At 69.7% G+C, this 57,321-nt stretch carries 54 protein-coding genes (1 of these 54 only partly in view); 50 read left to right on the top strand and 4 right to left on the bottom strand.

Features of this window, described 5'->3' with window-relative positions; all coding sequences use genetic code 11:
* The 22 genes from trpS to J2Z79_RS13330 form a co-directional block, all read left to right on the top strand.
* Positions 1-1,001 carry the 3' portion of a tryptophan--tRNA ligase gene (trpS, locus tag J2Z79_RS13435; RefSeq protein ID WP_209467408.1) on the top strand. It extends 10 nt beyond the left edge of the window, so 1,001 of the gene's 1,011 nt are visible here — the last part of the coding sequence; the start codon falls outside the window, past its left edge; its stop codon occupies positions 999-1,001.
* Positions 998-1,924, top strand: coding sequence for an indole-3-glycerol phosphate synthase TrpC (gene trpC / locus J2Z79_RS13430; RefSeq protein WP_209467407.1), 927 nt, complete (start codon positions 998-1,000; stop codon positions 1,922-1,924). The genes trpS and trpC overlap by 4 nt, the downstream gene beginning before the upstream one ends.
* Positions 1,925-1,996: 72 nt before the next feature.
* Positions 1,997-2,665 carry a phosphoribosylanthranilate isomerase gene (locus J2Z79_RS13425; protein WP_209467406.1) on the top strand — a complete coding sequence of 223 codons (669 nt, stop codon included), beginning with the start codon at positions 1,997-1,999 and terminating at the stop codon, positions 2,663-2,665.
* Complete coding sequence (trpB, locus tag J2Z79_RS13420) at positions 2,662-3,864, top strand: tryptophan synthase subunit beta (protein WP_209467405.1); 1,203 nt, start codon at positions 2,662-2,664, stop codon at positions 3,862-3,864. The genes J2Z79_RS13425 and trpB overlap by 4 nt, the downstream gene beginning before the upstream one ends.
* Positions 3,861-4,688: a tryptophan synthase subunit alpha gene (gene trpA / locus J2Z79_RS13415; RefSeq protein WP_209467404.1), complete on the top strand. Its 828-nt coding sequence runs from the start codon at positions 3,861-3,863 to the stop codon at positions 4,686-4,688. Before trpB ends, trpA begins: the two co-directional genes overlap by 4 nt.
* A 400-nt stretch (positions 4,689-5,088) precedes the next feature.
* Entirely contained in the window at positions 5,089-6,129 is a 1,041-nt protein-coding gene (aroF, locus tag J2Z79_RS13410; RefSeq protein WP_209467403.1) for a 3-deoxy-7-phosphoheptulonate synthase, read from the top strand.
* On the top strand, positions 6,122-7,243 hold the full coding sequence (locus J2Z79_RS13405; RefSeq protein WP_209467402.1) for a prephenate dehydrogenase: 1,122 nt from the start codon (positions 6,122-6,124) through the stop codon (positions 7,241-7,243). Before aroF ends, J2Z79_RS13405 begins: the two co-directional genes overlap by 8 nt.
* Positions 7,244-8,120: 877 nt before the next feature.
* Positions 8,121-9,464, top strand: coding sequence for a 3-phosphoshikimate 1-carboxyvinyltransferase (gene aroA, locus J2Z79_RS13400; protein ID WP_209467401.1), 1,344 nt, complete (start codon positions 8,121-8,123; stop codon positions 9,462-9,464).
* A 216-nt stretch (positions 9,465-9,680) separates the two neighbouring features.
* Positions 9,681-10,028 (top strand): hypothetical protein, encoded by a 348-nt coding sequence (locus J2Z79_RS13395; protein ID WP_209467400.1) that lies wholly within the window; start codon positions 9,681-9,683, stop codon positions 10,026-10,028.
* A 363-nt stretch (positions 10,029-10,391) separates the two neighbouring features.
* Positions 10,392-12,353: a methyl-accepting chemotaxis protein gene (locus J2Z79_RS13390; RefSeq protein WP_209467399.1), complete on the top strand. Its 1,962-nt coding sequence runs from the start codon at positions 10,392-10,394 to the stop codon at positions 12,351-12,353.
* A gap of 305 nt (positions 12,354-12,658) precedes the next feature.
* Complete coding sequence (locus tag J2Z79_RS13385; protein ID WP_245302744.1) at positions 12,659-13,324, top strand: TetR/AcrR family transcriptional regulator; 666 nt, start codon at positions 12,659-12,661, stop codon at positions 13,322-13,324.
* A 35-nt stretch (positions 13,325-13,359) separates the two neighbouring features.
* Complete coding sequence (locus J2Z79_RS13380) at positions 13,360-14,925, top strand: long-chain-fatty-acid--CoA ligase (RefSeq protein ID WP_209467397.1); 1,566 nt, start codon at positions 13,360-13,362, stop codon at positions 14,923-14,925.
* Between the two features lie 11 nt (positions 14,926-14,936).
* On the top strand, positions 14,937-15,938 hold the full coding sequence (locus J2Z79_RS13375) for a 3-oxoacyl-ACP synthase (protein ID WP_342589492.1): 1,002 nt from the start codon (positions 14,937-14,939) through the stop codon (positions 15,936-15,938).
* A gap of 57 nt (positions 15,939-15,995) precedes the next feature.
* On the top strand, positions 15,996-17,231 hold the full coding sequence (locus tag J2Z79_RS13370) for a substrate-binding domain-containing protein (RefSeq protein WP_245302743.1): 1,236 nt from the start codon (positions 15,996-15,998) through the stop codon (positions 17,229-17,231).
* Positions 17,232-17,248: 17 nt separating this feature from the next.
* Complete coding sequence (locus J2Z79_RS13365; RefSeq protein WP_209467396.1) at positions 17,249-18,073, top strand: ABC transporter ATP-binding protein; 825 nt, start codon at positions 17,249-17,251, stop codon at positions 18,071-18,073.
* Entirely contained in the window at positions 18,054-18,830 is a 777-nt protein-coding gene (locus tag J2Z79_RS13360) for an ABC transporter ATP-binding protein (protein WP_209467395.1), read from the top strand. Before J2Z79_RS13365 ends, J2Z79_RS13360 begins: the two co-directional genes overlap by 20 nt.
* Position 18,831: 1 nt before the next feature.
* Entirely contained in the window at positions 18,832-19,692 is an 861-nt protein-coding gene (locus J2Z79_RS13355; protein WP_209467394.1) for a branched-chain amino acid ABC transporter permease, read from the top strand.
* Between the two features lie 5 nt (positions 19,693-19,697).
* Positions 19,698-20,723 (top strand): branched-chain amino acid ABC transporter permease, encoded by a 1,026-nt coding sequence (locus J2Z79_RS13350; protein WP_209467393.1) that lies wholly within the window; start codon positions 19,698-19,700, stop codon positions 20,721-20,723.
* Positions 20,701-21,462 (top strand): enoyl-CoA hydratase/isomerase family protein, encoded by a 762-nt coding sequence (locus tag J2Z79_RS13345; protein WP_209467392.1) that lies wholly within the window; start codon positions 20,701-20,703, stop codon positions 21,460-21,462. The genes J2Z79_RS13350 and J2Z79_RS13345 overlap by 23 nt, the downstream gene beginning before the upstream one ends.
* A 189-nt stretch (positions 21,463-21,651) precedes the next feature.
* Positions 21,652-23,217: an ABC transporter substrate-binding protein gene (locus tag J2Z79_RS13340; RefSeq protein ID WP_209467391.1), complete on the top strand. Its 1,566-nt coding sequence runs from the start codon at positions 21,652-21,654 to the stop codon at positions 23,215-23,217.
* Between the two features lie 6 nt (positions 23,218-23,223).
* Positions 23,224-24,141 carry an ABC transporter permease gene (locus tag J2Z79_RS13335; protein ID WP_209467390.1) on the top strand — a complete coding sequence of 306 codons (918 nt, stop codon included), beginning with the start codon at positions 23,224-23,226 and terminating at the stop codon, positions 24,139-24,141.
* 12 nt (positions 24,142-24,153) lie between these two features.
* Positions 24,154-25,065: an ABC transporter permease gene (locus J2Z79_RS13330; protein WP_209467389.1), complete on the top strand. Its 912-nt coding sequence runs from the start codon at positions 24,154-24,156 to the stop codon at positions 25,063-25,065.
* Positions 25,066-25,149: 84 nt separating this feature from the next.
* On the opposite strand, the gene J2Z79_RS13325 is transcribed toward J2Z79_RS13330, so the two are convergent.
* A complete protein-coding gene (locus tag J2Z79_RS13325; protein WP_209467388.1) occupies positions 25,150-26,049 on the bottom strand; it encodes a diaminopimelate dehydrogenase in 900 nt (299 codons plus the stop codon).
* Positions 26,050-26,251: 202 nt separating this feature from the next.
* On the opposite strand from J2Z79_RS13325, the gene J2Z79_RS13320 reads away from it, so the two are divergent.
* Positions 26,252-28,000, top strand: a complete 1,749-nt coding sequence (locus J2Z79_RS13320) for an ABC transporter ATP-binding protein (protein WP_209467387.1) — start codon at positions 26,252-26,254, stop codon at positions 27,998-28,000.
* Positions 28,000-29,769 (top strand): ABC transporter ATP-binding protein, encoded by a 1,770-nt coding sequence (locus J2Z79_RS13315; RefSeq protein WP_209467386.1) that lies wholly within the window; start codon positions 28,000-28,002, stop codon positions 29,767-29,769. Before J2Z79_RS13320 ends, J2Z79_RS13315 begins: the two co-directional genes overlap by 1 nt.
* A gap of 59 nt (positions 29,770-29,828) precedes the next feature.
* On the opposite strand, the gene J2Z79_RS13310 is transcribed toward J2Z79_RS13315, so the two are convergent.
* Positions 29,829-29,996 (bottom strand): hypothetical protein, encoded by a 168-nt coding sequence (locus J2Z79_RS13310; RefSeq protein ID WP_209467385.1) that lies wholly within the window; start codon positions 29,994-29,996, stop codon positions 29,829-29,831.
* A 259-nt stretch (positions 29,997-30,255) separates the two neighbouring features.
* On the opposite strand from J2Z79_RS13310, the gene J2Z79_RS13305 reads away from it, so the two are divergent.
* The 3 genes from J2Z79_RS13305 (at position 30,256) to J2Z79_RS13295 (ending at position 33,042) form a co-directional block, all read left to right on the top strand.
* Positions 30,256-32,226 (top strand): fibronectin type III domain-containing protein, encoded by a 1,971-nt coding sequence (locus J2Z79_RS13305; protein WP_209467384.1) that lies wholly within the window; start codon positions 30,256-30,258, stop codon positions 32,224-32,226.
* A 253-nt stretch (positions 32,227-32,479) separates the two neighbouring features.
* Positions 32,480-32,707, top strand: a complete 228-nt coding sequence (locus tag J2Z79_RS13300) for an alpha/beta-type small acid-soluble spore protein (protein WP_209467383.1) — start codon at positions 32,480-32,482, stop codon at positions 32,705-32,707.
* 35 nt (positions 32,708-32,742) lie between these two features.
* The gene (locus J2Z79_RS13295; RefSeq protein WP_209467382.1) at positions 32,743-33,042 is read left to right on the top strand and encodes an alpha/beta-type small acid-soluble spore protein; all 300 of its coding nucleotides are present in this window, start codon (positions 32,743-32,745) and stop codon (positions 33,040-33,042) included.
* Between the two features lie 47 nt (positions 33,043-33,089).
* Here the strand turns inward: J2Z79_RS13295 and gpr are convergent, their stop codons facing one another.
* The gene (gene gpr, locus J2Z79_RS13290; protein WP_342589491.1) at positions 33,090-34,061 is read right to left on the bottom strand and encodes a GPR endopeptidase; all 972 of its coding nucleotides are present in this window, start codon (positions 34,059-34,061) and stop codon (positions 33,090-33,092) included.
* A 586-nt stretch (positions 34,062-34,647) separates the two neighbouring features.
* Between gpr and J2Z79_RS13285 the strand changes: the two genes are divergently transcribed.
* From J2Z79_RS13285 to rpmF, 9 genes are all read left to right on the top strand, one after another.
* On the top strand, positions 34,648-35,532 hold the full coding sequence (locus tag J2Z79_RS13285) for a TRM11 family SAM-dependent methyltransferase (RefSeq protein WP_209467380.1): 885 nt from the start codon (positions 34,648-34,650) through the stop codon (positions 35,530-35,532).
* A gap of 22 nt (positions 35,533-35,554) precedes the next feature.
* Positions 35,555-36,622 carry a DNA adenine methylase gene (locus tag J2Z79_RS13280; RefSeq protein ID WP_209467379.1) on the top strand — a complete coding sequence of 356 codons (1,068 nt, stop codon included), beginning with the start codon at positions 35,555-35,557 and terminating at the stop codon, positions 36,620-36,622.
* A 73-nt stretch (positions 36,623-36,695) separates the two neighbouring features.
* Positions 36,696-38,084, top strand: a complete 1,389-nt coding sequence (locus J2Z79_RS13275) for an S-layer homology domain-containing protein (RefSeq protein WP_209467378.1) — start codon at positions 36,696-36,698, stop codon at positions 38,082-38,084.
* A gap of 254 nt (positions 38,085-38,338) precedes the next feature.
* A complete protein-coding gene (gene rsmD, locus J2Z79_RS13270; protein ID WP_209467377.1) occupies positions 38,339-38,917 on the top strand; it encodes a 16S rRNA (guanine(966)-N(2))-methyltransferase RsmD in 579 nt (192 codons plus the stop codon).
* Positions 38,914-39,402, top strand: a complete 489-nt coding sequence (gene coaD / locus J2Z79_RS13265) for a pantetheine-phosphate adenylyltransferase (protein ID WP_209467376.1) — start codon at positions 38,914-38,916, stop codon at positions 39,400-39,402. The genes rsmD and coaD overlap by 4 nt, the downstream gene beginning before the upstream one ends.
* Positions 39,403-39,419: 17 nt before the next feature.
* Positions 39,420-39,887, top strand: coding sequence for an ATP synthase subunit B family protein (locus J2Z79_RS13260; RefSeq protein ID WP_209467375.1), 468 nt, complete (start codon positions 39,420-39,422; stop codon positions 39,885-39,887).
* A 25-nt stretch (positions 39,888-39,912) separates the two neighbouring features.
* Complete coding sequence (locus J2Z79_RS18535; RefSeq protein WP_342589493.1) at positions 39,913-40,935, top strand: YlbL family protein; 1,023 nt, start codon at positions 39,913-39,915, stop codon at positions 40,933-40,935.
* Between the two features lie 206 nt (positions 40,936-41,141).
* Positions 41,142-41,693 carry a YceD family protein gene (locus J2Z79_RS13250; protein ID WP_342589490.1) on the top strand — a complete coding sequence of 184 codons (552 nt, stop codon included), beginning with the start codon at positions 41,142-41,144 and terminating at the stop codon, positions 41,691-41,693.
* 71 nt (positions 41,694-41,764) lie between these two features.
* On the top strand, positions 41,765-41,959 hold the full coding sequence (rpmF, locus tag J2Z79_RS13245; RefSeq protein ID WP_209467374.1) for a 50S ribosomal protein L32: 195 nt from the start codon (positions 41,765-41,767) through the stop codon (positions 41,957-41,959).
* 155 nt (positions 41,960-42,114) lie between these two features.
* Here rpmF and J2Z79_RS13240 read toward each other — a convergent pair whose 3' ends face one another.
* Positions 42,115-42,702 (bottom strand): GNAT family N-acetyltransferase, encoded by a 588-nt coding sequence (locus J2Z79_RS13240; RefSeq protein WP_209467373.1) that lies wholly within the window; start codon positions 42,700-42,702, stop codon positions 42,115-42,117.
* Between the two features lie 389 nt (positions 42,703-43,091).
* On the opposite strand from J2Z79_RS13240, the gene J2Z79_RS13235 reads away from it, so the two are divergent.
* From J2Z79_RS13235 to J2Z79_RS13170, 14 genes are all read left to right on the top strand, one after another.
* Entirely contained in the window at positions 43,092-43,856 is a 765-nt protein-coding gene (locus J2Z79_RS13235) for a hypothetical protein (protein ID WP_209467372.1), read from the top strand.
* A 267-nt stretch (positions 43,857-44,123) separates the two neighbouring features.
* Positions 44,124-44,711 carry a transcription factor FapR gene (gene fapR / locus J2Z79_RS13230; protein ID WP_209467371.1) on the top strand — a complete coding sequence of 196 codons (588 nt, stop codon included), beginning with the start codon at positions 44,124-44,126 and terminating at the stop codon, positions 44,709-44,711.
* Positions 44,708-45,748, top strand: a complete 1,041-nt coding sequence (plsX, locus tag J2Z79_RS13225; protein ID WP_209467370.1) for a phosphate acyltransferase PlsX — start codon at positions 44,708-44,710, stop codon at positions 45,746-45,748. The genes fapR and plsX overlap by 4 nt, the downstream gene beginning before the upstream one ends.
* Positions 45,745-46,737: a beta-ketoacyl-ACP synthase III gene (locus J2Z79_RS13220; protein WP_209467369.1), complete on the top strand. Its 993-nt coding sequence runs from the start codon at positions 45,745-45,747 to the stop codon at positions 46,735-46,737. The genes plsX and J2Z79_RS13220 overlap by 4 nt, the downstream gene beginning before the upstream one ends.
* Positions 46,738-46,899: 162 nt before the next feature.
* Positions 46,900-47,748, top strand: coding sequence for a DegV family protein (locus tag J2Z79_RS13215; RefSeq protein WP_209467368.1), 849 nt, complete (start codon positions 46,900-46,902; stop codon positions 47,746-47,748).
* 61 nt (positions 47,749-47,809) lie between these two features.
* The gene (gene fabD / locus J2Z79_RS13210; protein ID WP_209467367.1) at positions 47,810-48,754 is read left to right on the top strand and encodes an ACP S-malonyltransferase; all 945 of its coding nucleotides are present in this window, start codon (positions 47,810-47,812) and stop codon (positions 48,752-48,754) included.
* Position 48,755: 1 nt separating this feature from the next.
* Positions 48,756-49,502: a 3-oxoacyl-[acyl-carrier-protein] reductase gene (gene fabG, locus J2Z79_RS13205; protein ID WP_209467366.1), complete on the top strand. Its 747-nt coding sequence runs from the start codon at positions 48,756-48,758 to the stop codon at positions 49,500-49,502.
* Positions 49,503-49,551: 49 nt separating this feature from the next.
* On the top strand, positions 49,552-49,791 hold the full coding sequence (gene acpP / locus J2Z79_RS13200; protein WP_209467365.1) for an acyl carrier protein: 240 nt from the start codon (positions 49,552-49,554) through the stop codon (positions 49,789-49,791).
* Between the two features lie 88 nt (positions 49,792-49,879).
* Positions 49,880-50,587 carry a ribonuclease III gene (rnc, locus tag J2Z79_RS13195; RefSeq protein WP_209467364.1) on the top strand — a complete coding sequence of 236 codons (708 nt, stop codon included), beginning with the start codon at positions 49,880-49,882 and terminating at the stop codon, positions 50,585-50,587.
* Between the two features lie 170 nt (positions 50,588-50,757).
* Positions 50,758-51,018 carry a stage V sporulation protein S gene (locus J2Z79_RS13190; RefSeq protein WP_209467363.1) on the top strand — a complete coding sequence of 87 codons (261 nt, stop codon included), beginning with the start codon at positions 50,758-50,760 and terminating at the stop codon, positions 51,016-51,018.
* A gap of 183 nt (positions 51,019-51,201) precedes the next feature.
* Positions 51,202-54,783, top strand: coding sequence for a chromosome segregation protein SMC (gene smc / locus J2Z79_RS13185; protein WP_209467362.1), 3,582 nt, complete (start codon positions 51,202-51,204; stop codon positions 54,781-54,783).
* Positions 54,784-54,936, top strand: a complete 153-nt coding sequence (locus J2Z79_RS13180; RefSeq protein WP_209467361.1) for a hypothetical protein — start codon at positions 54,784-54,786, stop codon at positions 54,934-54,936.
* An 86-nt stretch (positions 54,937-55,022) separates the two neighbouring features.
* The gene (ftsY, locus tag J2Z79_RS13175; protein ID WP_209467360.1) at positions 55,023-55,940 is read left to right on the top strand and encodes a signal recognition particle-docking protein FtsY; all 918 of its coding nucleotides are present in this window, start codon (positions 55,023-55,025) and stop codon (positions 55,938-55,940) included.
* Between the two features lie 100 nt (positions 55,941-56,040).
* Positions 56,041-56,415: a hypothetical protein gene (locus J2Z79_RS13170; protein WP_209467359.1), complete on the top strand. Its 375-nt coding sequence runs from the start codon at positions 56,041-56,043 to the stop codon at positions 56,413-56,415.
* The last annotated feature ends 906 nt before the right edge of the window (positions 56,416-57,321 follow it).

Below are 57,321 nucleotides of genomic sequence, written 5' to 3'. Positions count from 1 at the left end.
AGCCGATCAAGACCGTCTTCTCCGGCATGCAGCCGACCAGCGGGGTCACCCTGGGCAACTACCTGGGGGCGATGCGCAACTTCGTCAAGCTGCAGCACCAGGCCAAGTGCTTCTTCTGCGTGGTCGACCTGCACGCCCTCACCGTGCCCAAGGACCCCGCCGAGCTGCGCAAGAACACCCTGGACATGGCCCGCATCTACGTGGCGGCGGGGATCGACCCGAACGTGGCCACCATCTTCGCCCAGTCGCACGTCTCCGCCCACGCCGAGATGGGCTGGCTGATGGAGGTCAGCTGCTACTACGGCGAGCTGCAGCGCATGACCCAGTTCAAGGACAAGTCGGCTAAGAACGAGGTGGTCACCACCGGCCTCTTCACCTACCCGGCGCTCATGGCCGCCGACATCCTGCTCTACGACACGACGCACGTGCCCGTGGGCGACGACCAGAAGCAGCACCTGGAGCTGACCCGCGACATCGCCATCCGCCTCAACAACCGGTTCGGCCGGGAGCTCGTGGTGGTGCCCGAGCCCTACATCCCGCCCCGGGAGGCCGGCGGCCGCATCATGTCGCTCCAGGACCCCACCCAGAAGATGTCCAAGTCCGACCCCGACGAGTCCGCCACGATCCACATGCTGGACACGCCGGATGTGATCCGGAAGAAGATCAAGCGGGCCGTGACCGACTCCGAGAGCGAGGTGCGCTACGACCCCGAGAAGAAGCCCGGCGTCTCCAACCTCATGGTCATCCTCTCGCTCTGCACCGGCATGTCGCTGGACGAGATCGCCGGCCGCTACACCGGCTACGGCCAGTTCAAGAAGGACGTCGCCGAGGCGGTGGTAACCACCCTGGAGCCCATCCAGCAGCGGTACAGGGAGCTCTGCGAGCCGGGCGTCATCGAGGAGATCCTCGAGAAGGGCGCCGCCGAGGCCGAGGCGGTCTCGACGCCCGTACTGCGCCGGGTGCAGGACGCCCTGGGGCTCTTGCCCCGGACCCGGCGATGATCCTCGCCGAGATCCTGGCGGCCAAGGAGGCGGAGGTGGCGGCGGCGAGGCGGGTGCGGCCCCTGTCGGAGGTCGCCGCCGCCGCCCGCCACGCCCCGCCCCCCAGGGGTTTCGCGCGGGCGCTGGCCGGGGCACCGACGGGGGCCGGGCCGTCAGCGGCAGCTCGACCCGCTGCGCGGGCCGGGTCGACAGCGAAGGTGCTGCACCCGGCGGGCAGTCAGGCGCCAGCGGGCGCCGCACGCCCGGCGGCTGTCGGGACGGAGGTCAGGGTGATCGCCGAGGTGAAGAAGGCCAGCCCCTCCAGGGGGCTCATCCGGCCCGACTTCGACCCCGTGGCCATCGCCAGGGCGTACGCCGAGGGCGGCGCCGCCTGCCTGTCCGTGCTCACCGATGAGCGCTACTTCCAGGGTTCGCTGGCGTACCTCACGGCGATCCGGCAGTCCGTCGACCTGCCCCTGCTGCGCAAGGAGTTCATCATCGACGAGTACCAGGTCTACGAGGCCCGGGCGGCGGGGGCGGACGCCATCCTCCTGATCGTGGCAGCCTTCCACGGTGAGTGCGCCGCCGGCCGCACGCCCGAGGACCTCTACCGGCTGGCCTCCCTGGCCGCCGAACTGGGCATGGACGTGCTGACGGAGGTTCACACCGCCGATGAGCTGGCCCTGGCGCTGGCCTCCGGCGCCCGGCTCGTCGGCATCAACAACCGGGACCTGCGCACCTTCCACACCACGCTGGAGGTGACCGAGCGGCTGGGTTCGCTGGTGCCGCCGGACCGGCTGCTGGTGAGCGAGTCGGGCATCTGGACGCACGATGACATCCGCCGCGTGGCGGCCGCCGGGGCCAGGGCGGTGCTGGTGGGCGAGTCGCTGATGCGGCAGCCGGACGTGGCCGCCGCCCTGCGGGCGCTCCGGGGTGTGGCGTAGGACGTGGCTGACCTGCGGGCGCTGTGGGGCTTGGCGTAGGGCGGCCGACACGGAGAAAGGAGCGAGTGCCGCATGTGGGTGAAAATCTGCGGCTTGCAGAACATGAAGGACGCCGTGGCCGCCGTGGAGGCCGGGGCGGACGCCCTGGGCTTCGTCTTCGCCCCCAGCCGGCGGCAGGTGACGCCCGAGCGGGCCGAGGCGCTCATCGCCGGGCTGCCGCCCGAGACGGTGACGGTGGGCGTGTTCGTGGACGCCCCGGTGGAGGAGATCCGCCGGGTGGCGGCGCAGGCCGGGCTGAAGGCGGTGCAGCTGCACGGCAGCGAGCCGCCCGAGGCCATCGGCCAGGTGGGCCTGCCGGTGATCAAGGCCTTCCGCATCAAGGGGCCGGACGACCTGGCCCGGCTGCCCGAGTACCGGGAGGCGGCGGGGCTCCTGCTGGACCCCTACGTCGATGGCCAGGCCGGTGGCACCGGCCAGACGCTGGACTGGACCCTGGTCCGCTGGGCTGCTCGGGTCCTACAGCAGGCAGGGGTGACCATGGCCGGCCCGGACGAGCCGCTGACCCCGGGCCGCCCCCGGCTGATCCTGGCCGGGGGGCTGAACCCCGAGAACGTCGCCCATGCCATCGCTCACGCAGCGCCGGGCGGAGTCGACGTCTCCAGCGGCGTCGAGACCGGGGGCAGCAAGGACATCAACAAGATCTACGCCTTCGTGGAGGCGGCAAAGGGGGCTGCGCGATGAGCACCGCACTGCCGGACGCCCGTGGGCACTTCGGCCCCTTCGGCGGGCGCTACGTGCCCGAGACCCTGATGGCCGCCTGCATCGAGCTGGAGGATGCCTACAACCGCTACAAGAACGACCCCGAGTTCCTGGAGGAGCTCGCCTACTACCGCCGGCAGTACATCGGCCGGCCCACACCCCTTTACTATGCGGCCCGGCTGACGGCGTACGCCGGCGGGGCGAAGATCTACCTGAAGCGCGAGGACCTGAACCACACCGGCGCCCACAAGATCAACAACGCCATGGGGCAGGCGCTGCTGGCCCGGCGCATGGGCAAGAAGCGGATCATCGCCGAGACCGGCGCCGGCCAGCACGGCGTGGCCGCCGCCACGGTGGCCGCCCTCTTCGGCCTGGTGTGCGACGTCCACATGGGCGAGGTGGACGTGGCCCGCCAGGAGCTGAACGTCTTCCGCATGCGGCTGCTGGGGGCCCGGGTGATCCCGACGAGGTCGGGCTCCCGCACGCTGAAGGACGCCACCAATGAGGCGATCCGCGACTGGGTCACCAACGTGGAGACCACGCATTACATCATCGGCTCGGCGGTGGGACCGCACCCCTACCCGATGATCGTGCGGGACTTCCAGGCGGTGATCGGCTACGAGACCATGAGCCAGATCCAGGAGGCGGAGGGGCGGCTGCCGGACGCCATCGTCGCCTGCGTCGGCGGCGGCTCCAACGCCATCGGCATCTTCCACCCCTTCGTGCCCTTCCCGGAGGTGCGGCTGGTGGGCACCGAGGCGGGCGGGCTCGGGCTCGAGAGCGGCAGGCACGGCGCCACGATGACCGGCGGCGGCGCAATCGGCGTCTTCCACGGTGCGAAGGCGTACCTGCTGCAGGACGAGTACGGCCAGGTGCTGGAGGCCCACTCGATCTCCGCGGGCCTGGACTACCCGGGCGTGGGGCCGGAGCACTGCTACCTGCGCGACACGGGCCGGGCCGAGTACGTGGCCGTCACCGATCAGCAGGCGCTGGAGGCGATGCAGCTGCTGAGCCGCACCGAGGGGATCATCCCGGCGCTGGAGTCCAGCCACGCCGTCTACCAGGGCGTGAAGCTGGCCGCGGAGATGGCGCCGGACCAGATCGTGGTCATCAGCCTGTCTGGCCGGGGCGATAAGGACATGGCCGAGGTGGCCCGCATCCTGGGAGGTGAGGGGGCATGAGCCGGATCGCCGGGCGCTTTGCGGCGCTGCGCAGCCGGGGCGAGAAGGGGCTGATCGCCTACATCGCCGCCGGCGACCCTTCGCTGGCGACCACCCGCAGGCTGGTGCACGCCCTGGCCGAGGCCGGGGTCGACATGGTGGAGCTGGGCCTGCCCTTCTCCGACCCGCTGGCGGACGGCCCGGTCATCCAGGCGGCGAGCCAGCGGGCGCTGGCGGCCGGCGCCAACACCGACAACGTGCTGGAGCTGGTCGCGGCGCTGCGGGCCGACGGGCTGCAGATTCCGCTCCTGATCATGACATACTACAACCTGGTCCTGCGGCCGGGCGTGGAGACCTTCTGCCGCCGGGCGGCTGCGGCCGGCGTCGACGGGCTGATCCTGCCCGACGTGCCGATGGAGGAGGGGGACGAGATCCGGCCGGCCGCGCAGGAGGCGGGGCTGGACCTGATCCAGTTCGTGGCCCCCACTTCGCCGCCGGACCGCATCCGCCGGGCTGCCGAGCTCGCCCGGGGTTTCCTCTACGCCGTCTCGCTCACGGGCGTGACGGGGATGCGGGCGTCGCTGCCGCCGCAGGTGACGGCCATGGTGCGGGCCGTGAAGGCCGTCACCGACACGCCGGTGGCGGTGGGCTTCGGCGTCTCACGGCCGGAGCACGTACGGCAGGTGACGGAGGTGGCGGATGCGGCCATCGTGGGGTCGGCCTTCGTCCGCCACTGCGGCGAGGGGCTGCCCGAGCACGAGCTGATCAGCCGGGTCCGGATCCTGGCCGAGGAGCTGAAGGCGGCGACGCGGCCGGGCACCGGACTGAGGCTGTCCGCTTTGTGACGTTGTGAACTGCAGGTATTGACGGCACCGAGGTACCGGTGTACAATCGGCTTCAATATCGTAAAGCGATGAGCGGGAGAAGTAGACCCAGTGCCGGAGAGCCACAGAGAGCCAGCGGTTGGTGCAAGCTGGCGCCGAAGGCGGGATCGAATACACCCGTGAGCGCAGGCTGAAAAACCTGCCCGGAGGTTCAACCGGGTCGGTTGAGTAGGTACGCCGGCACGCCCCCGTTACCACGGGCGCAGGGGATGTCAGTCCCCGGGAAAGAGTGGGCCCGCGGCCGCGGGTCAAGCAGGGTGGTACCACGAAAGTCGAGCGATTTCGGCTTCCGTCCCTACACGGGATGGAAGCCGTTTGCTTTGCTCCTGCGAAACCAGAGCGAAGGGCGAGGTGTTGTGCGGTGATCATCGTCATGCGGAAGGGCGCCACACAGGCGCAGGTGAACGAGGTCGTGGAACGGGTTCGAGCGGCGGGATTCGGCGTACACCTCTCCCAGGGGGAAGAGCGGACGATCATCGGGGCCATCGGCGGCGACCGGAGGGTGCTGTCCGACCTGAATCTGGAGGCGGCCCCCGGCGTCGAGCGGGTGACCCCGATCTCGAAGCCGTATAAGCTGGTCTCGCGGGACTTCCATCCCGAGGACACGGTGATCCGCGTGGGCGGAGCGACGGTGGGGGGCAGCGACCTCTGGGTCGTGGCCGGCCCGTGCTCCGTGGAGGGCCGCGAGCTGCTGCTGGAGTCGGCCCGCCTGGTGCGGGACGGCGGCGCCCACGCGCTGCGCGCCGGCGCCTTCAAGCCCCGGTCCAGCCCGTACTCATTCCAGGGCCTGGGCGAGGAGGGGCTCAAGTACCTGGCCGAGGCCCGGGCGCTGACCGGCCTGCCCGTCGTCACCGAGGTCATGGACACCCGGGACGTCGAGCTGGTGGCCGAGTACGCCGACGTGCTGCAGATCGGCACCCGGAACATGCAGAACTTCAGCCTGCTCAAGGAAGTGGGGCGGACCAACAAGCCCGTGCTGCTGAAGCGGGGCATGTCCGCCACGATCGAGGAGTGGCTGATGGCCGCCGAGTACGTGATGAGCGAGGGCAACCACCAGGTGATCCTCTGCGAGCGGGGCGTCCGGACCTTCGAGACCGCCACCCGCAACACGCTGGACCTCTCCGCCGTCGTGGTGGCCAAGTCGCTCACCCACCTGCCGGTGGTGGTGGACCCCAGCCACGGCGTGGGCAAGCGGGCCTTCGTGGGCGCCTTGGCCCGGGCCGCCGTGGCCGCCGGCGCCGACGGCATCCTGGTGGAAGTGCACCAGCGCCCGGACGAGGCCAAGTCTGACGCCGCCCAGACCATCGGCCCGACCGCCTTCCACCAGATGATGCACGAGATCGCGGCGATCGCCCAGGTGCTGGGCCGCCGGCTGCCGACCCCCGTGTCGGCCCATGTGTAGCGGTTTTGGCACCGTCGCCATCTGGGGCGTCGGGCTGATCGGCGGCTCCATCGGCATGGCCCTGCGGCAGCGGGGCCTGGCGGGCGAGGTGATCGGGATCGGCCGGGCGGCGGCTGGTGGGGATGCTGCCCGGGCGCCCGGTGCGGGCGCCCCCTGGGCGACTGGTGCGGGCGCCGCCGGGGCGACTAGTGCGGGCGCCGCCTGGTCGACTGGCGCAGGCGTCGTGGGAGTTGCCGGTTGCGGGCTCGCCGCGGCTGGTGCTGTCGCAGTCGACGCTGCGCGCGCCGGCGCAGCGCAGGCCGGCACTCCGGGTGATGCCGCGGCGGGCATCCCGGAAGCGGTGCGGCTCGGGGCGGTGGACCGCATGGTCGCCGACCCCGCCGCCGCCCTGGCACGGGCCGACCTGGTGATCCTGGCCATGCCGGTCCAGGCGATGATCGACCTGGCGCCCCACGCCGCGCCGCTGCTGCGCCCGGGCACGATCGTCACCGACGTGGCCTCGGTGAAGGCGGCGGTGGTGGCGGCGTGGGAGGCGCACCTGCCTGACGGCGTCGCCTTCGTCGGCGGCCACCCGATGTTCGGCCGCGAGCGCTCCGGCGTCGCCGCGGCCTCCGCCGACCTGATCCCCGGCTGCCGCTGGGTGCTGACGCCGGGCGAGCGGGCGGGGGCGCCGAGGGGCGCGCAACCGGTGCAGACCGCCCTGGAGCGGGTCCGCGACCTGGTCGTGGCGCTGGGCGCCGAGCCCGTCGTGATGACCCCCGAGGAGCACGACCGGCGGGCAGCCGGCGCCTCGCACCTGCCGCAGCTGGTCGCCACCGCGCTGGCCGCGGCTGCGCTGCGGCTGGACGAGGCCCAGCCGGGCACGCTGGCGCTGGCCGCCGGCGGTTTCCGGGACACCACCCGCATCGCCGACAGCCCCGCAGCCCTCTGGCACGAGATCTGGGCCAACAACCGGCCCGCCCTGGAGGAGGCGGTCGCCGCCTTCCGGGGTGCGCTCGCGGACCTGGAGGCGGCGATCGCTGCGGGCGACGCCGAGGCCCTGGCCCGGCTGTTCGACCAGGCCCACGCCGCCCGGCGCCGGGCGATGGGGAGCATGGGCGGCGGCTGTCGGTGATCTGTTTGGCTGATGGGGGCAGGCTGGGCGAAGGGTTGACTGATCGGCAGGGGACTTGCTCATCCAGGGGGTGCGGAGCGCGGCCACCGGTGGCGACAGGCGTCTGGCGGCCCGGAGTGTCAAGAAAAATCCGTGGCCGGTCGACGGGTGTACCGTTTCTTGACACTCGCCGGGTGGGGCAGTCGTCTGTGTAGCCGGCATCGCTGCCGGAGGCCGGGCTGAAGTGCCTGTACCGGAGGTTCCGCAGGGGTTGGCCTGCCGGGAGTGTCAAGAAAAATACGTGGCCGGTCGACGGGCGTGCTTTTTCTTGACACTCGCTGGGTGTGGCAGTCGTCGGTGTTGCCGGAGGGCGGGCTGAAGTCCCTGTACCCGAGGTTCCGCAGGGGTTGGCCTGCCGGGAGTGTCAAGAAAAATCCGTGGCCGGTCGACGGGTGTACTGTTTCTTGACACTCGCTGGGTGTGTCAGTCGTCTGTGTAGCCGGCATCGCTGCCGGAGGGCGGGCTGAAGTGCATGTACCGGAGGTTCCGCAGGGGTGGGCCTGCCGGGAGTGTCAAGAAAAATCCGTGGCCGGTCGACGGGTGTGCTGTTTCTTGACACTCGATGGGTGTGGCAGTCGTCTGTGTAGCCGGCATCGCTGCCGGAGGGCGGGCTGAAGTCCCTGTACCCGAGGTTCCGCAGGGGTTGGCCTGCCAGGAGTGTCAAGAAAAATCCGTGGCCGGTCGACGGGTGTACTGTTTCTTGACACTCGCAGGGTGGGGCAGCCGCCTGCGCACTCGCACACAGTTCCCATGGCAGCTCGGGTTGACCCTGGGACGGACTCGCCATCCCCAGCAGGCCGCACGTATCTTTCCTAGCTCACTCAAGGGGAGCGATCAGATGGACGTTTGCGTCTATCCCGCCACACGCCTGGAGGGCGTGGTGCATCCGCCGTCTTCGAAGAACTACACGACGCGCTATCTCCTCGCCGCCGCCCTGACCGAGGGGGAGTCGCTCATCCGCTTCCCCGCCGAAAGCGAGGACGCCACGGCGCTGAAGCGCTGCCTGACCGACCTCGGCGCGGTGCTGACACCGGAGGGCGAGCACCTGCGGGTCCGGGGGTTCGGGGCCAACCCCCGCAACCCGGGTACCCTGAACCCGGGCAACGCCGGGGCGGTGCTGCGCTTCCTGATGGCCGTCTGCGCCGCCACGCTGGACGACATCACCTTCGTCACCGACTACGTCGAGTCGCTGGGCAAGCGGCCCCAGGGCGACCTGCTGGACGCCCTCAAGCAGCTCGGTGCGGAAGTGGAGAGCCGGGACGGGCGCCTGCCGATCAGGATCCGCAGCGGCGGGCCCAGGACCGCGGCAACCACGGGTGGCGGTCGGCTGGACGGCGGAAGCAGCCGACTGCGCGGCGGCACCGTGCGGGTGAGCGGCGAGGTCTCCAGCCAGTACACGTCGGCGCTGCTCTTCGCCGCGCCGCTGATCGGCGGAGACCTGACCATCGAGGTGACGGGGGACATGAAGTCCCGCCCGCCGATCCGGCAGACGCTGCAGGTGCTGCGTGAGGCGGGGATCCGGGTGGAGGCCTCGGACGACCTGCGCCGCTTCCACATCCCGGGCGGGCAGCGGTACCGGGCCCGGGAGTACACCGTTCCGGGCGACTACCCCGGCGCCGCCGCCCTGATGGCCGCCGCGGCCGTGGTGCCCTCCGACGTGACGATCCCCCGGCTCTTCCACGACGAGCAGGGGGAGCGGCAAGCGGTGGAGGTTCTGGCGGCGATGGGGGCGGACATCGCCCACGACGGGCAGCAGGTGCGCATCCGGGGGGGCAGGCCCCTCCGGGGCGGGCGCTTCGACGGCGATCCCTTCACCGACGCCGTCCTGGCCCTGACCGCTGCCGCCGTCCTCGCCGAGGGGGAGACGGTTTTCTATAATGTAGAAAACCTGCGCTACAAGGAGTGCGACCGGATCTCCGACTACCGGGCGGAGCTGAACAAGCTCGGGGCCCGGGTGGGGGAGGAGCGGGACAAGCTGATCGTAGCCGGCCGGCCCGAGGGGGTGGAGGGCGGCGTGGCCGTGGAGAGCCGCATCGACCACCGGGTGATCATGGGGCTCACCATCGTGTCGCTGCGGGCCCGGGAGCCGGTGGTGATCCGGGATGCGCACCACGTGGCCAAGTCGTATCCGGCGTTCTTCGATGACCTGCGCCGTCTGGGGGCCCGAATCGACGAGATGTAAATGGGCGGCCCGTCCGCGTGGGGGGCCGCCTGTTTCGCGCGTACCAGCGTGGCAGAGGCAGGTGCCAGGTGGGAAGCGGGAGGGCCAGGCGTCGCGGCTCTACACCCCTTTGTGCAACATCGATAACAACAATCTGTATGTTCGCCCTTGCCACCCCTCATGAGCGTCTGTTATCCTATCCATAACCGATCCTTTTGACAAGAGGGGATGGCGGGGATGGAGCGGCGGCTCTGGTGGCGGCTGCGGCTGTACCGGTGGGGGCAGGCGCACGACCGGTGGCTCCGGGTGTTCATGGTGGCGGGCTTCGTGGGACTGGCGGTGACCCTGGCCCTGCGCAGCATGGCTCCGCAGCTCTGGCCGGGGTGGCAGCTGCTGACCATGGGAGGTTCGCTGGTGCTGGCCGGCGCCGGCCACGCGCTGCTGGGGGAGCAGACGACGGTGGCCGCGTACGTACGGGGCGAGAGCGATCAGCTGCCCGGCGTGACCCGGATGGCCAGCGGCCTGTTGGCCTCGTTGGGCGGTGCGCTGATCGCCCTGACCGGGCTGGTGCAGATGGTCGGATAGGTGAAACGAGCAAGGGCCGGAGACCCGTTCGGGCTCTCCGGCCCTTCCTGTCTCCTTCGCCGCCCGTACCGCCCGGACGCGGGCAGCGCGGGGGCTCACCGAACCTGGGGCGCACCCGGAGTCCAAAGGATTAGGTCGTACTCCCGGTTCTGGCATCGGTCTGGCACCCTAATATGGGCACGTCTTAAAGTTGTACGAAATACAGTACAAAGCGTTATCGTGATCGACGGAAATCAGGTGTTGTCGAACCGCTTCGACATGATGTAACCTAGTAGACCAAAGGTATTTATCAACAATCCGCGTACCAGAAAATCGTTTTCTAGCAATCGCCGGACAGACGTGATCCCAGGGGGAGAACTGATTATGAAACGGAACATACCCGTGACTCAGGTTGAGCACGACTATCCGGCTGAGGAGCGACTGATCTCGGAGACCGATCTGCGCGGGATCATCACCGCCGCCAACGCCTCGTTCTGCGCCGTGGCCGGGTACACGCTCGAGGAGCTGGTCGGCAAGCCCCACAACATCGTGCGCCACCCGGACATGCCGCCGGCCGCCTTCAAGGACATGTGGGACACCATCCAGGCCGGAGAGCGGTGGGTCGGGATCGTCAAGAACCGCTGCAAGAACGGCGACCACTACTGGGTGAAGGCCGTCGTCTCGCCGATCAAGGTGGACGGCAAGATCGTGGGCTACCGGTCGGTGCGGCGCAAGCCCTCGCGGGAGGAGATCGCCGCCGCGGAGCAGCTGTACAAGCGCATGAACGCCGGCGAGAAGGGGCTCCTGGACACGCTGGGCAGCCTCAGGCGCCGGGAGAGCCTGGGCGAGCGGCTGGGCGCCGGGGGCCAGCAGCTGATCCTGCTGGGCTGGCCTGCCCTGGTGGCCATCGGGCTGGCCACCGTCGGCACCCTGGGCATGTCGCCTGCGCTGCTCTGGGCGCTCGCCGCCGCGGGCGGCATGGTGGGCTGCGCGCTGGCCCTGCTCGTCTACCGCTGGCAGATCGAGCCCCTCACCGCCTTCGCCGAGGCGATGGCGAAGTTCGAACGGGGCGACCTGAGCGCCCGTATCGACCTGCCCGGCCGCTCCCGCATGGCCGAGATCGCCCGGTCGATCAACCTGGCCCTGGACGGCGTGGAGATCGCCGTCTCCGACATCAGCCAGATGCTGGACGGCCTCAAGCGCGGCGAGTTCGGGCGGCGCATCCACACGACGCTGCCGGGCGAGCTGGGCCGCATCAAGGAGGCGGCCAACCGCACCGCCGAGCAGATCGAGTCCACCGTGGACGCCCTCAACGCCCAGCTGGCCGCGCTGGCCGACGGCGAGCTGGATCTGCAGCAGCACGCGATCGCCGCCGAGGGCAGGTTCCGGGAGGCGCAGGAGACCGCCGCGACGGCCGCAGCGCGGCTGGCCGCGGTGCTGAAGGATGTGATCGAGTCCGTCCAGGCCCTGGCGTCCTTCGACCTCAGCCGCACGGTGCAGGCCCAGGCGAAGGGGCAGCTGGCGGTCCTGGCCGAGCAGTACAACGCCGCCCTGGAGGTGCTGACCAACACGCTGCTCACGCTCCGCGGCCAGGCCAGCCTGGTGGCCAACGCGGCGCAGGAGAACAGCAGGGCCACCGAGCAGATCGCCGAGGGCGCCACGGACCAGATGCTCACGGTGGAGCAGGTGAGCCGCGCGGTGCGGGAGTCCGGCAGCACGATTTCCGCCCTCGCGGCCGACGCCGAGACGGCCAGCGGCAAGTCCAGCGAGACCGTCGCGGTCGTGCAGGCCAGCCGGGCCGCCATGGAGCGCATGGTCTCCATCGTGGAGGCGATCGCCGCCAGCAGCGAGCAGATCAGCAAGTTCACCAACGTGATCGAGGAGATCGCCGCGCAGACCAACCTGCTCTCGCTCAACGCCGCCATCGAGGCCGCCCGGGCCGGCGAGCACGGCAAGGGCTTCGCCGTGGTCGCCTCCGAGGTGGGCCACCTGGCCGCCAGCTCCAGCAAGTCCGCGAAGGAGATCAACGTCCTGGTGAAGCGGGCGGTGGAGGAGGCCCGGCGGGCTGCGGAGAGCGTGGCCGCCGTCAGCACCGAGATGGACCGCATCGAGCAGGCGGCCCGGGAGAGCCACGACCTGCTGGCCCGCATCGCCGCCGCCATCGAGGAGCAGGGCGCGACGATGAGCGAGATCGGCGACCACGCCGACCGCCTGACGGCCATCGCCCAGTCCAACGCCGCAGCCACGGAAGAGCTGGCTGCATCGGCCTCCGAGCTGGCCGGCATCGCCGAGGCGACCTTCGCCGAGGTGGACCGGTTCCGGCTGCGGGAAGGGGCGCGGGCGTAGACCCTGCGCCCGGCGGATCAACCACATCAGGAGAACATGTGCCCCCGCCTCAGTCGAGGCGGGGGTTCGCGCGTTCCGCGCAGCCCCGCGCCGGCCGCGGGTGGAGCCCCTGCCGTCCAATCCTTTTGTGCCGGAAATCACTTGCGCGGAAAACTATCAATAAGGAGGAGATTCGTTGCATACAGACGTATCTGATTAGAGAGATCATGACAGATGAGTCACTTATCATCCCGAATAAAGGCCCGCAGTATCGCCGTTTCATGACTCATGAGTCACGCATCACCAACTCGTCAAGGAGTGATGGCATGCGCAGGACCACCTCTCCCCAGCCGGACGGAACCGAGTTCAGCGGCAAGGTCGAGAAGATGAGCGAACGGGCCGAAGCCACCAGGCGGAAGCTCCTCGAGGCGGCGGAGGAGGTCTTCGCCGAGCTGGGCTTCTTCCGGGCCTCGGTGGCGGAGATCACCCGCAGGGCCAACGTCGCCCAGGGCACCTTCTACATCTACTTCAAGGCCAAGGAGGACATCTTCCGGGCGCTCGTCCGCACCATGAGCCACGATCTGCGCCAGGAGCTGGCCATGGCCGTGGCGTCGATCACCGACCGGGCCGAGGCCGAGCGGGTGGGTCTGGAGACGTTCCTCCACTTCGTCACCCGGCGGCGGAACCTGTACATCATCGTGCGGGAGTGCGAGTTCGTCGACCCGGAGCTGCACCGCTGGTACTACTCCCGCCTGGCCGAGGGCTATATGCGGGGCCTCAGGCAGGCGATGGCCCGCGGGCAGTTCCGCCAGCTGGACGCCGAGGCCGCCGCCTACGCCCTGATGGGCGCCTTCCACATGGTGGGCATGCGCTGGGCGCTCTGGGAGGGGCGGGTGCCCCCCAGGGAGGTGGTGGAGAGCGTGGTGTCGATCGTGCTTCACGGGCTCGTGCCGCGCCCCGGGGAAGGGGATCCCGGACAGCCGGCCGGCTGAGCATAGCGAGACTTGGGGGAAGGAGTGAGCGGGGCTTGTACGAGATCAGCTACTGGGTGCGGGCGCAGGCGTGGATGCGCCCGGAGACCGTGGCCGTCGTGGGGGACGGCATCCGCTGGACCTACCGGACCCTGGAGGAGCGGGTCGCGGCGGCCAGCAGGGCGCTAAGGGGGCCGCTGGGCGTGCGCCAGGGGGACCGCATCGCCGTCCTCAGCGTCAACGGGCCGGAGTACCTGCTGTTGCTGCTGGCCGCCTCCCGCATCGGGGCGTGTCTGGTGCCCCTCAACTGGCGACTCTCGCCGGCGGAGCTGGAGTACCAGCTGCGCGACAGCGAGACGAGTCGCATCTTCTGCAGCGGTGAGTACGTGACCACGGCCGGCGACCTGTCGGCGCGGCTGGGGCTGCCTGAGCCCGTGCGCATCACCGCCGGGGACGGCGGGCTCGACTTCGCGCACCTGGTCGCCCGGGCGGCGGCCGGCGAAGGCGACCATGCGGGCGCCGCGGCCGGCGGGGACGCCGACGACGAGCCGCTCCCCTGGGACACCCCCCTGGTGATCGGCTACACCTCGGGGACCACGGGCAAGCCCAAGGGGGCGGTACTCACCAGCAACAACTTCTTCTGGAACGCGATGAACGACCTGCTCACCATCGACCTGCGGTCGAGCGACGTGACCATCACGCTCCTGCCCATGTTCCACATCGGCGGCCTGGGCCTCTTCCTGCTGCCCACGCTGCTGGCCGGCGGGCGCGTGGTCATCCCGCCGCGCTTCGACCCCGACCAGGCGGTCCGGCTGATCGAGGCGGAGCGGGTGACGGTTGTCTTCGGCGTGCCCACGGTGCACCAGCGGCTGCTGGAGGCCATCGACCGCCTGGCCCCCGACCTCTCCTCGGTGCGGATGTTCTACAGCGGCGGGGCGCCCTGCCCGGTGGACCTGATCCGGGCCTATCACAGCAGGGGCATCCCCTTCGGCCAGGGCTACGGCCTCACGGAGACGGCGCCCACAGTCTTCATGATGGTGGACCCGGCCGACTACCTGCGCAAGGCCGGCTCCATCGGCCGGCCGGCCCCGTTCAGCCGGGTGCGGCTGCTGGACCCCGCCACCGGTAAGCCCGTGGCCCCGGGCGAGGTGGGCGAGATCACCGTGAAGGGGCCCAACGTGTTCGCCGGCTACTGGCGGAACCCCGAGGCCACGGCCCAGGCGGTGCGCGATGGCTGGTTCCGCACCGGCGACCTGGCCCGGGCCGACGAGGAGGGGTTCGTCACCATCGCCGGGCGCCTCAAGGAGATGCTGATCTCCGGCGGCGAGAACGTCTACCCGGTCGAGGTGGAGCAGGTGATCCAGTCGCACCCCGCCGTGGTGGAGGCGGCGGTCTACGGTGTGCCGCATCCCGAGTGGGGCGAGGTGCCGCACGCCGCGGTCGTGCTGGCGCCGGGGGGCTCCGTGACGGAGGAGGAGCTGCGGGCGCACTGCGCACAGCAGCTCGCCAAGTACAAGGTGCCCAAGCGGTTCCACTTCATGGCGGACCTGCCCCGGAACGCCTCCGGAAAGGTGCTGAAGGGCGAACTGGCACGGCTTGATCAGGCGGGGCACACCGCATAGGAGGGGAACCGGTGGAGAAGGTCGGTCTGCGAGCGTTCAACATCTACATGCCCGCGCGGGAGGAGACCGCGGCGGAGATCGCCGCCCGGTCCGGGCTGCCTGAGGCGGTGGTCCGGGAGAAGATGGGCGTCGAGCGCAAGCGCCGCGCGGACCCGGACGAGCACGTCTCCGACATGGCCGTCAAGGCCGCCCGGCCGCTGCTGGCGCAGGTGGCCCCGGAGGAGATCGACGCGGTCATCTACTTCGGCAGCCCGCACAAGGACTACGCCGTCTGGCTGGCGGCGCCCAAGATCCAGTACGAGCTGGGCCTGAGGCAGGCGGTGGCCTTCGAGGTGGCGGCCGTCAGCGTGGGCTGCCCGATCGCCCTGAACGTGGCCCGCTCGCTGCTCCTGGCGAACCCCGGGATGCGCAGCGTCCTGCTGGTGGGGGCCAGCAGGGAGGGGGCGCTCATCGATTACGCCAACGCCCGGTCCCGCTTCATGTTCAACTTCGGCGACGGGGCGGCGGCGGCCATCCTGCAGCGGGGGTACGGGCACAACCTCGTGCTGGAGACGGCGGCCGTCACCGACGGCTCGTTCCACGACTTCGTGAAGGTGCCCGCCGGCGGGTCGAAGCTGCCCGCCAGCGAGGCCACGGTGCGGGAGCGGCTGCACTTCCTGGACGTGACCGACCCGGCCGAGATGAAGCAGCGGCTGGACCCGGTCTCGTTCGAGCGCTTCGTGGGGGTGGCGCGGGAGGCGGTGGTGAAGAGCGGCCACCGGCCGGAGGAGATCCGGTTCGTAGCGATGCTGCACACCAAGCGCTCCCTGTTCGAGCAGGTGATGGCGGCGCTGGGCGTTCCGCCGGAGCGGCATGTCTACCTGGACCAGTACGGCCACATGTCGGCCATCGACCCGCTGGTGGCCCTCCACGAGGCCGTGCAGCGGCGGCTCCTGTCGCCCGGGGACCTGGTGGTCCTGCTCAGCGCCGGCACCGGCTACACCTGGGGGGCCACCGCCCTCCGGTGGGGGTAGCCGCAGCCAGATGGAGACCCAGAACCGGAACCGACAAACACGTGGGGGTGTGAGCGAATGCGTTCCATCCGGTTCCAAGCGGTGATCCTGACCCTGATCCTGGCCCTGCTCACCACGGCCTGCTCATCCGGCGGTGGGTCGCGCTCCGCCGGGGAGGGCGGTGGCGGAGGGGGGAGGGCCGCCGAGCCCATCAAGATCGGCGTGGTCACGTCGGTGACCGGGCCGCTGGCGGGCTACGCGGACCAGGAGATCAAGGGGCTCAAGCTGGGCATCCAGTACGCGACCGGCGGCACCAACGAGGTGCTCGGCCGGCCGATCGAGATCATTATCGAGGACGACACCGGCAGCCCGGACGTCGGCAAGCAGAAGGCCGTGAAGCTGCTGGAGCAGGACAAGGTGCACATCCTCCAGGGCTCGGCCTCGACACCGGTGGCGCTGCAGATCGCCTCGCTGGCGGAGCAGTACGAGGTCCTCTACATGGTTGACCCGGCCGCGGGCGACCAGCTGACCACGACGGACTTCAATAAGTACATCTTCCGCACCGCCGGCATCAACAGCCAGGACGCCCTGGCGGGCGGCAAGGCCGCCATCGAGAAGCCCGGCGACCGGGTGGTGCACCTGGCGCCCGACAATGCCTTCGGCACCTCGGCCCAGGACGCCTGGAACCCGGTCTTCGAGGAGGCCGGCGGCGTGGTGGTCCGGAACATCAACGTGCCGCTGGACGCGAAGGACTTCGCCACCTACCTGCAGCAGGTGCGCGACCTCGACCCCGACGTGCTGATGGTCACCTGGTCGGGCGGCAACGCCCTGAAGCTCTTCCAGCAGATCGGCGAGATGGGGCTCTTTGACCAGATGCGGGTGACCACCAGCATCGGCGACCGGGCCTCGCTGCAGGGCCTGGGCGACGCGGCCGTGGGCCTGCGCGGCGTGGTGCGCTACTTCTACACGCTGCCCAAGACCCCGGTGAACGACTGGCTCGTGGCCGAGCACCAGAAGCTCTACGGCGAGCCGCCGGACCTCTTCACCGCGGGCGGCATGGCGGCCGGCATCGCCATCGTGGAGGGCATCAAGAAGGCCGGCTCCACCGACGCCGGCAAGCTGATCGAGGCGCTGGAGGGCATGAGCTTCGAGGGGCCCAAGGGGACCTACACCTTCCGCAAGGAGGACCACCAGGCCCTGCAGCCCATGTACTACGTGGAGATCGTGAAGGACGGCGAGCACGACTACCCGGTTCCCCGGCTGATCAACGAACTCTCGCCTGAGGAGACGGCTCCGCCGGTGCGGGTGAACTAACGCTGGGAGGGAGATGCGTGGGCCCGGAGATTCTCCTGGAGACGCAAGAGGTCTCGATCAGCTTCGGCGGGCTGGCGGCCAACCGGGGCATCTCCATGCAGGTGCCGGCCCGCACCCTGCGAACCGTCATCGGCCCCAACGGCGCCGGCAAGACCACGCTCTTCAACCTCATCAGCGGCATCTACAAGCCGTCGTCCGGCCGGATCCTGTTCAAGGGTCAGGACATCACGGGCCTCCCGCCCCACCTGATCGCCCGGCGGGGCATCGGCCGCTCGTTCCAGCTGACCAACCTCTTCCCCGAGCTGACCGTGCTGGAGAACGTGCGCCTGGCCGCCCAGGCCAGGGGCCGGCACTCCTGGCACTTCTGGCGCAGGGCGGAGGGCCTGGCGGAGTACCGGGAGGCCGCCGAGGCGGCGCTGGAGACGGTGGGGATGCAGGACCGGACCCGCGTGCTCGCCCGGGAGCTGGCCCACGGCGAGAAGCGCAAGCTGGAGATTGCCATGCTGCTGGCCATGGACCCGGAGCTGCTGCTGCTGGATGAGCCGACCGCCGGCATGAGCCGCGAGGAGGTGCCGGGCATCATCGCCGTCATCGAGCGGATCCGGGCGCAGGGGAAGCGGACCATCCTCATGGTGGAACACAAGATGGACATCGTGCTGGAGATCTCCGACGCGATCACCGTGCTCGCGGAGGGCACGGTGATCGCGGAGGGCTCCCCGCAGGAGATCGTCGCGGACGAGCGGGTGCAGGCGGCCTACCTGGGCGCCAGCCACGGCTACGCGCTGGCCGGGAGCTGGCAGGCCGCTGGGGAGGAGGGAACGGATGGCGCTGCTGGAGCTTGACGGAGTGCAGACGTACATCGGCGAGTACCACATCCTGCAGGGGGTCACGCTCGCCGTGCCGCCGGGCGCCATCACCGTGCTGCTGGGGCGCAACGGCGCCGGCAAGACGACCACGCTCCGCACCGTGATGGGGCTGACGCCGGCCAGGGCCGGGCGGGTCGTCTTCCGGGGCGAGGAGATCACCCGGCTCGCCCCGCACCAGGTGGCCCGGCGGGGGATCGGCTACGTGCCGGAGGACCGGGGCATCTTCCGGGACCTCACCGTGGCGGAGAACCTGCGGGTGGCCGTCCGCGGCGGCGACCTGCCCTGGCCTTTGCGTGGGCGGGCGCCCGAGGGATACGCCCGAGGGGGCCCCGCCGACCCGCCGCGGGGCAGCGGGCTTGAGGCCCGGCTGGACTGGGTGCTGCGCCTCTTCCCCGACCTGGCCCGGGCCTGGCGGCGGACGGCCGGCACGCTCTCCGGCGGCCAGCAGCAGATGCTGGCGATCGGGCGGGTGCTGTTGAGCGAGAACGCCCTGCTCCTGATCGACGAGCCCAGCAAGGGGCTGGCGCCGGTGGTGGTGGAGCAGCTGGGCGAGGCGCTCCGGCAGATCGCGGCGCAGACCACGGTGCTCCTGGTGGAGCAGAACTTCGGCCTGGCCGCCGCGGTGGGCGACCATGCGGTCGTGCTGGACGACGGCCGCACCGTCTACCAGGGGTCCATGGCCGAGATCCTGGGCGACGCCGCGCTGCGGCGCCGCTACCTGGGGGTGGCGTGAGATGGGGCTGATCACCTGGCTGGCCCTGCAGGGGCTGACCGTCGGGCTGCTCTGGTTCCTCATCGCCTCCGGCCTCAGCCTGATCTTCGGCCTGATGAACGTGCTGAACTTCGCCCACGGGGCCCTGTACATGCTGGGCACCTACGGGGCGCTGACCATCTACATGGCCACCGGCAACTTCGTGCTGGCCCTGGCGGGCGGCACGCTGGTCGGGGCCGTGCTCGGGGCCCTCATCGAGCTGCTGGCGATCCGGCCGCTCTACGGGCGGCAGCTCTTTCAGGTGCTCATGACGATGGGACTGATCCTGGTCTTCGACGAGGCGGTGGAGGCGATCTGGGGGCCGTACCCCCTGCCCTTCGCCGTGCCGGCGGCCCTGCAGGGCACCTTCACGGTCTTCGACCGGCCGTTCCCCGTCTACCGGCTCTTCATCATCGGCGTCGGGCTCACGGTCTGGCTGCTGGTGCACCTGTTCCTGACCCGGAGCCGGCTGGGCATCATCGTGCGCGCCGGGGTGGAGGACCGGGAGATGGTGCAGGCCCTGGGCATCGACATCCGCAAGGTCTTCACCGGTGTCTTCGCCCTCGGCGGGGCGCTGGCGGCCCTGGGCGGCGCGGTGGCCGGCCCTTTTGAGGGAGCGCATACCACCCTGGCGGCGGAGAACCTGCTGCCGGCCTTCATCGTGGTGGTGGTGGGCGGCCTCGGCAGCTTCACCGGCTCCCTGCTGGCGGCCATCCTGGTGGGGCTGACGCAGGCCTTTGTGGGCTACTACGCGCCGCAGTTTGCGCTGGCCGTGAACATCGCCCTTATGGCCGTGGTGCTGGTCCTGCGGCCGCAGGGCCTTCTCGGCAGGCAGGGGGGGTGAGCCGGGTGTTGCTCCGACGTGCCAAAGAGGGCGGCTGGCTCGGCGCGGCCGCGCCCGCCGCGGTCATCCTCGTGCTGGCCCTGCTGCCCTTCATGCCGGTGGTGGGCGAGAACCGCTACCTGCTCTCGCTGCTCATCGGCGCCTTCGTCTTCGCCGTGTTCGCCATGAGCTTCGACGTGCTGCTGGGGTACACGGGCATCGTCTCCTTCGGCCACGCCCTGTTCTTCGGCACCGGCACCTACACGGCGATCCTGCTGGCCAAGTACGCCGGCGCCGGCTTCTGGACCGCCCTCACGGCTGCGCCGCTGGTGGCCGCGCTGCTGGCGCTGGCCGTGGGCAGCCTGTCCCTGCGGGTGAAGGGCGTCTACTTCGCCATGGTGAGCATGGCGTTTGCGGAGTTCTTCCGGGTGGTGGCGGAGAAGGCCAGCCCGATCACCGGCGGCAGCGACGGGCTGGCCGTCCAGGTGGCGCCCGACTGGGCCTACGGCCCCCGCAACCGGGTGGAGCTCTACTTCCTCACGCTCGCCCTGGCGGTGGTGACCTACCTCGTCCTGCGGCGCGTGCTGGCCTCGCCCTTCGGCCGCACGCTGGTGGCGATCCGGGAGAACGAGCAGCGGGCCGCCGCGGTGGGCTACAACGTGTTCGCCTTCAAGCTCGGCGCCCTGGTGCTGGCCGGCGTCGTGGCCTCGCTGGCCGGGGTGATGTACGCCGCCACGGAGAACTTCGTGGTGCCGTCGGTGCTGGGCGTCGACACGACGATTCAGGTGCTCCTGATGTCGATCATCGGCGGTGTGGGCACCCTGGGCGGGCCGGCGCTGGGCGCGGGCATCATCCGCCTGGCGGGGACGCTGCTCTCCAGCTACACGGAGCGGTGGCGCCTGGCCCTGGGCGTGCTCTACGCTCTGCTGGTGCTCTTCCTGCCCGGCGGCCTGGCGGGCCTCGCCCGGGCATTCGGGCGCCGGCGGGCGGCGCGGCGCAGCGCAGCAGGCGAGGGAGGGGTGGTGGCCGGTGGAACCGCTCGTGCGAGTTGAGTGGGACGGCCCGGTGGCCGGCCTCACCCTGAACCGGCCGGCACGTCACAACAGCCTGGTTCCCGAACTGCTCGCCGAACTCCTCGACGCCCTGGCCGATCTGCGGCGGCGCCCGGACGTGCGGGCGCTGGTGCTGCAGGCGGAGGGGCGGTCCTTCTCCACCGGCGGCGACGTGCGCCGGTTCTACGAGCAGGGTGACGGCGTCTACGAGTACGCCAGCGGGCTGGTGGGCCAGCTGAACCGGGCGGTGCAGGCGCTGCTGGATTTCCCGGTGCCGGTGGTGGCGGCCGTCCACGGCATCGTGACCGGGGGCTCGCTGGGGTTCGTGCTGGCGGCGGACGTGGTGCTGGTGGCGCCCGAGGCGAGCTTCACGCCCTGGTACAACGTGGTGGGCTTCAGCCCCGACGGCGGCTGGACCGCCCTCCTGCCGGCGCTGATCGGGCCCAGGCGGGCCGCCGAGGTGCTGCTGCGCAACCTGACCATCTCCGCCCGGGAGGCGGTGGAGTGGGGACTGGCCAGCCGGGTGGTGCCGGCGGAGGAGGTCCGCGCCGAGGCCTGGCGCGTCGCGGCCGAGATCGCCCGGCTGCAGCCCGGCTCGGTCCGCCGCACCCGCCGCCTGCTGCGGGCCGCCTGGGGGGATGTGGCCGCACGGTTGGAGACCGAGCACGGCGAGTTCTGCGCCCAGATCGTGACCGACGAGGCCCGGGAGGGCATGCGGCGGTTCCTGGGGGAGGGGTGAAGCGAGCACACTTGGTTAGCCGGGCCTGACAACCGGCGGCTGGAGGGCACTGGCAGGTCGTGATGGTGCTGTCCGATGAACCCTTCGGAGGAGCGCAACTACGGTCGAATGACTAGAGTGAAAGGAAGGAATATTGCATCCGCCGTGGAATCTCCTCTAATCCCATCTGTGGAAAGGAGCGATCGGGCGATGCAACACCACCGTGCGTTGTGGATGCGGGCGGCCGCGTGGGTGTCGGCCGTGGCCCTGGTGCTGGCGGGATGTGCCGGGGCGGGGCGCTCCTCCAGGGGCCCTGACGGTGGGGCGGGCTCGTCCGGGGCGGGCGCACAGAGGCCCGTCGTGGTGCTGCAGGGCGTGGACGCGACGACGCTGGACCCGGCGGGGCACGCGGAGACCCCGGCCTACAACATCCTCAACAACATCTATGACACGCTGATCTACCGGAACCACGAGATGAAGCTGGAGCCGGGCCTGGCCACCGAGTGGAGGACCCTGAACGACACCACCTGGGAGCTGAAGCTGCGCCAGGGCGTGAAGTTCCACAACGGCGACACCTTCAACGCGGCTGACGTGAAGGCGACGATCGAGCGGATCATCGATCCGGCGGAGGCATCGCCCCGGCGGAACAACCTGTCCGCCATCCAGGAAGTGAAGATCATCGACGACTACACCGTGCACATCATCACCTCGGCGCCGTATCCGATCCTGCCCAACCGGCTGGCCTCGGAGCACGTGATCAGCGCCGAGTACCTGGCCGAGCACGGGAAGGAGTACCTGGCCGCCAACCCGATGGGCACCGGCCCCTACAAGTTCGTCCGCTGGGTGAAGCAGGAAGAGGTGGTCCTGGAGGCCAACCCCGACTACTGGCGCGGGGCGCCGCAGATCCAGCAGGTGATCTTCCGGCCCGTGCCGGAGGCGGCCACCCGGATCTCCCAGATCCAGACCGGGCAGGCCGACATCGCCGTCAACATCCCGGCGAACCAGGTGGAGGCGCTCAGGAACGACCCGAGCGTCAAGATCGTCGACGTGCCCAGCGTGCGGGTGATCTACGTCGCTTTTCAGACGCGCAAGGGAGGCATTGTGGGCAACCCGACCTTCCGGAGGGCGCTGGCCCACGCCATCGACGCCAGGTCGCTGATCGACAACGTGCTGATGGGCGCCGGCTACCACATGGCCACGGCCCTGACGCCCCAGCACTTCGGCTTCGATCCGAGTATCCAGCCCTATCCGTACGATCCTGACCTCGCCAGGCGGCTGCTGGCCGAGTCGGGTTACCAGGGCGAGGAGATCCAGTTCGACACGCCCAGCGGGCGCTACGCCATGGACAAGGAGATGGCCGAGGCCATCGCCGGGCAGCTTCAGAAGATCGGGGTCAACGTGAAGCTCCAGGTGAATGAGTGGGGGAACCACGTGGGCCTGATGACCTCCCGGGAGCAGAAGGGGATCTATATGCTCGGCTGGGGCAACGCCACCTGGGACGCCGACGGCACCCTCTCGCCGCTCCTCTCGGGCGACGGCGCCTTCTCCTCCCACGAGTCACCCGTGTCGGACGAGCTGATCCTGAAGGCCCGGTCCACCATGGACCAGGCGGAGCGGGAGCGGCTCTACCACCAGGCCCTCAGGCAGCTCCACGAGGACGTGGCCCACCTGATCGACTGGCAGCAGAAGGACATCTACGCCACCTCCACACGAATCGAGTGGACGCCGCGCTCCGACGAGGAGATCAACCTGGTGTCGGCCAGGCTGGTGCAGTGACGCCCCATGGGACGGTACGTGGTCAAGCGGCTGGGGCATGCCGCCCTGGTGCTCGTCGGGGTGACGCTGTTCTCCTTCTTCCTCACCCGCATGACAGGAGACCCGGTGCGCCTGATGGCGCCCCTGGACGCGACCGAGGAGGAGGTGGAGCTGCTCCGGACGCAGCTGGGCTTCAACCGGCCCCTGCACGTGCAGTTCCTGGACTACTTCCGGGGCGTGCTGGTCCTGGACTTCGGCGACTCGCTCCGGCACGGCGAGCCGGCCATGCTGCTGGTCTTCGAGCGCATGCCGGCCACGTTGTCGCTCTCGTTCACGGCCCTGCTGCTGGCCGTGGCGGTAGCTGTGCCGATCGGGGTGGTCAGCGCCACGCGCCGGGGCGGCCTGCTGGACGCGCTCGGCACCCTGCTCGCCCTGCTGGGCCAGTCCATGCCGGTCTACTGGCTGGGCATCCTGCTGATCATCGTCTTCGGCGTGCAGCTCCGCTGGCTGCCGGCGGGCGGCAGGACCGACTGGACCTCGTACATCCTGCCCGCCGTGACCCTGGCCGCCTACACCTGCACCAGCATCATGCGGATCCTCCGCTCCAGCATGCTCGGCGTGCTCGGGCAAGACTTCATCCGCACCGCCAGGGCAAAGGGCCTGGGCGAGCGGACCGTGGTCTACCGGCACGCCCTGCGCAACGCCCTCCTGCCCGTGGTGACCGTGGTGGGGCTGCAGCTGGGCTCGCTGCTGAGCGGTTCCGTCATCACCGAGACCATCTTCGCCTGGCCCGGCGTCGGGCGGTTTGTGGTCCAGGCCATCTTCAACCGCGACTTCTTCGTGGTGCAGGCCGCCGTGTTTCTCTTCGCCCTGGTCATCGTGGCGATCAACCTGGCCACGGACCTGCTCTACTCGCTCCTGGACCCGCGCATTCGCTACGCCTAGGAGGTGAGCCCAGTGGCAGCAGCCAGTGACCAGTTGCCCGCCGTACCCGGCGAGGCGGTGGACCGGCGCCGATCACTGGGGTGGGCCCTCCGGCAGCTGTGGCGCCGCAAGCTGGCCCTCGCGGGCGTGCTGATCGTGCTCGTGGTGGTCGCATGTGCGCTCCTTGCCCCAGTCCTTGCCCCCCACGATCCCACGGACCAACAGGTGGCACTCAGGCTGCTGCCGCCCTTCTGGATGGAGGGTGCACATCCTGAGTACCCCCTCGGCACCGACCACCTCGGCCGGGACATCCTCAGCCGCCTGATCTACGGCTCCCGCGTGTCACTCGTGGTGGGCTTCTCCGCCGTCGTGATCGCCGGCGGCATCGGCACCCTGGCCGGGCTGGCGGCCGGCCACTTCGGCGGGCTGCTGGACGACGTGGTGGGGCGCCTTGGCGACGTCCAGCTGGCCTTTCCCTTCACGCTCCTGGCCATCGTGGTGATGGCCGTCCTCGGCTCTGGGATGGGCAAGACCATCGCCGTTCTCGGCATCACGGGATGGGTCCTGTACTACCGGGTGCTGCGGGCCGAGGTGCTCTCTCTGCGGGAGCGGGAGTTCATCCTCGCCTCCCGCGCCCTGGGCAACCCCGAGTGGCGGACCCTGTCACGGCACCTCTTCCCGAACGTGGCCGGAACGCTGGTTGTGCTGGCCACCCTGGAGGTCCCCCGGGTGATCATCACCGAGTCGGCCCTCACCTTCCTGGGCCTGGGCATCCAGCCGCCCACCGTCACCTGGGGCGGCATGCTCGCCGACGCCCGCAATTACATCACCACCCATTGGTGGGTGGCCACGTTCCCGGGGCTGGCGCTGCAGCTGACGGTCCTGGGGCTCAACCTGACGGGCGACTTCCTCCGGGAGCTGCTGGACCCGCGGCTGAACGTATGAGCGCACAGGAGAAGCGCCGCCGTCTCCCCGCTTCGGGGAGCGGCGGCGCCTGGTTCTTCACCACCCTGCGCCGGGGCTGCGCGGCTATACCAGCCTGCGCACCCACTCGTCCCGGTCGCCCGGCAGGTAGTCGACCACCGGGATCTCGATCATCGTGTAGCACCCCGGCCGCTGCCGGGCCGCGGCCCGCAGCGCGGCTACCATCACCTGCGCCGTCAGGGCCGGGTTGTTGATGCGCATCTCGAACCGGAACAGCTGGTTGTGAGTGGCGCCCGAGACGCCCTTGCGCTCCATCACCACGCCGTGGCCCATGTCGATGAGCTGGCTCACGTCCTCCACCTGGGTCACGCGGGTCTCGTCCTTGACGAAGTAGGGGTCGCGCTTGATCGCCTGCTCCACCGCGGCGAAGTCGGCGCCCGGCTCCAGCTCCACGTAGACCGCCCGCTTGTGGGTGCCCATGCCGGCGGGGATCGTCAGCGACAGGGCGTCCTTCACGCCCGGGATCGCCTTCACCGCCACCGAGTGGCCCATCGACATGCCCGGGCCGAAGTTGGTGTAGGTGACGCCCCGCGGGGCCATGAACTCCAGCATCCCCCGCAGCATGGAGTCGGTGCCGGGGTCCCAGCCCGCGGAGATCACGGCGACGGCACCGTGTTCCCGGGCCACCGGGTCCAGCCGGCGGCGCAGGTCGGCCAGCTCGCCGTGGATGTCGTAACTGTCCACGGTGTGGATGCCCCGCTTCAGCAGGGCCTCTGCCTGGGCGGGCACGGACCGGGTGGGTACGCACAGCAGGGCGCCCCGGACCCCCTCCAGCTCGCCGACATCCGTAACCACCTTCACGCTCGTAAGCTCGGGCGGCACGGCCCCGAGCACCCGGCGGCGCACCACCCCGGCCAGTTCCATATCGGGCGCGGTCTGCACCGCCTCAACGGCGTAGCGCCCCACGTTCCCGTATCCGACAACGGCCACACGCAGCTTCTCCATCTCAGGGAACGCCTCCTCAGCTCAGGCTAGGGTCCATTCTACCGTGCGTGCGGGGGCCCGTCCACCCTTCGCCGCTCCCCGCGGGGGTGCACAGGGGGCTTTGCAAATCAGTGCAATAGACAGGGAATTGGGCCTGTTCGGTCGAACTCCTCTCCCTGGTTCCGCGAAGCCCGAATCGTCCCCGGGGAGGAGAACGGTCGTGATGAGCATACCGGTTCGCCGGTACTGGAGGCTGTTGCGGCGGTACCTGAGGCCCGAGCGGGCGCGGGTGACCTGGCTCGCCCTGCTGCTGGTGCTCAGCATCGCACTCCAGTTGATGAACCCGCAGATCCTGCGGCGCTTCCTCGACCTGGCCGCCGGCGAGGTGTCGGGCGGCCTCTCGCTGACGGCGCTCGCGCTGCTCTTCATCGCCATCGCCTTCGGGGCGCAGTTGGTGAACATCCTGGCCCGGTACCTGAGCGAGTCGGTCTCCTGGCGGGCCACCAACGCGCTGCGGGCCGACCTGGCCGAGCACTGCCTGCGGCTGGACCTGAGCTTCCACAAGAACCGCACGCCGGGAGAGATGGTGGAGCGCATCGACGGCGACGTCACCTCGCTGTCCGAGTTCTTCTCGCAGCTGTTCATCGGCGTGGTCGCCAACCTGGCGCTGATGGCCGGCATCCTGGTGCTGCTCTACCGGGAGGACTGGCGGGCCGGGCTGGCGATGACGGCTTACGTGCTCTTCACCCTCTGGCTTCTGGGCACGATCCGCAGGATCTCGGTGCCGCATGTGACCCGGCAGCGGCAGGCGGCCGCCGAGTTCTACGGCTTCCTGGGCGAGGTGCTGGCCGGCACGGAGGCGATCCGCGCCAGCGGGGCCCGGAGCCACATGCTCCGCCGCCACTTGCAGATGGTCCAGGACTTCTACCGGCACAACCTGCGGGCCAGCATGATGTTCGGCCTCATGTGGGGCTCGTCGATCTTCACCTTCGCCCTCGGCGCGGCGCTCTCCCTGGGGGTGGGGGCCTGGCTCCACGCCCGCGGCGCCGCCACCGTCGGGACGGTCTACCTGCTCTTCCACTACACCGAACTCATCCGGCGTCCCATCGACCAGCTCCGGGCCCACCTGCAGGAGCTGCAGCGGGCGGGTGCGGCCGTCGAGCGGGTGGAGGAGCTGTTCGCCCTGCGGTCGCGGGTGCCCGACGGGCCGGGGCGGCCGCTGCCGGCCGGACCGCTCTCCGTGCAGCTGGAGGGCGTCTCCTTTGCCTACGAGCCCGGGGCGCCTGTCCTGAAGGGCGTCGACCTGCACCTGCGCCCGGGGGAGGTGCTGGGGCTGCTTGGACGCACCGGGAGTGGCAAGTCCACCCTCGCCCGGCTGCTGCTGCGCTTCTACGACCCGGACGAGGGCGCCGTGCGACTGGGCGGCGTCGACCTGCGCGAGGCGAAGGTGGCGGAGGTGCGGAGGCGGGTCGCGTTCGTGACGCAGGACGTGCAGCTGTTCGCCGGCACCGTGCGGGACAACCTCACGTTCTTCGACCCGGGCGTCAGCGACGAGCGGCTGCGGGAGGTGCTGGAGGAGCTCGGCCTCGGCCTCTGGCTGCGGTCCCTGCCCCGCGGGCTGGATACCCCCCTCGAGTCCGGCGGCGGCGGTCTGTCGGCCGGGGAGGCACAGCTCCTGGCGCTGGCCCGGGTCTTCCTGGCCGACCCCGGCCTGGTGATCCTGGACGAGGCGTCGTCACGGCTGGACCCGGCCACCGAGGCGCTGGTGGAGCGCGCGGTGGACCGGCTGCTGGAGGGCCGCACCGCCGTCATCATCGCCCACCGGCTGGCCACCGTCGACCGGGCGGATACGATCGTGATCCTCGAGGACGGGCAGATCGTGGAGCGGGGGATGCGGGCGGGCCTCGCCGCGGACCCGGAGTCGCGCTTTGCCCGGCTGCTGCGCACCGGCGTGGAGGAGGTGCTGGTCTGATGTCCACCTGGCGGTTCGTCTGGGGGCTGGTGACCTACCGGCCGTGGCTGTACCTGACCAGCATCGTCCTCTTCACCGCCGTCTACGCCTCGCCCGTGCTGCCGGGCCTGCTGACCCAGGCCTTCTTCGACCGGCTGACCGGTTCGGCGCAGGCGGGCCTTGAGCCGTGGTCGATCATCGCCCTGCTGGTGGCCGTGGCGCTCGGTCGCATCGCCGTGATCTCCGTGGGATTCGTCACCTCGGCGACGGGGCGGGAGTACGTGTCCGCGCTGCTCCGCCGCAACCTGCTGGAGCGCATTCTGGAGCTGCCCGGGGCCGCGGCCCTGCCCGAGGCGCCGGGCGAGGCGCTGAACCGGCTGCGGGACGACGTGCTGCAGGCGGAGGAGACCACCGACTTCCTGCTGGACGTCGTCGGCCAGACGACCTTCGCCGTGGTGGCGCTGCGCATGCTGCTGGCCATTGACGCCCGCATGACGGTGCTCGTCTTCCTGCCGCTGGCCGCGGTGCTGGTGATCACCCGGGCCGTCGGCAACCGCATCCTCCAGAACCGCCGCCGCAGCCGCGAGGCCACCGCACGGGTCACCGGCCTGATCGCCGAGCTGTTCGCCGCGGTGCAGGCGGTGCAGGTGGCGGGTGCCGAGGCGCGGGTGGTCGGCCACTTCCGCCGCCTGAGCGAAGAGCGGAGACAGGCGATGGTGGCCGACCGGTTGCTCACGCAGGTGCTCGAGTCGGCGGGCCAGAACCTGTCAGCACTCGGGACCGGGCTGATCCTGCTGCTCGGCGTCCGCACCATGGCCGCCGGCCAGTTCACCGTGGGCGACTTCGCCCTGTTCGTCTACTACCTGGGCTATGCGGCCGACTTCACCCAGTTCACCGGGAGATGGCTGGCCATGTACCGGCAGACCGGCGTGGCCAAGGAGCGGCTGCTCGCCCTGCTGCAGGGGGCGCCGCCCGGACGGCTCCTGCGGCGGTGTGCGATAAGGCTGCGCGGCCCGGTGGAGGTACCGCCGGAGCCGGCGCCGCCGGCTGCCGGGCCGCTGGAGGAGCTCCGGGTGGAGGGGCTCACCTGCCGGTACGCCGACGGGGGCCGCGGGATCGAGGGGGTGAGCCTCACGGTGCCGCGCGGCAGCTTCACGGTGATCGCCGGCCGGGTCGGCTCGGGCAAGTCGACCCTGCTCAGGGCGATCATGGGCCTGCTGCCGGCGCAGGCGGGCACGATCTACTGGAACGGCGAGCCCGTGGCCGATCCGGCGTCCTTCATGGTGCCACCCCGGTGCGCCGCGACCCCGCAGGTGCCCGTGCTGTTCAGCGGCACGCTGGAGGAGAACATCCGCATGGGCCTGGACGCCTCCGCGGCGGAGGTGGCTGCGGCCGTCTACGACGCCGTGCTGGAGCGGGACCTGGCCGGGATGGAGGAGGGGCTGCAGACCCGCGTGGGGACCCGGGGCGTGCGGCTCTCGGGCGGGCAGGTCCAGCGCACCGCTGCCGCCCGCATGTTCCTGCGCCGGCCGGAGCTGCTCATCATGGACGACCTCTCCAGCGCCCTCGACGTGGAGACCGAGCAGGCCCTCTGGGAGCGGCTCTTCCGGCGGGAGGACGTCACCTGCCTGGTGGTGAGCCACCGGGAGGCGGCGCTGCGGCGGGCCGACCAGATCATCCTCCTGAAGGACGGGCGGGTGGTCGACCGGGGGCGCCTGGACGAGCTCTTGGAGCGGTCGGAGGAGATGCGGGCGCTCTACCTTGCGGGCGCTCAGGGCGCCGTGCACTGAGCGGCTGCAGGCGCCGGACAGTAAGAAGGGCAGGGGTATAACCCCTGCCCCTTTGCTGTCTAGTCGTCATCCTCCTCGGTCAGTGCGACAAGGGCGCCGCGATCGTTGCGGGAGAGGGCGAAGAACACCACCGCCAGAATCAGGTTCTCGGAGACGCCCGCCTGGTCCAGCCTGCGGACCGTGCGGAACAGCTGCCGCAGAAGATTCCGGACGCGCGTGCTTGCCACGTGCAACTCCCCCCTGCGCGTTGGTCGGCATTCCCCTGCCGGGCGGTGCCCCGGGCTGGGCGCCTTCCCGTCGCCTCCCGGCCGGGCGGCGCACAGGGGCTTCCCCGCCCGGGAAGGGCGAGGCCGCCGGGGTCATGTTATGTAAACAGAAGGCGAAGTGTGCCAACCCAGGAATGCAAGTTGATCCGTTACCCCCAGAGAGTGGGGTGCGGCGGACGAACCCGTCTAGTGACCCAGGAAGCACAGGAGGGATCAGCGCATGCGTACGAAGCCACTGCCCTTCAGGGTAAACAAGGCTGCCGCCGTGGCCACCGCCCTGGCGATCGCGGCCTCCCTGGGGGCGCCCGCGGTGCTGGCGGCCGACGAGAACGGGCCTGCGGCGCCGCGGAACCTGGTGCTGACGCCGGCCAGGACGACCGCGGACGGGAATGTGGAACTGGACTGGGAAGCCTCGACGTCGTCCGACGTGGTGGCCTATGAAGTCCATCGCGCCTACGAGAGCACCTCCCGCCCCCGGGCGGACGAAACCACGTATCTGGCCACCACGACCGACCTGTGGGCCGCAGACCTCCTGGTCGTCGAGGGCCGCTACCGCTATGCGGTCGTCGCCGTGGACGCGGACGGCCGCCGCAGCGCCCCCACGCCGTGGCGCCAGGTGCTCTACGACGACCCGGCCAACGGTGCCGAGGTCGCCGTCGACGCCGAGGGTCCGGCGGCGCCCACCGACCTGGCTGCCGAGCCCGCCTACACCAAGGACGGCGCCGTGTCGCTGAGCTGGACCGCGCCGGAGGCGGATGACCTCGCCCGCTACCTGGTCTACCGCGCCGCAGGTGACGCGGAGGCCGTCTTCGTCGGTTACGTCGAGGCCGGGGTCACCTACTTCGACGACCAGCTGACCGAGGACGGCACCTACAACTACACCGTCGTGGCGCAGGACCGGGCGGGCAACCTCGGCCGCCGCGCCGCGCCGGTGGCGGTCACCATGGACACCGTCGCACCCGCGGTCGCCATCCGCACGCCCAAGGCCGACGAGGTCTACCGGCCCGAGGGATCGCTCGCGGTGCGCATCAAAGTGGAGGACGAGGGGTCCGGCTACGATGCGGACGCCGTGGCCTACTTCCTGGACGGTGCCCTGCTTGACTCCCCGGTCATCCCGCTGGCCGATTTGGCCGAGGGCGAGCACCGGTTGGAGGTTGACGTGACCGACCGGGCCGGCAACGTCGGCACCGCCGCCGTCACCTTCGCCGTGGAGGGGCGCCAGGTGTACGACGCACCGGTGATGGTGACCAAGTCCGCCGCCACCAGCAGCCGGACAGTCTCCTTCGAGTGGGAAGCGCCCGACAAGGAAGGCGTGATCGGCTACAACGTCTACCGGGCCGAGGGTGACGGCGAGTTCGTGCTGCTCGGCACCACCGCCGCCACGGACCGCGACTACACCGACACCGTGCCCGGCGAGGGCGTGTGGTCGTACCACGTGACCGCCCGCTACGGCCGGGCCGCCAGCGAACCCTCGGCTGCGGTGGTCTTCACCGTCGACCAGACGAAGCCGACCATCCGCATCAGCTCGCCGGAGGACGGCGGGGAGTACGTGGCGGAGGGCGAGGTCGAGGTCTCGTACAAGGTGCGTGACGCGCTGGCCGGCGTCGCCCGGGACGCCGTCGTGGTGAAGCTCGACGGTGCACCGCTGGCCCAGTCGACCATCAACTTCGCCCGCCTGGCCGAGGGGGAGCACGTGCTCTCGGTGACGGCCGCCGACCGGGCCGGCAATGCGGCGAGCGCGACGGTCACCTTCACCGTGGTGGCCGCCCCAGACGATGAGGAGGACGATGGCGGCGAGGCCCCGGCCCGCGATGAGGCCTTCCGGCAGAGGGTACTGTCGGTGCTGGCCAAGTGGCAGTCCAAGATCCACCACGGCCAGTTCACCGCGCTGAAGGCCAAGGCGGCGAACGGCAACTGGTTCGCCTTCGTCAAGCACGTGCAGAAGTTCAGCGGCAAGTTCATCCACCCGGATGCCGCCGAGGAGCTGCTGGACCTGTTCGACCGGGCGGACGACAAGGGCCGCGCGGATCACGACAGGTACGACGATGACGATGCCGGTGATGACGACGAAGACGATGAAGATGACGATGATGACGACGACGACCGCGAGTGGAAGCCCGGCAACGGCAAGAAGAACGGTCACGAGAAGCAGTCCAACCAGGGCGTGAAGTCCGGGAAGGGCTGGAAGTAACCTGGTGACCGGTTGCCAGGCCGCCGGCTGACCGACGGTTGGGAGACGCGCCGCCGCCGCAGCGGAAAGCCCGCTGCGGCGGCGTTTTGCGCGCACGTAGGGGTCACCTCTCACCGGGCCGACCGGCGCTGTCGGTCGGTTCGATCATCCCGGCGGAACCGCGGCGGCGCGCCCTTGGCAACAGATTCCTTGCATGAGGTTGACCGGTTCGTTGCAGATTACAGGCAACAACATAACAAGGAGGCGCAGATCCATGGCAACCAACAACAACAGTAACTCGGTTCTCGTTTCCCAGGCCCGCGCCGCGTTGGAGCAGATGAAGATCGAGACGGCCAATGAGCTCGGCATCCCGAACTACGCCCAGCAGTACAAGGGCGACCTGCCCAGCCGGGTGAACGGCTCCGTCGGCGGGTTCATGGTCAAGAAGATGATCGCCCTGGCCGAGCAGCAGCTGGCCGGCGGCACCGGCACCATCCGCTAACCGACTTCTAACCAACAAGAGGAGGAGCAGTCAGCATGGCGAACGTTTTTGGCACTGGCACGACAGACGCGACGACGACGGGCTTCCAGACGGGTGTCGGCGGCGGTGGCGGCGGGAGCAACAACCAGATCCTGGTTTCCCACGCCCGGGCTGCCCTGGAGCAGCTGAAGCAGCAGACGGCCAACGAGCTCGGCATCCCCAACTACGACCAGCAGTACAAGGGCGACCTGCCCAGCCGGGTCAACGGCTCGGTCGGCGGGTACATGGTCAAGAAGATGATCGCCCTGGCCGAGTCGCAGCTGTCGGGCGGGGCCACCACCACCCGGCAGTTCTGACCACAGGCCGGAATCCGAGGCAGGAGCGGGTCGCCGCCCCTGCCTCTTCAGTTGATGTGGCGAAGCAGGTCCTGCGCCGTCACGCTGGTGTGGAGCACGGCGTTGAGGCTGCCGGCGATGAGCTTGGCCATGTCCTCGGTGAGGTCGTCGATCTCCTTGGGCGTGACCACCAGTTCGCCCACCGTGGGAGAGAGCACCTCATTCAGCAGCTGCCGCCGCGACTCGGGCGACCGGAAGAGGTCGAAGAACGGTTTGGTGTTGGCAAAGCTGCCGGCCATGGCCTCAAAGGCGTCCTGCACGATGGTGGCCGCGTGGACGACGGTGGGCACCCCGATGGCGATCACGGGCACGCCCAGGCTCTGCTTGTTCAGTGCCTGCCGCTTGTTGCCGATGCCCCCACCCGGCTGGATGCCGGTGTCGGCGATCTGAATGGTGGTGCCGATCCGCTCGACGGACCTGGCGGCCAGCGCGTCGATGCAGATGACCACCGCAGGGTTGATGCGCTCCACGATGCCGTGGATCACCTCGGCGGTCTCGATGCCCGTGATGCCGAGAACCCCGGGGGCGATGGCGGCCACCGCGCGCAGCCCGCCCGCGACGTCCGCCGGCACGTAGTCCCGCAGGTGGCGGGTCACCAGCAGCTTGCCCGTCACCCGCGGCCCCAGGGCGTCCGGGGTCGCCTTCCAGTTGCCGAGGCCCACCACCAGCACGGTGTCGTTCTCCTTCAGGTCCAGCAGCTTGTCCAGCTGCTCCACCAGGACCTTGCCCACCTGCTCCTGCAGGTCCCGGTTGCGCCGGCGCAGCTCGGGCGCGTCGATGGTGACGTAGTTCCCGATCGGCTTGCCGATCATCTGCTCGCCGACCTGGTCCAGCACCTCAACCCAGGAGACGGTGGCGTGCTCGTAGCGCTCCTCCCGCATCGTCACGCCGGGAATCTCCGTGCGGGCGTCGCCGCGGGCCGCCGCCGTCGCCTCCAGGGCCAGGTCAGTGAACGGGTTCAGGTGTTCCCATGTCTGCACGAATCTCCCTCCCGGATCGGTGGGTCGCACCATCGGCTATTCTCTCCCCCGGCATTCCCTGGCATACCTGGGGATTGGATGCGTGTGTGCCTGGCGGGGGGTAGTGAGTGGCCGCCTGACCGTAACCCCTGGCCCCTTCGGGCGTTATGGCTGGTGAAGGGGTGATGGTCATGCGGCCAGCGACGCGAGCCCTGTTGATGTGTGCATCAGCCGCCCTGGTCCTGTTGGGTTGCACCCACGCGGCCCCGCCGTTCAGCGGCGACGTCCCCGCGGCCTGGCAAGAGCAAACCGGGGCCGGTCCGGCAGGAGGTCTCCCCGGGTGGACGACCTTCACCGTCGAGCAGGCCCTCGATGCCGAGGGCAAGTCGTTTGAGGGCGTGCCTTTCACGATCAGGTTCTTTGCCTTCAACCCCGAACTGGCTGAGGCCTACCCACATCTGACTGAGTGCGCGACACGTTTCGTGCTCCCCGTTGATCCCTGACACCCCAGTGCGGTCCGCCCAGCCGCCGAGAGCCCGTTTCTTTACGCCATTGATTGGTTCGGCTATAGTAGTAGGCAGCACGGATCCAGGGGGTGAAGGCTGCCGTGGAGGAGACCCGGGGCGGGCTGAAGCCGCACCACGTCGACATGGGGGAGCGGGGCATCTACCACCGCGACAACCGGCTCAACGACCTGACGGGCAAGGAGTGGGTCTACGCCACCCGCTCCGTGATCAACAAGAGCTTTCCCCCTTCCTTCCAGTTTGCGCTCCGCAGCCAGCACGGCGGGCAGAAGCCGCCCGAGCTCTGCGCCGACCTGATCCGTACCTTCACCAAATCCGGGGCGCGGGTGCTGGACCCGTTCATGGGGGTCGGCGGCACGCTGATCGGTGCGACCCTGACCGACCGGCAGGCGGTGGGGGTGGAGATCAACCCCCGGTGGGTCGAGATCTACCGGGAGGTCTGCCGGCTGGAGGGGCTTGCCGAGCAGGAGGCGATCTGCGGCGACAGCCGGGTCGTGCTGCGGGACATGCCCGACGGCGGGTTCGACCTCGTCCTGACCGACGTGCCCTACTGGAACATGGACCGGCGGCGCCGCTCCACCGGCAAGTTCAAGCGGGCGGGGGGCCCCGCAACGGAGCGGCGGCGCTCCAAGCTCTCGCCTTTCGCCGCTGGGGAGGCGGAGACCGGCGTCACCGGCCTGGAGGGCCGCGAGGAATGGCTGGAGACCATGCGGGCCGTCTTCGCCGAGGCGGTGCGGGTCCTGCGCCCACGGCGGTACGTGGTGGTCTTCATCGGCGACATGTACCACTCCGGCCGCTACCACATGCTCTCGGCCCAGCTGGCCGAGCTGCTGGAGGGGCTGGGGCTGGTGCTCAAGGCCAACCTGATCTGGTACGATGTGGCGAAACCGCTGCACGTCTACGGCTACCGCTACGAGTTCATCCCCTCGATGATCCACCAGAACATTCTGGTCCTGCGCAAGCCTTAGGCAGGGAAGGAGGTCCCCGGTGTTGGCAGGGGCAGCCGAAGTCCGCCTGAAGCCTTTGTGGGTGCACAACCGCAAGTTCATCGGCAGCAAGCAGAACCTGCTCTCCTTCATCGCGGGCGTGGTGGAGGAGCGGGCGCCTGAGGCGCGCTCTCTGGCCGACCCCTTCACCGGCAGCGCGGTGGTGGCGTACCACTTCGCGGCCCGGGGCTTCGCCGTCACGGCCTCCGACCACCTCTACCACAATTACGTGGCGGCCCGCTGCTTCCTGGGCGGGCGTCCGGGGGAGGTGGACTGGGCGCGCCTCGCCGGCCTGCTCGCGGCGCTGGACCGGCTGCCCCCGGTCGAGGGCTACTGCTTCGCCGAGTTCGGCGGCACCTACTTCACGCCGGCGAACGCCGGGCGCATCGACGCGATCCGGGAGCAGATCGCCGCCTGGCGGGCCGAGGGGGCGATCAACGAGCAGGAGGAGGCGGTGCTGCTCACCAGCCTGCTCTACGCGGCGGACAAGGTGGCCAACACCTGCGGCCAGTACGACGCCTTCCTCAAGCACCTGGGCAGCGAGCCCTACCACGAGGACGGGACGCACCTGGTGGACGCCTCGGTCTACAAGCCGCTGGAACTGGGGCTGCCGCAGGTGGTGGAGTCGACCGCCAACCGGGTCTGCTGCGCCGACGCCGACGTGCTGATCGACGAGATCGAGGCCGACGTGCTCTACCTGGACCCGCCTTACAACGGGCGGCAGTACATCGACAACTACCACGTGCTGGAGAACATCGCCCTCTGGCAGAAGCCGCGCCTGCACGGCAAGACCCGTAAGTTCGCCCGCGACCACCTGAAGTCGGCCTACTCCCGCAAGGCGACGGCCGGGGTGCACCTGACGCGGCTGATCGAGCGGGCGAGGGCCCGGCACATCCTGCTCTCCTATAACAATGAAGGGATCGTGCCCGATGAGGTGATCTGGGCGGCGCTGGAGCGGCGGGGGCCGGTGGAGCTGTTTACCCGGGAGTACGCCATCTTCGGCAACGGAGCGGGCCGCTCCGGGCGCAGGCCGATCGTGGAGCGCCTTTTCTACTGCAGAGTGGTGGGATAATACAACTCTAGAAGGATCATGGAGTTGTACGTTGAACTCCTCCCTCATCCCGTACCGGATGAAGGAGGAAGACATGTACAAGAAATGGATGTCCGCCGCTGCAGCGGCGATCCTGGTGGCGGCCTGCGGCGCGCCTGCGGCAGCCGCCGGGGATGGGCAGCCCGCGCTCTTCGCCGCGCCGGCCCTTGCGCCCCACCTGCAGCCGCCATCCTTAGCCGTTGCCGGGGACGAGGCCGGATTGCAGGCTGATCCCTGGTCTGAGGCCGACCCTGGCTCCGAGGACGAATCCGGGTCCGCAGCCGATCCCGAGTCTGAAGCCGGGTCGGGCTCTGAATCTGGCCCTGGGTTCGGGGACGGGGCCGGCTCCGATGCCGACCCCGATGCCGACCCCGGATCTGAGAGCGAAGCCGGGGCCGAGGCTGACCCTGGTTCCGCAGACGAGTCTGGGTCCGAGGCTGACCCTGGTTCCGGAGACGAGCCCGGGGCCGAGGCTGACCCTGGTACCGAAGACGAGTCCGGGGCCGAAGGGGATCCCGTACCCGAGGACGAACCGCAGCCCGAACCCGCGCAGCCGTCTCTCTTCGCCGACCTGCCGGAAGACCACTGGGCGTACCCCGAGGTGGCGCGGCTGGTGGAGGCCGGGGTGATCCACGGGTCGCCCGAGGGGCTCTTCCGTCCAACCGACACCATCACCCGGGCGGAGTTCCTCAAGATGCTGTTGACCGCCCGCCGGATCGACACGGCGGGCAAGTGCGAGGCGATCTTCCCGGACGTCGCCTGCGGGGAGTGGTACGCGCCCTACGTGGAGTTCGGCTACCGCCTGGCCATCCTCGACCCTGTGGACGGCACCCACTTCCGCCCGGGCGATCCCATCACCCGGGAGCAGCTGGTCGACGGTATCGTGCGGGCCATCGGCAAGCGCTGGGAGGCGCACTCGCAGGACTCCAGCGAGATCACCGCCATCCTCGGCGCGTACTCGGACTGGAAGCAGGTCGACTGGTACAAGCGGCCGACCTACGCCTACGCCCTGAAGCACGGGCTGGTCAACGGCTTCCCCGACGGGACCCTGCGCCCCACGGTCTACGCCAGCCGGGCCGAGGCGGCCGCGCTGATCCAGCGGGTGCTGCTGGACCCGGCGGACCTGCCCGTGGTGTACCTGGACGGGCACCAGGTGATCTACCGCGACGCGCTGGACATGACGGCCTCCGTCTACACCGTGGGTGAGGCGGGGGTCGGGACGATGACCCGCACGGGCGTCTCCGTCCGCACCGGGGCCGTCGCCGTGGACCCCAACGTCATCCCGCTGGGCACCCTGCTCTACGTGGAGGGCTACGGCTACGCCGTGGCGGTGGACACCGGCGGGGCGATCAAGGGCAACCGCATCGACCTGTTCTCGTGGGCCTCGGTCGCCGACGCCCTGCGCTTCGGACTGCAGCCCCGCCGGGTCTGGGTCCTGCCCTAGCCAATGAGCCGACCTGCGGTGGGGAGGGGGTTGACGCCCCCTCCCCACTTGGAGCAAAAAAGGAGGGCAGCCCGGCCGGGCTGCCCAAGAGGAGAAGTGGGAGAGGAAACGGAACGGAGAAAGAGCCCAACCTGAGGGGTGGTTACCGCTCAATCGGCATCGGCTCTCACTGGTCTATAGGCTACCCACTTTGGCGGCGGCTATACTGGATGATGCGGGCGGTTTCCGGGAAGAAAAGCGAAAGGTGAATCGCTGTGCGCGTGATCACGGGGTCGGCCAAGGGCCGGCCGTTAAAAACACTGAAAGGCCGTGACATCCGGCCGACCAGCGACCGGGTGAAGGGAACGCTGTTCAACATCATCGGCCCGCGCGTCGTCGACTCCCGCTTCCTGGACCTGTTCGCCGGGTCGGGAGCCGTGGGGATCGAGGCGCTGAGCCGCGGGGCCGAGCGCTGCGTCTTCGTCGAGCTGCAGACCGCACACCTGCGGCTGGTGGAGGCCAACCTGCAGGCGACCGGGCTCAGGGACCGCGCCGAGCTGCTGCGCAGGGACGCCCGCGCCGCCCTGGTCGATCTCGGCAATCGCGGGCGCAAGTTCGACCTGATCTTCGTCGACCCGCCCTACGGGCAGGGGCTGGTTCCGGAGGCGCTGGCCGGCATCGATGCCCACGGTCTGCTGGCGGAGGACGGCTGGGTGATCTGCGAGCATCACGGCAAGGATCCCGTCCCTGCCGCGGCAGGAGGTCTGCACAAGTTCAGGGAAGTAGTGATAGGTGAGACCGTACTATCCATCTTTCGGGCCCAGACCCATGACGCCGGGGGGCAACATTCGTGACAAAGGCAGTCTGTCCCGGGAGCTTCGATCCCGTGACGCTGGGGCACCTGGATATCATCGAGCGGGCGGCCCGCACCTTCGATGAGGTGGTGGTCGCCGTCTTGACCAACCCGCGCAAGGCGCCGCTCTTCACCGTCGAGGAGCGGGTCCAGATGCTTCGGGAAGCGACGCAGCACATTCCCAATGTCTCCGTGGCCGCCGCCGACGGCCTGCTGGTGGAGTTCGCACGCCAGCAGGGCTGTCAGGTCATCGTGAAGGGGCTGCGTCCGATTCAGGATTTCGAGTACGAGTGGCAGATGGGCGCTGTCAACAGGCAGCTGGACGACCGCATTGAGACCTGCTTCCTCATGAGCCGCATCGAGTACGCGCACCTCTCCTCGAGCATCGTGCGGGAACTGGCCTACTTCGGGCGGCCGACCACCGGGCTGGTGCCCCCGTCCACCGCAGAGCGGCTGAAGGAGAAGTTTTCGAAGCGACAAGCCTGAAGCTGGGAGGGTTCGCCATGGAGATCATGGCCTTGATTGACCGCCTGGAGGAGCTGGTCTCGCAGGCCACTCGGGTGCCGCTTACCGGCAAGATCCTCATGGATCCCGACGAGCTGCTCTCGCTGGTCGACCAGATGCGCGACGTCCTGCCGCAGGAGATCCGTGAGGCCAACCGCATCGCCCGGGACCGGGAGGCGATCCTGCAGGAGACCCGGGAGCAGGCGGAGCAGATCGTGCGCGAGGCGCGGGCGCTGGCGGCGCAGCTGACCAGCGAGGCCGCCGTCACCAAGGAGGCCCAGTCCCAGGCCGATGAGCTGATCGACCAGGCCAAGCGGGTCGCGCGCGAGATCCGGCAGAACGCCCTGGAGTGGGCCGACGAGCTGTTCGCCCGCACGCAACCCGACCTGGAGCGCATCGCGGCCGACACCCAGAGGGCGGCGATGGCCGTGCGCAAGGCGCGGGAGGAACTGCAGAATCAGCTCTAGCGGGCGAGGGGGGAGCCCATTGCGGGTGGTCGTCCTGTGGTTCCGCCAGCTGGATGCGTGGGTTCGGCGGCTCTTCTTGCTGTCGGGCCTTGTTGCCATTGTGGGCGCCGTGCTCGTATACACGCCGACCGACTACTACGTGACCGCCCCGGGCGCCGCCATTGACACGAGCCGCCTGGTCGTGGTGGAGAACGGCAGCCCCCATCGGGGGCGCCTCTACATGCTGGTGGTGAACACCCAGCCCGCAAACCTCTTCTGGTACCTCTACGCCAAGCTGGACAGCCGGGCCGTGCTGGAGACGAAGCAGGAGTACCTGGGCAGCTTTGAGTCCTACGCCGAGTACCTCGATTGGAATCAGCGGCTGATGGAGGACAGCCAGCGCACCGCGCGGGCCGTCGCCTTCGAGCTCCTGGGCTATGGCGAGGGCGTGCGGTCGGTGGGCGCGCGGGTGGTTGGCATCCTGTCCGACAGCCCCGTGCGGGGCATCCTGCAGGCCGGCGACGTGATCACGGCCATCGGCGGCGAGCCGGTGAGCGGCGTCGCCGCGCTGCGGGCCCGCCTGGCCGGATACCCGGGGGGCGCGGAGGTGGAGGCCTCCGTGCTGCGGGACGGCGCCCAGCTCACGCTGGTGCTCCCCACCCGGGCGTCGGAGGAGGCGGGGCGCGAGGGCACGGCCGTGCTCGGCATCACGGTCCAGGAGGAGCTGGAGTTCGACGACGACGCCGTGCCGGTCGAGATCCGGTCCGGCTCCATCTTCGGCCCCTCGGCCGGCCTGATGTTCACGCTGCAGATCGTGGACCAGCTGACGCCGGGCGGCCTGACGGATCGGGTGGTGGCCGGTACGGGCACTATAGAGCCGGACGGGCGGGTCGGGGTGATCGGCGGCGTGCAGCAGAAGGTCTACACGGCGGAGGCTGCAGGCGCTGAGCTGATGTTCGTCCCCGCAGGCAACTACGCGGACGCCGCCGCCGTGGCGACGCGCATCCAGGTGGTACCGGTGGAGCACGTGCGCGACGCACTCGGATGGCTCCGGTCGGATCCTGGATAGGCTCGGACGGTTTCGCGGAGAGTAGCGGTGTGGCGTGCTGTCTTTGATAGGGTCAGACCGCCCTGCCGCGCGTATGCGGCGCGATGTGTTTCCACGCTCGGTGGATGACTGCGGTTTATTGACAAGAAAACGGCTCCATCGATATAATACTGCTTGTGCCCGCGCAGCACGCCCGGGTACGGGGCCAGCGATCGAGGTGGTTGCCTGTGCGCATCGACGTGTCGGACATCAAGGAGGAGACGGGCCTACACAAGCGGATCGACCTCTCGGTCAGCCTTCAGCCCATCGAGTTCGGCGGTCAGGAGGCCCGGTTCGACCGGCCCTTCACCGGCACCGCCGAGATCTGGAACCTGGGCGACCGCCTGCTGGTCCAGGCGGCGTTGACCGGCGAGGCCGAACTGAGCTGCGGCCGCTGCCTCGGCCGGTACCGGGAGCCCGTGGAGGTCTCCTTCGATGAGGAGTTCGTCGAGGGCGAGCCGGGCGAGGGCGAGCCGGCGGTCCAGGAGGATGAGGATTCCGGTCGGACCGTCTCGTTCTACACCGGCGACGAGATCGACCTGACGGACCCGCTGCGCGACAACATCCTGCTCGCGCTGCCGATGAAGCCGCTCTGCAGCGAGGACTGCCAGGGGCTCTGCCCGAACTGCGGGGCAGACCTGAACGAGGGGCCGTGCGGCTGCGGCCGCTCGGATGAACGTGTCGATCCCCGGCTGGCGGTGCTGAAGGACCTGCTCCGCAAGCCGGATTCCCAATCCTAGAATTCCCCCCGGGACCTGGTCTCGGGTCCGTCATGTGAACTGACGGAGATGTGAAAGGGGTGTGAAGTAGCATGGCGGTTCCGAAGAAAAAGGTGTCCAAGTCCCGTAGGGACTCCCGGCGTGCCCACAACTTCCGGCTGGTGGCGCCGAACCTGATCCCGTGCCCGAACTGCAAGGCTCCGACGCTGCCGCACCGGGTGTGCCCCACCTGCGGGTACTATCAGGGTCGGCAGGTGATCAACAAGGAAGCCGAGGCCGCGCAGTAATGTAGGTCATGAGCGCAGACAGAGACAGGGTCAGCCCTGTCTCTGTCCATCTGTATCGCACCGTCCGGGCGACCCTTCGGGGCCGCCCGGTTTTCGTTCTCCGCAGGGGCAGGGACGAGGCGAACCCGGGCCGGGTCGGCCCGGGTCCGGGTGACTCAGGTGCCGGCTTCAGGGTCCTGGGACGCGGCGCGCTGCCATTCCTCCCGGGTCACGGCGTACTCGACCTCGCCCTCCTCGCTGCCCGGAATCGGGTCTTCCCAGTCCTCCCAGAAGACCCGCACCAGTGCGAGGCCGCACTTCTCCAACACGCGGCGGGAGGCCCGGTTCACGGCCATGGTCTGAGCCGTCACCCGCCGGGCGCCGAGCTCGGTGAAGGCCTTGCGGATCAGGGCGCGGCTCCCCTCGGTCGCGTACCCCTTACCCCAGGCTGACCGGCGCAGCCGGTAGCCCAGCTCGACCGTCGATGTATCGGTTGACCCGCTGACGGGCCGCAGGTGGAACCAGCCCACGAACGCCCCGGTCGCTTTCTCGATGGCGGCCCAGTACCCGAAGCCGGGCAGGCGCTCGTAGTACTCGAGGATCCGGGGCAGCACTTCGCTCTCCACCCGCTCCCGGGGGGTGGGCTGCCCGTTGGTCAGGTAGCGCATCACTTCCGGGTCGCTGTCCAGTTCGACCAGGTTCTCGACATCCTCAGGCCTGAACTCGCGCAGGCAGAGCCGCTCTGTCTCCAGGTAGATCTTCAAGCAGCCATTCCTCCTCAGGCTCAGGGACCTGGTACTCGCTCGACAGGTTTCGCACCCGTGTCGACAAGCTTCCGACCTGAGCCCGGTGGTGGGGTCCGCGGCGGATATCCCCCTTGCCGACAACATTCTGCAGTTCTGGGCGAACCCCTGTCGCCGCCCGCCGTCGACCGTGCGCGCCGAGGGTTCCCTCGTCGCCAGCCCGCCGGAGGCACCAGCGGCCTGCCACATGCTCGCTAAGAGGCTGCGTCGCCGGATGTACGCCGCAGCCCTCCGTCGCCGGCCCGGCAGCGGCGATCCGATGCGGCGTTTGGGGCTGACCGCCTTGCTGAAACCTGCTGCGCGCCGGCCTCGTCAACTTCCGCGAAGGGAGGGCGGAGGTCGTGCAGCGGATGGCAAGGTTTCTGCTCGGCCTGCTCCTGATCCCTGTGGGCGCCGCCGCAGGGCTGTGGCACGCGTCGCAGGTCACCCCCGCTCAGCCGGAGGGGGCTGCGCACGCCGCCCCGGGGTCGCCTGCCGTCCGGCCTGAACCTGCCCTGGGCCACACAGCCCCGGATCCGGCCACGCTCTGGGAGATCGAGAGGCAACTGATGAACAGCAACGTGGAGGGGCTGGTGGGGCTGGCGGTCGATCTCCGGAACCGCAGGGTGGAGGTCACGGTCACCTCAGTGGAGGCCCGGGCGCGGGTGGAGGAGGCCATCGCCCGGGCCGGGATCCCGTCCTGGTGGGTGGAGATCGGCCCGTCCTCGGGGCTGTTGTCGGAAGAGGCCCCGCTGGAGGGTTGTGAACTCGCCGATCCGCCTCGCCCCGCACCCGGGCGGGTCTGGCTGGAAGTGGAGCCGGGTTCGGCGGCGCCGGGCCAGGAAATCGCCCTCACCGTGGCTGGCGGGGTGCGGGGGGAGGTCATGCGCGGCGTGGACGCCTACCTGGAGTGCTGGGACGGGGACGACTGGTCGCCGCGCTTCATCCTCATCACCGAGTATGGCGGCATCGCGCCCCACAGCTATCTCTACGGCCCGCACGTCATCGTCGACCTTGGGCTGATCGGCCCGGGGCCTGAGCCGCATGTGCTGCCCGAGCAGCTGCAGCCCGGCTGGTACCGTATCCGCAAGGAGGTTGGGCGGGAGCAGCTCATCGGGTACCTGCAGGTTCGCTAGCGGTCATGACAGCGCCGGTCTTCGGGCCGGCGCTTCAGCGCGACCGCCCCGGCGTCGAGCTGCGCCGGGCTTCCACAAGGGGTGCCCGGCGTCCCGTGCTGCAGTTGACTATTGCCAGCCCGTCTGCCAGGGACTATAATTGTCACCAGATCCTAAAACCTCGTTTTAGAAGCGGCATGCCACAGCAACTGCTATGACCGGATGGCGGGACAGGTGCCATCCACCACCTGCAACAGCGGCGGCGTGAGAAAGGCGAGGTGGTCTTCCGTGAACACCGGGCTCAAGAAGCGGGATCGGCAGGCGGCTCTACGGGAGAAGATCCGCGACAACCCCTTCCTCAGCGACGAGGAACTGGCGCACATCTTCGGCGTCAGCATCCAGACGATCCGGCTCGACCGGCTCGCCCTGGGCATTCCCGAGCTCAGGGAGCGCACCAAGTCGGTGGCCGAGCGCACCTACGGCATCGTCAAGTCCATGGGGTCCAAGGAGATCGTCGGCGAGCTGATCGACATCACCCTGGGCGAGCGGGGCATCTCGATCCTCGAGACCACCGAGGACATGGTCTTCGAGCGCAGCCGGGTGGTGCGGGGGCAGTATATCTTCGCCCAGGCCGAGTCGCTGGCCATCGCCCTCATCGACGCCGACGTGGTGCTGACGGGCCTGGCCAACGTCAAGTTCAAACGGCCGGTGACCGTCGGCGAGAAGCTGGTGGCCAAGGGCGAGGTGATCCGCCGGCGGCGGAACCAGCACGTGGTGCTGGTGGAGACCCGTGTGGGCACCGAAAACGTATTCCGCGGCAAGTTCTCCGTGTTTGCGGTGGACCCGGCCCGGGTGGCGGGAGGCGCTAACGAATGAGCTTTCGCATCGCAGTAGACGCCATGGGCAGCGACGCCGCTCCCGCTCCGGAGGTGGCCGGCACCATCGCCGCCGCCCGGGAGTGGACGTCACTCCGGTTCGTGCTGGTGGGCGACGAGCAGCGCATCCGGGCGGAGGCCCAGAAGGCCGGCGGCCTGCCGTCCAACGTGGAGGTCATGCACACCACCGAGGTGATCACGCCCGACGAGGAGCCCACCAAGGCCGTCCGGGCCAAGAAGGACGCCTCCCTCACCGTCGCCGCGCGGCTGGTGAAGGAGGGGCAGGCCGACGCCCTGCTGAGCGCCGGCTCCACCGGCGCCCTGGTGGTGGTGGGCACACTGGGCATCGGTCGGATGAAGGGGATCGACCGGCCGGCCCTGGGCACGATCATGCCCACGGTGGAGCAGCCCGTCTTCATGCTGGACGTGGGCGCCACGCCCGACGCCCGGCCCGAGTGGCTGGTGCAGTTCGCCCTGATGGGCGACATCTACGCCCGGCAGATCCTGGGCCTGGCCCGGCCCCGGGTGGCGCTGCTGAGCAACGGCACCGAGGCCGAGAAGGGCAACGCCCTGGTCAAGGCCACGTACCCGCTCCTGCAGGAACTCGAGTCCGTCCACTTCATCGGCAACATCGAGGCGCGGGACGTGCCCTTCGGCGGCGCCGACGTGGTGGTGGCCGACGGCTTCCCCGGCAACGTGCTGCTCAAGACCTACGAGGGCGTGGCCATGGCGCTGTTCAAGGCCATGAAGCAGGCGCTCACCTCGTCGCCCATCACCTCGATCGGGGCGGCGCTGGCCAAGCCGGGTCTGAAGCAGATGGCCAAGCGGTTCGACTACACCGAGTACGGCGGCGCCCTGCTGCTGGGACTCAAGGCCCCGGTGGTCAAGTGCCACGGCTCGTCCAACGCCCACGCCATCCGAAGCGGCATCCGGGTGATGAAGCTCGCCCTGGAGGGCGACGTCATCGGCCGGTTGGCAGACGCTGTGGCGAAGCTGCCCGCACAGAAACCCAAGGACAAGGGGGATTCCCCAGGATGAGTTTGCGCCCCGTTGGCATCACCGGCATCGGCGCGGCGGTGCCTGAACGGGTCCTCACCAACCAGGAGCTGGAGCGGATGGTGGAGACCTCGGATGAATGGATCCGGACGCGCACCGGCATCCGGGAGCGCCGGATCGCCGCCCCCGAAGAGGCCAGCTCCGACTACGCGATCCGGGCGGCCCGGAAGGCCATGGCGCAGGCCGGGGTCACGCCCGATCAGGTGGATCTGATCATCTGCGCCACCGTCACGCCCGACATGCCCTTCCCGGCGACCGCGGTCCTCGTGCAGGACGCCATCGGCGCGCACGGCGCCGCCGCCTTCGACCTCTCGGCGGCGTGCCCGGGCTGGGTTTACGGCGTCGTCATGGCGCAGCAGTCGATCGCCACGGGGCTTTACAACTGTGCCCTGGTGATCGGCGTGGAACTGCTTTCCAAGGTGGTGAACTGGAAGGACCGGAGCACCTGCGTGCTCTTCGGCGATGCGGCCGGCGCCGCGGTGCTGCAGCCCGTCTCGGAGGGGCGGGGCATCCTGGCCTCCGTGCTGGGCTCGGAGGGATCGGGGGCCTGCCACCTGAACATCCCGGCCGGCGGCTCGCGCATGCCCACGTCGCCCGAGACGGTGGCCCGGGGGCTGCACTACGTACAGATGAACGGCTCCGAGGTGTTCAAGTTCGCCGTGCGGGTCATGAACGAGGCGACCGTGCAGGTGGTGGAGAAGGCCGGTTTCGGCGTCTCCGACATCGACCTGCTGGTGCCGCACCAGGCCAACACCCGCATCATCGACAGCGCGGTGAAGCGCCTGGGGCTCGACCCGGAGCGGGTGGTGGTCAACCTCGACCGCTACGGCAACACCTCGTCGGCCTCGATTCCCGTGGCTCTTGCCGAGGCGCTGGAGGAGGGACGGCTGCAGGACGGCGACCGGGTCGTCTGCGTCTCCTTCGGGGCCGGACTGGTGTGGGGCGCCCTGGCGCTCCGCTGGGGTCGGTGAGGCCCTGGCGCCGCCGGGGGCGACAGAGACGGTGTGGGGCGCTCCGGCGCCGCACCGGGGCGATGGGTGATCGGGTGTGATCCGCCCCGGCGCTCGCCGGGAGCGATAGAGATGGCGAAAGCCTCCGAGGGGGGCAGACAGAGCAAAGGGGGAGGACCGGAGATGGGGATCCGCATCGTCACCGACAGCACCGCCGACCTGCCGAAGGCGCTCTGCGAGGAGTACGGCATTGAGGTGGTGCCGCTCACAGTCAACTTCGGCCCGGAGTCGTACCTGGACGGCGTGAACCTGGATTCGGCCGGCTTCTGGGCCAAGCTCAAGGAGAGCCCCCACCATCCCAGCACCGCCAACCCCGCTCCGGGCGACTTCCTGGAGCGCTACCGGCGCATCCACGAGGCGGGCGACGAGATCGTCTCCATCCACATCTCGTCCCGGATGTCCGGCACGTCGCAGTCGGCGCAGATCGCCGCGCAGATGCTGCCGGAGGCCCGCATCAGCGTGATCGACTCCCGGACCGTCTCGCTGGGCCTCGGCCTGGTGGTGCTCGGCGCGGCCCGCATGGCCCGGGAAGGGAAGAGCCGGGAGGAGATCGTCGCCTGGGCGCAGGCGACCTGCGAACGGATGAACATCCTCTTCACCATCGACACGCTGGAGTTTCTGCAGCGCAACGGCCGCATCGGCAAGGCGCAGGCGCTGCTGGGCTCGCTCCTCGGCCTCAAGCTCATCCTCCAGGTGGACCGGGAGGGCGTGGTGGCGCCCGCCGACAAGGTGCGCGGCCGCTCCCGCGTGCTGGCCCGGGCCCAGGAGATCATGCAGCAGCGCGTGCCGCCGGGCCGGCGCATCCGTCTGGCCATCGTCCACACGCAGTCGCCCGACGAGGCGCGGGCGTGGGGCGAGGAGGTCAAGCGGCACTACCAGGTGGAGGAGTACCTGGTGGGGGACCTCGGCGCCGTGGTGGCCTGCCACGCAGGACCGGGCGCCCTGGGCATCATCTTCCACGAGGTTGACTAGACCGGCGGCCAGCTGGTCGATAATCGGAGCGAACACTCTGTAGGAAAGAGGCTATATCGGCATGGCGAAAATCGGCTTCCTCTTCCCCGGGCAGGGCGCCCAGTACGTGGGCATGGGCCTGGAGCTGGCCCGTCAGTATCCCGCCGTCGCCCGCCGCTTCGAGCAGCTGAACGAGCTGGTCGGCTTCGATCTGACCCGCCTCTGCTGGGAGGGGCCGGAAGAGGAACTGAAGAAGACGGCAAACCAGCAGCCCGCCATCCTGGCGCTCTCGGTGGCCTGCCTGGAGCTCCTGGAGGAGCAGGGCATCCGGCCCGACGTCTCCGCCGGCCTCTCGCTGGGCGAGTACAGCGCACTGGTGGCCGCCGGGGTGCTGACCTTCGAGGAGGCGGTACCCCTCGTGCGGCTGCGGGGCACCTACATGCAGGAGGCGGTGCCGCTGGGCGTCGGGTGCATGGCGGCGATCCTGGGGCTGCCCACCGAGCAGGTGGACGAACTCTGCGCACAGGCGGCCCGGGAGACCGGTCTCCACGTGGAGGGGGCCAACTACAACTGCCCCGGCCAGGTGGTGGTCTCGGGCCACACCCCGGCGGTGGAGCGGTGCATGGCGCTGGCCGTGGCCGCGGGCGGGAGGGCGGTCAGGCTCTCCGTCACGGCGCCCTTCCACTCCCGGCTGCTCACGCCCGCGGGTGAGCGGCTGGCCGAGGCCCTGGCGGCGGTTCCGCTGCGCGACGCCCAGATCCCGGTGGTGGCCAACGTCACCGCCGACTACGTCACGCAGGCCGGCGAGATCCGGCGCCTGCTGATCGAGCAGGTCTCCCGGCCGGTGCGCTGGGAGGAGTCGGTGCGCCGCATGATCGCCGACGGGGTGGATACCTTCATCGAGGTGGGCCCCTCCCGGACGCTCACCGGCTTCCTGCGGAAGATCGACAAGGGCGCGACCGCCCTGCACGTGGAGGACCCGGCCTCCCTGGCGCGGGTGCTTGATTCCCTGGGGAGGGTCTGCTAAGATGAACCTATCTGATCAGGTGGCAATTGTTACCGGCGCCACCGGCGGCCTGGGCCAGGCCATCGCGCTGGCCCTGGCCCGGGAAGGGGCCTCCGTGGTGGTGAACTACGCCCGGAGCGCCGAGAAGGCCGAGGCCCTGGTGCGCCAGATCGAGGAGGCCGGGTCGGCCGGCCTGGCGGTGCAGGCCGACGTGTCGACGGCCGAGGGCGCCGAGGCGCTGGTGAAGGCGGCGCTGGACCGGTTCGGCAGGGTCGACATCCTGGTGAACAACGCCGGCATCAACCGCGACACCCTGCTGGCCCGGATGAAGGAGTCCGACTGGGACGACGTGCTCGACACGAACCTGAAGGGCGCCTTCCTCTGCATCAAGGCCGTCACCCGCCCGATGATGAAGGCCCGGAGCGGGCGCATCATCAACATCGGATCCGTGGCCGGGCTGGCGGGAAACCCCGGGCAGGCCAACTACTCGGCCGCGAAGGCCGGCCTGGTCGGGCTCACCCGGTCGGTGGCACGGGAGCTGGGCAGCCGGAACATCACGGTGAACTGCGTGGCCCCGGGCGCCATTGACGCCGGCATGCTGCTGGAGCTCAGCGAGCAGCAGCGGGAGAACTTCCTCCGGCAGATTCCCCTCGAGCGTTTTGGCAGGCCCGAAGACGTCGCCGCGGCGGTGGTTTTTCTCGCCGGTCCCGGGGGAGCGTATATCACCGGGCAGACCCTCGCGGTCGACGGTGGCCTGACCATGTACTAGCACTTTCCGGTACTGGGTGCCGATACCTTGAGAGGAGGTGAACCTGCCCATGTCTGCGGATCCGATCTTCGAAAAGGTGAAGGCGATTATCGTCGAACAGCTGTCGGTCGAGGAGGAGGAGGTGACGCCCGAGGCCTCGTTCATCGAGGATCTCGGCGCCGACTCCCTGGATATCGTGGAGCTGATCATGGCCCTGGAAGAGGAGTTCGAGATCGAGGTGCCCGACGAGGACGCCGAGAAGCTCACCACCGTCGGTGCAGCGGTGGCCTACATCAAAGAGCACAAGTAGCGTGCGAATGACCGACTGTACGTGCAAAGTCCCGTAACGACGCGCAACTACTGCAGCGGCGGTGCGGGGCTTTTCATCTCCGGGAGGGATGGCCGTGTCCGTACTGGACCCGGAACGGCGCGCCTGGTGCGCCCAGGCCGTGGGCCACGAGTTCAAGGACGAATCGCTGCTCTTGGAGGCCCTTACGCATACCACCTACGCCAACGAGCACCCGAAGGCCCGGGCGAACGAACGCCTGGAGTTCCTGGGCGACAGCGTGGTGGGTATGGTGATCGCCGCACACCTGTACGCGCAGTTCCCCGACCTGCCGGAGGGCGAGCTGACGCGGATCCGGGCGGCCGTCGTCTGCGAGCCGTCGCTGGCCTCCCGCGCCCGCGCCCTGGGGCTCGGGCAGCGCATGCGCTTCGGCCGGGGCGAGGCGGTGACCGGCCGGGACCGCGACTCCACGCTCTCGGACGGCTTCGAGGCGCTGGTGGGCGCGCTCTACCTGGACGGCGGCCTGGAGGCGGCGCAGCGCTTCGTGCTGCGCGAGCTGGGGCCGCTGGTGGAGGCCGCCCGGCAGGGGCAGGTGCGGGTCGACTACAAGACGCAGCTCCAGGAGCGGCTGCAGCGCGAGGGCGCGATGGCCCCCGAGTACCGGCTGCTCCTCGAGGAAGGGCCGGCGCACCTCAAGCGGTTCCAGGTGGGCGTGTACTACCAGGGCACGCTGCTGGGCACGGGGTGGGGCCGCAACAAGAAGGAGGCGGAGCAGGAGGCCGCACGGCAGGCGCTGACGGGCGAGCACCGCCCGGGCTAGCCCGCCCGGGTGGCCTCACGGGGTACCGGACCGGTCTTTATTCGAATTGATCGCTATATTCCTAGAGAAATCTTTACGACGATAGAGGGAAAAAGGACAACGACATCGAATAGACAATAAGGGATACCTATATTCTATGCAGCGCTGTTCTGGTAATGGGGGGAATGGTTATGGAAGCACTAAAGGTGTCAGCAACGTCGAACCCGAAATCGGTAGCAGGTGCTCTTGCTGCAGTCCTGCGGGAGAAAGGCAGCGCTGAGGTTCAGGCTGTTGGAGCGGGAGCGGTCAACCAGGCGGTTAAGGCGATTGCGATCGCCCGGGGGTACGTGGCACCGAACGGCATCGACCTCGTGGCCGTACCGGCCTTTGCCGAGATCGCCATCGAAGGCGAGGAGCGCACAGCGATCCGATTCATCGTGGAACCACGGTAGCAGCACAACCGAGCAAGAGGAACAGCCGCCTGCACGGCAGAGCAGGCGGCTCGTTTCGTGCCCGCCGGTGCGGGGGGCGGCCCGCGCAGGAGAGTTCTGCCTTGCTGTCGAATACGAGCAGTCGCACGAGGCGCCTGGATCGCGGCAAGCGGGCGCCCTCCTTGGTTGAGGAGGCAGCGAGTATTGTACCTGAAGCGTTTGGAGATCTTTGGCTTCAAGTCCTTCGCGGAAAAGACCGAGCTGGAATTCACCCCTGGCATCACGGCCGTTGTCGGGCCCAACGGCTCCGGCAAGTCCAACGTGTCCGATGCGATCCGCTGGGTGCTGGGCGAGCAGTCCGCCCGGGCGCTGCGGGGCGGGTCGATGGCCGACGTCATCTTCGCCGGCAGCGACGGCAAGCGGGCCATGGGCTTCGCCGAGGTCTCGCTGGTGCTGGATAACAGCGACGGCGCCCTGCCCCTCGACTTCACCGAGGTCATGATCACCCGCCGGGTGGACCGCTCCGGCGAGGGCGAGTACTTCATCAACCAGGTCCCCTGCCGGCTGAAGGACGTGCAGGACCTCTTCTTGGATACCGGCATCGGCAAGGAGAACTACTCGATCATCGGGCAGGGGCGCATCGACGAGATCCTCTCCTCCAAGCCCGAAGACCGGCGCGCCCTGTTCGAGGAGGCCGCCGGCATCTCCCGCTACAAGGCGCGAAAGCGGGAGGCGCAGCGCCGCCTGCAGGAGACCGAGCAGAACCTGCTGCGCATCACGGACATCATCGGCGAGCTGACCGCCAACATGGACACGCTGGCTCAGCAGGCCGAGAAGGCCGGCCTCTACACCGAACTGGACCGGGAGCTGACCCGGCTGGACGTCGGGCTGCTCGCCTACCAGCTCAAGGGCGTGATGGCCAGGCTGGAGCAGCAGCGGGCCGAGAACGCCGCCCTCGCCCAGAAGGCGGCGGACGTCGCACAGCGGATGCAGGCCGCCGAGGAGGCCCTGGAGGTGGCGCGCCAGCTGGTCGCCGCGCTGGACGAGGAGCTGGGCGTGCTCTCCGTTCAGCTCGCCGAGGCCGCCGGCCGGCAGGAGCGGGCCGAGGGGCGCCTGGCTCTGGCCCAGCAGCAGCAGCAGGCCGTGGAGGCCGACCGGGCGCGCCTCGCCCGCGAGCTGGAGGCGCTGTCGGGGAGGCTCAAGCAGGTGGAGGCCGAGCTGGCGGGCCTGGCGGAGCGGGAGGCTGCGGTCCGGCAGGATGCCGCCGGCCTGTGCGAAGAGCTGGAGGCCCTGGAGGCCGCGTGCCAGGAGGCCGAGCGCGCCAGCCTCGCGGCGCAGGCTGAGGTGGAGGCGCGCAAGGACCGCATCGTCGCCGTCCTGCAGCTGGAGGCCGAGAAGCGCAACGGCGCCCAGGCTGCGGACCGGGCGGCCGAGGAGGCTGCCCGGCGGCTGGCGCGCCTTCAGGCCGAGCGGGAGCGGGCGGAGTCGGACGCCGCCCGGACCAGCGAGCGCACGGCGCAGCTGGCCGAGGCCAGGGGCGAACTGGAGCGGCAGCGGGCCGCACACCAGGCGGAGCTGGCCGAACTGGCGGCCGAGCGCAACGCCACGGACCGGCGCCTCCAGGCGCTGCAGGCCCGGCACGCGGAGCTCAGGGAGCAGATCCAGGCCGCCTCGTCGCGCCTCGGCGCAATCGAGGAACTGATCAGCGGGTTCGAAGGCTACCAACGGGGGCCCCGCACCGTCCTGCAGGGGCGGGAGAAGGGCGCCCCCTGGGCGGCCGACGTCCTGGGGGCCGTCGCCGAGGTCATCCGCACGGAGGCCCGGTACGAGAAGGCGATCGAGGTGGCCCTGGGCGGCGCGGTCCAGAACCTGATCACCGCCACCGACGAGGGCGCCAAGGCGGCCATCGAGCACCTGAAGCGCACCGGCGGGGGGCGGGCGACCTTCCTGCCGCTGAACACCATCCGGCCCCAGTCCTACCGGCCGGACGAGGAGCGGGAGTTCCGAGGGGCACCGGGCATCCTGGGCGTGGCCATCGACCTGGTCCGCTTCGAGGAGCGCTTCCGGCCCGCCATCGCCGCGCTGCTGGGCCGCACCCTGATCGCGGAGAACTTGGATGCCGCGCTGGCGCTGGGCCGCAAGACCGGCCAGCGCTTCCGGGTGGTCACGCTGGACGGCGAGCTGCTGGCCGCAGGCGGCGCCCTGACCGGCGGCGCTGCCGGCGGGCAGGGTTCGGGCCTGCTGGCCCGCGAGCGGGAGCGGGAGGAGCTGACGGCCAGGCTGGCGGCGCTCAAGGGCGAGCTGCAGGAGACCCGTGCGGCCTACGAGGCGGAGCAGGCGCGCCGGACGGCGCTGGGCCAGCGGATCCAGGAGGCCGAGGGCCGGCTGCGCGCTCTTGAGACACGGCTGACCCAGACCGAGGGAGACGAGCAGCGGCTGGCCGACGAGGCGCGCCGCTGGGCGCAGCTCCTGGAGACCCACGCCCAGGAAGGCGCGGCCATCGAGGCCGAGATCCGGGCGGCCCGGGAGTCCGCCGCCGCGCTGCGGGAGGAGCTGGCGTTCCTCGGCGCGGAGCGCGAGGCGCTGGAGGCCGAGGTCGGCCGCCTGACGGCGGACGGCCGGCAGCGGGACGAGGCGCTGGCCCGGCGGCGGCAGGAGCTCACGGACGTGCAGGTGCGCCTCGCCGGGCTGCAGGAGCAGCTGCGGGGCGTGGAGGCGCAGCGGCGCCGCGCCGAGTCGGAGCGGACGGGGCTGCTGGCCGACCGCGACCAGCGGGAGCAGGAGCAGGCGGCGCTCGCCGCCCGCCTGGAGGAGCTGGCCGCCGACCTGGAGGCAGCCCGCGCCGAGGCGGAGGAGGCGGCCCTGTCCCGGGCCCGCCTGGCCGAGGAGCGGGACAGCGTGCAGGCCCGCAAGCTGGCCGCCCAGGAGCAGGTGAATGCCCGGGAGCGGGAGCTGCGCAGCCTGCGCCGGAGCCAGACCGAGCTGCAGAACCGGTGCCAGCAGGGCGAGGTGGAGGAGGCCCGCCTGACGTCGGAGCAGGAGGGGCTGGTGGCCCGGCTGGCAGAGCAGTATGAGCTGACGCCGGCGGCGGCCCTGGAGCGGGCGCTGCCGGAGGAGGAGACGGAGTTTGCCCGGGCCCGCATCGCCGCGCTGCGGGAGCAGATCCGCGAGCTGGGGCCGGTGAACCTGCAGGCGATCGACGACTACCGGAACGCCCGGGAGCGGCTCGCCTTCCTCCAGGCGCAGGAGGCGGACCTGGAGGAGGCGAAGTCCTCGCTGTATCGGGCGATCAAGGAGCTGGACAAGCGGATCAAGACCCACTTCTACGAGTCGTTCCAGGAGATCCGCCGGGCCTTCCAGCAGGTCTTCGGCGAGCTGTTCGAGGGCGGCAAGGCCGACCTGCAGCTGGTGGACGAGAACGACCTGCTGGAGACGGGCATCGAGATCATCGCCCAGCCGCCGGGCAAGAAGGCGCAGCCCCTGAGCCTGCTCTCGGGCGGCGAGCGGGCGATGACGGCCATCGCCCTGCTCTTCGCCCTGCTCCGGGTGCGGCCGTCGCCCTTCGTGGTGCTGGACGAGGTGGAGGCGGCGCTGGACGAGGCCAACGTGGAGCGGTTCGGCCGCTACCTGCAGAACGCGTCCCGGGAAAGCCAGTTCATATGCATCACGCATCAACGGGGAACCATGGAGGTGGCAGACACGCTGTACGGGGTGACCATGGAGGGGACTGGCGTTTCCCGAGTGGTCTCCGTCCGGCTGGTGGACATCGAAACGGAGGCGAGCTAGATGGCGAAGGACGACATTCAGCTGGACGAGAGCGGGCGGCCGGTCGAGCACGATGGGCGGCGGCTGCCGGGCTGGGTCTACGGGGTGCTGATCGCCCTCCTGGTGATCATCCTGCTCGGGGTGGAGTCGATCCTGAACTGGCTGCTGTCCTGAACTGACCCCGGCCCCGGCGGGCGGTTTCCGCTTCCGCACAACGGGGAGCATAGAGCAAGCGGAGTCTTTGCGAAGGAGCGAGCCCTGTGGGATTCTTTGACCGGTTGAAGGCAGGTCTGCAGAAGACGAAAGAGGCGCTCGTCGGCCAGGTGAACACGGTGATGAGCGTCTTCCGCAAGATCGACGACGAGCTGTTCGACGAGCTGGAGGAGGCCCTCATCCGCGGCGACGTGGGCGTGACGACCTCCTCCCGGCTGGTGGAGGAGCTGCGCCGGCAGGCGCGCGTGCGGGGGCTGAAGAACGGCGACGAGCTGCTGCCGCTGCTGAAGGAGCTGGTGGCCGAGCGGCTGGGCTCTCAGGTCGCGCCGCTCAACCTGAACGAGGGCGGCCTCACCGTCATCCTGGTGGTGGGCGTGAACGGCGTGGGCAAGACGACGACCATCGGCAAGCTGGCCCGCCACCTGCGGGAGGACCGCGGGATGAAGGTCATCCTGGCTGCGGCGGACACCTTCCGCGCGGCGGCCATCGACCAGCTGAAGGTCTGGGGCGAGCGGGCCGGTGTGGAGGTGGTGGCCCGGGCCGAGGGCGCGGACCCGGCGGCCGTGGCCTTCGACGGCGTGCAGGTGGCGAAGGAGCGGGGGGCTGACGTGCTCATCGTGGACACTGCCGGCCGGCTGCACAACAAGGGCCACCTGATGGACGAGCTGGGCAAGATTGCCCGGGTGCTCGGCCGGGAGGTGCCGGGCGCACCGCACGAGACGCTGCTGGTGCTGGACGCCACCACCGGGCAGAACGCCATCCAGCAGACGAAGCTCTTCAAGGAGGTCGCCGGCGTCACCGGCATCGCCCTGACGAAGCTGGACGGCACGGCCAAAGGCGGCGTCGTGGTGGCGATCACGGACACGGTGCAGGTGCCGGTGAAGTTCATCGGCGTGGGCGAGCGGCTCGACGACCTGCAGCCGTTCGACCCGAAGCAGTTTGCGGATGCGCTGTTCAGTGAGTAGACGCGAACGCGGTCGCCTGTGTTGACAGGCGACCGTTAATTTTGCAACAATCTACGAGGAATGGGTTTTGGCACCGGAGATGGATCGGGGAGGACGTGACGTGGACAGGTATTTTCCGGGCTATCTTCGGGAGCACGCGGCGCGCGTCTGGCTTCGGGCGGGCAGAGTGGCTTACCTGTACGCGACAACCGGAGCACTGATCGGCTATCTGGTAGGCTATTTGATCAACCCGCTCCTGACGCAGAGCCTGAACAGGGAGGAAACGATCTTTCTTGGCTTGGTCGGTGGGGTGGTTGGCGGCTTCCTCGGGTGGCAGCTGGGCGAGACGCGGGCAGAGGCCCTTCGGCTGCAGGCTCAGTTGGCGCTCTGCCAGGCCCAGATCGAGGAGAACACCCGTGTTGCCCAGGCCGCCGGGGCCGACTCACCGCCACGTACCTGCTTGGGCAGACGGGCGACGCTGCGCGGCCGTCCTTGAGCACCCAACGGGCTCCGGCGGCCACACTCAGTATTACGTGAGTGCGGCACTGCGGTCGAGTGGGTCAACGCGCTGTCGAATGTTAGCGAACGAAAAACGGGACGCGCCTCCAGCGTTCGACTGACCCGAAGGCGCGTTCCGTGTTAGCATGTGGCCGGGAGTAGTTGCCGCAGGCCCGCCTCTGGAAGGCGGTAGCCGCAGTGAAGGCCACAGTCTACATCAGCCTTGAGCTGAACGCCGGATCGGTGATTCGGACGTGGCTCGTGCGTCGCACAAGGGCTATGATCTCCGCTATGCGATAGTGGTCGTCCCAGTCTGTTCAGGCAGTGCTGCGACCACGCTTCAGGTTTGTGGCGGCAACTTGCGGCCTCCCAGGGCCCCACGCCGCGGGCTCCTTTCCCATTACACCGATGTCCGCGCACGTCACCCGGGGTTGCTCGCGGCTTGCCGCGCCTTGCCACACGACATCGCAACCGGCAGCGGAGGGAAGGTCCCGCCCAGTCAGTCGAAGACTTGCGAACGAAACACGGAACACACCTACAGGATTCGACTGACCTGAAAGCGTGTTCCGTGTTACCCTTTGACCCGGAGTACACGCCGCCGGCCTGCCTCTGAAGGAGGTGGTCGCAATCAAGGTCACAGTCAACTTCAGCTTCGAGCTGAACTCGGATTGTTGATCTGGGCGTGGGTCGTGAGTCTCATTAAGGACCTGACCTCCGCTCTCCAGTAGCGGTCGCGGTCGTTACTGAAGATACCAACTCCGAAGTCCAGTATGCAGCTAGAGTGCAACCTCGTGGTGAAAATGCAGCGACTAGGAGCCTGTCCGGGTAACCGCACGTGAGATAGGGGCAGACTCCCAATGATTGGATATCAACGATCGTGCCTACTTCTTCATGCGCTGTCTGA

This window comes from Symbiobacterium terraclitae (genome assembly GCF_017874315.1).
GTDB lineage: Bacteria > Bacillota > Sulfobacillia > Symbiobacteriales > Symbiobacteriaceae > Symbiobacterium > Symbiobacterium terraclitae.
This window is presented reverse-complemented; position numbering and strand designations above follow the sequence as displayed.

Coding starts and splice junctions, on each gene's coding strand:
- J2Z79_RS13360 (WP_209467395.1), top strand. CDS start 18,054: ATGGCGCTGCTGGAGCTTGACGGAGTGCAGACGTACATCGGCGAGTAC.
- J2Z79_RS13190 (WP_209467363.1), top strand. CDS start 50,758: ATGGAAGCACTAAAGGTGTCAGCAACGTCGAACCCGAAATCGGTAGCA.
- J2Z79_RS13300 (WP_209467383.1), top strand. CDS start 32,480: ATGGCAACCAACAACAACAGTAACTCGGTTCTCGTTTCCCAGGCCCGC.
- J2Z79_RS13355 (WP_209467394.1), top strand. CDS start 18,832: ATGGGGCTGATCACCTGGCTGGCCCTGCAGGGGCTGACCGTCGGGCTG.
- J2Z79_RS13220 (WP_209467369.1), top strand. CDS start 45,745: ATGAGTTTGCGCCCCGTTGGCATCACCGGCATCGGCGCGGCGGTGCCT.
- J2Z79_RS13385 (WP_245302744.1), top strand. CDS start 12,659: ATGCGCAGGACCACCTCTCCCCAGCCGGACGGAACCGAGTTCAGCGGC.
- J2Z79_RS13405 (WP_209467402.1), top strand. CDS start 6,122: ATGTGTAGCGGTTTTGGCACCGTCGCCATCTGGGGCGTCGGGCTGATC.
- rpmF (WP_209467374.1), top strand. CDS start 41,765: ATGGCGGTTCCGAAGAAAAAGGTGTCCAAGTCCCGTAGGGACTCCCGG.
- J2Z79_RS13215 (WP_209467368.1), top strand. CDS start 46,900: ATGGGGATCCGCATCGTCACCGACAGCACCGCCGACCTGCCGAAGGCG.
- J2Z79_RS13305 (WP_209467384.1), top strand. CDS start 30,256: ATGCGTACGAAGCCACTGCCCTTCAGGGTAAACAAGGCTGCCGCCGTG.
- J2Z79_RS13395 (WP_209467400.1), top strand. CDS start 9,681: ATGGAGCGGCGGCTCTGGTGGCGGCTGCGGCTGTACCGGTGGGGGCAG.
- rnc (WP_209467364.1), top strand. CDS start 49,880: ATGGCCGTGTCCGTACTGGACCCGGAACGGCGCGCCTGGTGCGCCCAG.
- J2Z79_RS13340 (WP_209467391.1), top strand. CDS start 21,652: ATGCAACACCACCGTGCGTTGTGGATGCGGGCGGCCGCGTGGGTGTCG.
- J2Z79_RS13325 (WP_209467388.1), bottom strand. CDS start 26,049: ATGGAGAAGCTGCGTGTGGCCGTTGTCGGATACGGGAACGTGGGGCGC.
- J2Z79_RS13275 (WP_209467378.1), top strand. CDS start 36,696: ATGTACAAGAAATGGATGTCCGCCGCTGCAGCGGCGATCCTGGTGGCG.
- J2Z79_RS13260 (WP_209467375.1), top strand. CDS start 39,420: ATGGAGATCATGGCCTTGATTGACCGCCTGGAGGAGCTGGTCTCGCAG.
- J2Z79_RS13295 (WP_209467382.1), top strand. CDS start 32,743: ATGGCGAACGTTTTTGGCACTGGCACGACAGACGCGACGACGACGGGC.
- J2Z79_RS13320 (WP_209467387.1), top strand. CDS start 26,252: ATGAGCATACCGGTTCGCCGGTACTGGAGGCTGTTGCGGCGGTACCTG.
- trpB (WP_209467405.1), top strand. CDS start 2,662: ATGAGCACCGCACTGCCGGACGCCCGTGGGCACTTCGGCCCCTTCGGC.
- J2Z79_RS13390 (WP_209467399.1), top strand. CDS start 10,392: ATGAAACGGAACATACCCGTGACTCAGGTTGAGCACGACTATCCGGCT.
- J2Z79_RS13335 (WP_209467390.1), top strand. CDS start 23,224: ATGGGACGGTACGTGGTCAAGCGGCTGGGGCATGCCGCCCTGGTGCTC.
- J2Z79_RS13370 (WP_245302743.1), top strand. CDS start 15,996: ATGCGTTCCATCCGGTTCCAAGCGGTGATCCTGACCCTGATCCTGGCC.
- J2Z79_RS13425 (WP_209467406.1), top strand. CDS start 1,997: ATGTGGGTGAAAATCTGCGGCTTGCAGAACATGAAGGACGCCGTGGCC.
- trpC (WP_209467407.1), top strand. CDS start 998: ATGATCCTCGCCGAGATCCTGGCGGCCAAGGAGGCGGAGGTGGCGGCG.
- J2Z79_RS13315 (WP_209467386.1), top strand. CDS start 28,000: ATGTCCACCTGGCGGTTCGTCTGGGGGCTGGTGACCTACCGGCCGTGG.
- J2Z79_RS13235 (WP_209467372.1), top strand. CDS start 43,092: ATGGCAAGGTTTCTGCTCGGCCTGCTCCTGATCCCTGTGGGCGCCGCC.
- aroA (WP_209467401.1), top strand. CDS start 8,121: ATGGACGTTTGCGTCTATCCCGCCACACGCCTGGAGGGCGTGGTGCAT.
- acpP (WP_209467365.1), top strand. CDS start 49,552: ATGTCTGCGGATCCGATCTTCGAAAAGGTGAAGGCGATTATCGTCGAA.
- trpA (WP_209467404.1), top strand. CDS start 3,861: ATGAGCCGGATCGCCGGGCGCTTTGCGGCGCTGCGCAGCCGGGGCGAG.
- fabD (WP_209467367.1), top strand. CDS start 47,810: ATGGCGAAAATCGGCTTCCTCTTCCCCGGGCAGGGCGCCCAGTACGTG.
- plsX (WP_209467370.1), top strand. CDS start 44,708: ATGAGCTTTCGCATCGCAGTAGACGCCATGGGCAGCGACGCCGCTCCC.
- fabG (WP_209467366.1), top strand. CDS start 48,756: ATGAACCTATCTGATCAGGTGGCAATTGTTACCGGCGCCACCGGCGGC.
- J2Z79_RS13180 (WP_209467361.1), top strand. CDS start 54,784: ATGGCGAAGGACGACATTCAGCTGGACGAGAGCGGGCGGCCGGTCGAG.